The organism is Bartonella sp. HY406 (assembly GCF_025449315.1).
Classification (GTDB): domain Bacteria; phylum Pseudomonadota; class Alphaproteobacteria; order Rhizobiales; family Rhizobiaceae; genus HY038.
Map to the genome: position 1 here is coordinate 1 of NZ_CP104894.1, position 57671 is coordinate 57671.

At 37.9% G+C, this 57671-nt stretch carries 52 protein-coding genes and 2 pseudogenes (1 of these 54 running past the window's edge); 34 read left to right on the forward strand and 20 right to left on the reverse strand.

Translation table 11 applies throughout. The features are described 5' to 3' along the window. Window positions 1–119 precede the first annotated feature (119 nt). The 3 genes from repA (at window position 120) to N6B01_RS13785 (ending at window position 3335) form a co-directional block, all read left to right on the forward strand. Window positions 120–1310: a plasmid partitioning protein RepA gene (gene repA / locus N6B01_RS13775; RefSeq protein ID WP_262080803.1), complete on the forward strand. Its 1191-nt coding sequence runs from the start codon at window positions 120–122 to the stop codon at window positions 1308–1310. Between the two features lie 96 nt (window positions 1311–1406). Then, complete coding sequence (gene repB, locus N6B01_RS13780; protein WP_262080804.1) at window positions 1407–2441, forward strand: plasmid partitioning protein RepB; 1035 nt, start codon at window positions 1407–1409, stop codon at window positions 2439–2441. 462 nt (window positions 2442–2903) lie between these two features. Further along, on the forward strand, window positions 2904–3335 hold the full coding sequence (locus N6B01_RS13785) for a hypothetical protein (RefSeq protein ID WP_262080805.1): 432 nt from the start codon (window positions 2904–2906) through the stop codon (window positions 3333–3335). On the opposite strand, the pseudogene N6B01_RS13790 reads toward N6B01_RS13785, so the two are convergent. From N6B01_RS13790 to N6B01_RS13815, 6 genes and pseudogenes are all read right to left on the reverse strand, one after another. Continuing rightward, a pseudogene (locus N6B01_RS13790) lies at window positions 3293–3757 on the reverse strand (IS1595 family transposase); the annotation flags it as partial. The gene N6B01_RS13785 and the pseudogene N6B01_RS13790 overlap by 43 nt on opposite strands. Window positions 3758–4312: 555 nt before the next feature. Beyond that, window positions 4313–5602, reverse strand: a complete 1290-nt coding sequence (locus N6B01_RS13795; RefSeq protein ID WP_262080807.1) for a DegT/DnrJ/EryC1/StrS family aminotransferase — start codon at window positions 5600–5602, stop codon at window positions 4313–4315. A gap of 30 nt (window positions 5603–5632) precedes the next feature. Continuing rightward, window positions 5633–6031: a DMT family transporter gene (locus N6B01_RS13800; protein ID WP_182419884.1), complete on the reverse strand. Its 399-nt coding sequence runs from the start codon at window positions 6029–6031 to the stop codon at window positions 5633–5635. Further along, window positions 6032–6400, reverse strand: coding sequence for an EamA family transporter (locus N6B01_RS13805; protein WP_262080808.1), 369 nt, complete (start codon window positions 6398–6400; stop codon window positions 6032–6034). It lies immediately after the preceding gene. Beyond that, window positions 6397–7347: an alpha/beta hydrolase gene (locus N6B01_RS13810; protein WP_262080809.1), complete on the reverse strand. Its 951-nt coding sequence runs from the start codon at window positions 7345–7347 to the stop codon at window positions 6397–6399. Before N6B01_RS13810 ends, N6B01_RS13805 begins: the two co-directional genes overlap by 4 nt. Beyond that, complete coding sequence (locus N6B01_RS13815; protein WP_262080811.1) at window positions 7344–8144, reverse strand: MtnX-like HAD-IB family phosphatase; 801 nt, start codon at window positions 8142–8144, stop codon at window positions 7344–7346. The genes N6B01_RS13810 and N6B01_RS13815 overlap by 4 nt, the downstream gene beginning before the upstream one ends. Before the next feature lie 141 nt (window positions 8145–8285). Between N6B01_RS13815 and N6B01_RS13820 the strand changes: the two genes are divergently transcribed. The 16 genes from N6B01_RS13820 to N6B01_RS13895 all read left to right on the forward strand — a co-directional run bounded on the left by N6B01_RS13820 (window position 8286) and on the right by N6B01_RS13895 (window position 27732). Further along, window positions 8286–9017, forward strand: a complete 732-nt coding sequence (locus N6B01_RS13820; protein WP_262080813.1) for a response regulator — start codon at window positions 8286–8288, stop codon at window positions 9015–9017. Continuing rightward, window positions 9014–10366: an ATP-binding protein gene (locus N6B01_RS13825; protein WP_262080815.1), complete on the forward strand. Its 1353-nt coding sequence runs from the start codon at window positions 9014–9016 to the stop codon at window positions 10364–10366. The genes N6B01_RS13820 and N6B01_RS13825 overlap by 4 nt, the downstream gene beginning before the upstream one ends. A 1356-nt stretch (window positions 10367–11722) precedes the next feature. Continuing rightward, window positions 11723–14035, forward strand: a complete 2313-nt coding sequence (locus N6B01_RS13830) for a rhamnan synthesis F family protein (RefSeq protein ID WP_262080817.1) — start codon at window positions 11723–11725, stop codon at window positions 14033–14035. A gap of 178 nt (window positions 14036–14213) precedes the next feature. Beyond that, window positions 14214–15095: a glucose-1-phosphate thymidylyltransferase RfbA gene (gene rfbA, locus N6B01_RS13835; protein WP_262080818.1), complete on the forward strand. Its 882-nt coding sequence runs from the start codon at window positions 14214–14216 to the stop codon at window positions 15093–15095. Then, window positions 15088–15642, forward strand: coding sequence for a dTDP-4-dehydrorhamnose 3,5-epimerase (gene rfbC, locus N6B01_RS13840; protein ID WP_262080819.1), 555 nt, complete (start codon window positions 15088–15090; stop codon window positions 15640–15642). The genes rfbA and rfbC overlap by 8 nt, the downstream gene beginning before the upstream one ends. A 12-nt stretch (window positions 15643–15654) precedes the next feature. Next, the gene (gene rfbB, locus N6B01_RS13845) at window positions 15655–16698 is read left to right on the forward strand and encodes a dTDP-glucose 4,6-dehydratase (protein ID WP_262080821.1); all 1044 of its coding nucleotides are present in this window, start codon (window positions 15655–15657) and stop codon (window positions 16696–16698) included. 4 nt (window positions 16699–16702) lie between these two features. Then, on the forward strand, window positions 16703–17560 hold the full coding sequence (rfbD, locus tag N6B01_RS13850; protein WP_262080822.1) for a dTDP-4-dehydrorhamnose reductase: 858 nt from the start codon (window positions 16703–16705) through the stop codon (window positions 17558–17560). A gap of 81 nt (window positions 17561–17641) precedes the next feature. Continuing rightward, the gene (locus tag N6B01_RS13855) at window positions 17642–18724 is read left to right on the forward strand and encodes a glycosyltransferase family 8 protein (RefSeq protein ID WP_262080823.1); all 1083 of its coding nucleotides are present in this window, start codon (window positions 17642–17644) and stop codon (window positions 18722–18724) included. A 573-nt stretch (window positions 18725–19297) separates the two neighbouring features. Next, entirely contained in the window at window positions 19298–20122 is an 825-nt protein-coding gene (locus tag N6B01_RS13860; protein ID WP_262080824.1) for a VanW family protein, read from the forward strand. Further along, window positions 20119–20742: a M15 family metallopeptidase gene (locus tag N6B01_RS13865; protein ID WP_262080826.1), complete on the forward strand. Its 624-nt coding sequence runs from the start codon at window positions 20119–20121 to the stop codon at window positions 20740–20742. The genes N6B01_RS13860 and N6B01_RS13865 overlap by 4 nt, the downstream gene beginning before the upstream one ends. Before the next feature lie 22 nt (window positions 20743–20764). Further along, complete coding sequence (locus N6B01_RS13870) at window positions 20765–22507, forward strand: NADase-type glycan-binding domain-containing protein (RefSeq protein WP_262080827.1); 1743 nt, start codon at window positions 20765–20767, stop codon at window positions 22505–22507. 140 nt (window positions 22508–22647) lie between these two features. Next, window positions 22648–24381 carry an NADase-type glycan-binding domain-containing protein gene (locus N6B01_RS13875; protein WP_262080829.1) on the forward strand — a complete coding sequence of 578 codons (1734 nt, stop codon included), beginning with the start codon at window positions 22648–22650 and terminating at the stop codon, window positions 24379–24381. 41 nt (window positions 24382–24422) lie between these two features. Further along, entirely contained in the window at window positions 24423–25940 is a 1518-nt protein-coding gene (locus tag N6B01_RS13880; RefSeq protein ID WP_262080831.1) for a hypothetical protein, read from the forward strand. A gap of 7 nt (window positions 25941–25947) precedes the next feature. Continuing rightward, complete coding sequence (locus N6B01_RS13885; RefSeq protein ID WP_262080833.1) at window positions 25948–26244, forward strand: hypothetical protein; 297 nt, start codon at window positions 25948–25950, stop codon at window positions 26242–26244. Window positions 26245–26343: 99 nt separating this feature from the next. Next, window positions 26344–26742, forward strand: a complete 399-nt coding sequence (locus N6B01_RS13890; RefSeq protein WP_262080834.1) for a hypothetical protein — start codon at window positions 26344–26346, stop codon at window positions 26740–26742. 591 nt (window positions 26743–27333) lie between these two features. Continuing rightward, window positions 27334–27732, forward strand: a complete 399-nt coding sequence (locus tag N6B01_RS13895) for a hypothetical protein (RefSeq protein ID WP_182419901.1) — start codon at window positions 27334–27336, stop codon at window positions 27730–27732. Between the two features lie 248 nt (window positions 27733–27980). Here N6B01_RS13895 and N6B01_RS13900 read toward each other — a convergent pair whose 3' ends face one another. Then, window positions 27981–28937, reverse strand: coding sequence for a hypothetical protein (locus tag N6B01_RS13900; protein ID WP_262080835.1), 957 nt, complete (start codon window positions 28935–28937; stop codon window positions 27981–27983). Window positions 28938–29108: 171 nt separating this feature from the next. Between N6B01_RS13900 and N6B01_RS13905 the strand changes: the two genes are divergently transcribed. From N6B01_RS13905 to N6B01_RS13920, 4 genes are all read left to right on the forward strand, one after another. Beyond that, window positions 29109–29528 (forward strand): hypothetical protein, encoded by a 420-nt coding sequence (locus N6B01_RS13905; RefSeq protein WP_262080836.1) that lies wholly within the window; start codon window positions 29109–29111, stop codon window positions 29526–29528. Between the two features lie 53 nt (window positions 29529–29581). Continuing rightward, window positions 29582–30337, forward strand: a complete 756-nt coding sequence (locus tag N6B01_RS13910; RefSeq protein WP_262080837.1) for a hypothetical protein — start codon at window positions 29582–29584, stop codon at window positions 30335–30337. Between the two features lie 113 nt (window positions 30338–30450). After that, entirely contained in the window at window positions 30451–30969 is a 519-nt protein-coding gene (locus tag N6B01_RS13915) for a hypothetical protein (RefSeq protein WP_262080838.1), read from the forward strand. A gap of 82 nt (window positions 30970–31051) precedes the next feature. Then, the gene (locus N6B01_RS13920) at window positions 31052–31579 is read left to right on the forward strand and encodes a DUF2165 family protein (RefSeq protein WP_262080839.1); all 528 of its coding nucleotides are present in this window, start codon (window positions 31052–31054) and stop codon (window positions 31577–31579) included. A gap of 146 nt (window positions 31580–31725) precedes the next feature. On the opposite strand, the gene N6B01_RS13925 is transcribed toward N6B01_RS13920, so the two are convergent. The 5 genes from N6B01_RS13925 to N6B01_RS13945 form a co-directional block, all read right to left on the reverse strand. Continuing rightward, window positions 31726–33171 carry an SEL1-like repeat protein gene (locus N6B01_RS13925; protein ID WP_262080841.1) on the reverse strand — a complete coding sequence of 482 codons (1446 nt, stop codon included), beginning with the start codon at window positions 33169–33171 and terminating at the stop codon, window positions 31726–31728. Window positions 33172–33462: 291 nt separating this feature from the next. Next, window positions 33463–33963, reverse strand: coding sequence for a DUF2165 family protein (locus N6B01_RS13930; RefSeq protein WP_182419908.1), 501 nt, complete (start codon window positions 33961–33963; stop codon window positions 33463–33465). 491 nt (window positions 33964–34454) lie between these two features. Beyond that, on the reverse strand, window positions 34455–35756 hold the full coding sequence (locus tag N6B01_RS13935) for a tetratricopeptide repeat protein (RefSeq protein ID WP_262080842.1): 1302 nt from the start codon (window positions 35754–35756) through the stop codon (window positions 34455–34457). A gap of 234 nt (window positions 35757–35990) precedes the next feature. Then, window positions 35991–36293 carry a type II toxin-antitoxin system RelE/ParE family toxin gene (locus tag N6B01_RS13940; RefSeq protein ID WP_262080909.1) on the reverse strand — a complete coding sequence of 101 codons (303 nt, stop codon included), beginning with the start codon at window positions 36291–36293 and terminating at the stop codon, window positions 35991–35993. Between the two features lie 5 nt (window positions 36294–36298). Further along, the gene (locus N6B01_RS13945; protein WP_182419911.1) at window positions 36299–36535 is read right to left on the reverse strand and encodes a type II toxin-antitoxin system ParD family antitoxin; all 237 of its coding nucleotides are present in this window, start codon (window positions 36533–36535) and stop codon (window positions 36299–36301) included. Window positions 36536–36750: 215 nt separating this feature from the next. Between N6B01_RS13945 and N6B01_RS13950 the strand changes: the two genes are divergently transcribed. From N6B01_RS13950 to N6B01_RS13970, 5 genes and pseudogenes are all read left to right on the forward strand, one after another. Then, window positions 36751–37896 carry a TIGR03364 family FAD-dependent oxidoreductase gene (locus tag N6B01_RS13950; protein WP_262080843.1) on the forward strand — a complete coding sequence of 382 codons (1146 nt, stop codon included), beginning with the start codon at window positions 36751–36753 and terminating at the stop codon, window positions 37894–37896. 365 nt (window positions 37897–38261) lie between these two features. Then, on the forward strand, window positions 38262–39068 hold the full coding sequence (gene phnX / locus N6B01_RS13955; protein WP_262080844.1) for a phosphonoacetaldehyde hydrolase: 807 nt from the start codon (window positions 38262–38264) through the stop codon (window positions 39066–39068). A gap of 368 nt (window positions 39069–39436) precedes the next feature. Then, window positions 39437–40095, forward strand: a pseudogene (locus N6B01_RS13960) (IS1595 family transposase). Window positions 40096–40387: 292 nt separating this feature from the next. Next, the gene (locus tag N6B01_RS13965; RefSeq protein ID WP_262080845.1) at window positions 40388–41566 is read left to right on the forward strand and encodes a MalY/PatB family protein; all 1179 of its coding nucleotides are present in this window, start codon (window positions 40388–40390) and stop codon (window positions 41564–41566) included. Window positions 41567–41611: 45 nt separating this feature from the next. Further along, window positions 41612–42898, forward strand: coding sequence for an amino acid permease (locus tag N6B01_RS13970; RefSeq protein WP_410007273.1), 1287 nt, complete (start codon window positions 41612–41614; stop codon window positions 42896–42898). 69 nt (window positions 42899–42967) lie between these two features. On the opposite strand, the gene N6B01_RS13975 is transcribed toward N6B01_RS13970, so the two are convergent. Then, window positions 42968–44152, reverse strand: coding sequence for an amino acid aminotransferase (locus N6B01_RS13975; protein ID WP_262080846.1), 1185 nt, complete (start codon window positions 44150–44152; stop codon window positions 42968–42970). Window positions 44153–44301: 149 nt separating this feature from the next. Beyond that, a complete protein-coding gene (locus tag N6B01_RS13980) occupies window positions 44302–44664 on the reverse strand; it encodes a hypothetical protein (protein ID WP_262080848.1) in 363 nt (120 codons plus the stop codon). 312 nt (window positions 44665–44976) lie between these two features. Between N6B01_RS13980 and N6B01_RS13985 the strand changes: the two genes are divergently transcribed. Then, window positions 44977–45255, forward strand: coding sequence for a hypothetical protein (locus tag N6B01_RS13985; RefSeq protein ID WP_262080850.1), 279 nt, complete (start codon window positions 44977–44979; stop codon window positions 45253–45255). Window positions 45256–45314: 59 nt separating this feature from the next. Here N6B01_RS13985 and cycA read toward each other — a convergent pair whose 3' ends face one another. Then, a complete protein-coding gene (gene cycA, locus N6B01_RS13990; protein WP_182419919.1) occupies window positions 45315–46703 on the reverse strand; it encodes a D-serine/D-alanine/glycine transporter in 1389 nt (462 codons plus the stop codon). A 348-nt stretch (window positions 46704–47051) separates the two neighbouring features. On the opposite strand from cycA, the gene N6B01_RS13995 reads away from it, so the two are divergent. Genes N6B01_RS13995 through N6B01_RS14005 form a run of 3 tightly spaced genes read left to right on the forward strand, consistent with a single transcriptional unit; the run spans window position 47052 to window position 50524 of the window. Beyond that, window positions 47052–48464: an aspartate aminotransferase family protein gene (locus N6B01_RS13995; protein ID WP_262080852.1), complete on the forward strand. Its 1413-nt coding sequence runs from the start codon at window positions 47052–47054 to the stop codon at window positions 48462–48464. 51 nt (window positions 48465–48515) lie between these two features. Continuing rightward, complete coding sequence (locus tag N6B01_RS14000; protein ID WP_262080854.1) at window positions 48516–49646, forward strand: GNAT family N-acetyltransferase; 1131 nt, start codon at window positions 48516–48518, stop codon at window positions 49644–49646. Beyond that, window positions 49643–50524 (forward strand): hypothetical protein, encoded by an 882-nt coding sequence (locus N6B01_RS14005; protein ID WP_262080856.1) that lies wholly within the window; start codon window positions 49643–49645, stop codon window positions 50522–50524. The genes N6B01_RS14000 and N6B01_RS14005 overlap by 4 nt, the downstream gene beginning before the upstream one ends. An 8-nt stretch (window positions 50525–50532) precedes the next feature. On the opposite strand, the gene N6B01_RS14010 is transcribed toward N6B01_RS14005, so the two are convergent. Both N6B01_RS14010 and N6B01_RS14015 read right to left on the reverse strand, forming a co-directional pair. Next, the gene (locus N6B01_RS14010) at window positions 50533–51654 is read right to left on the reverse strand and encodes an alginate O-acetyltransferase AlgX-related protein (RefSeq protein WP_262080857.1); all 1122 of its coding nucleotides are present in this window, start codon (window positions 51652–51654) and stop codon (window positions 50533–50535) included. Window positions 51655–51672: 18 nt separating this feature from the next. Continuing rightward, window positions 51673–53055: an MBOAT family O-acyltransferase gene (locus N6B01_RS14015; protein ID WP_262080859.1), complete on the reverse strand. Its 1383-nt coding sequence runs from the start codon at window positions 53053–53055 to the stop codon at window positions 51673–51675. Window positions 53056–53262: 207 nt separating this feature from the next. Between N6B01_RS14015 and N6B01_RS14020 the strand changes: the two genes are divergently transcribed. Both N6B01_RS14020 and N6B01_RS14025 read left to right on the forward strand, forming a co-directional pair. Next, window positions 53263–54237 carry an ABC transporter substrate-binding protein gene (locus N6B01_RS14020; RefSeq protein WP_262080861.1) on the forward strand — a complete coding sequence of 325 codons (975 nt, stop codon included), beginning with the start codon at window positions 53263–53265 and terminating at the stop codon, window positions 54235–54237. A gap of 165 nt (window positions 54238–54402) precedes the next feature. Further along, complete coding sequence (locus N6B01_RS14025) at window positions 54403–55050, forward strand: hypothetical protein (protein ID WP_262080863.1); 648 nt, start codon at window positions 54403–54405, stop codon at window positions 55048–55050. 316 nt (window positions 55051–55366) lie between these two features. Here the strand turns inward: N6B01_RS14025 and N6B01_RS14030 are convergent, their stop codons facing one another. The 3 genes from N6B01_RS14030 to N6B01_RS14040 all read right to left on the reverse strand — a co-directional run. Beyond that, window positions 55367–55897 carry a hypothetical protein gene (locus N6B01_RS14030; RefSeq protein ID WP_262080865.1) on the reverse strand — a complete coding sequence of 177 codons (531 nt, stop codon included), beginning with the start codon at window positions 55895–55897 and terminating at the stop codon, window positions 55367–55369. 266 nt (window positions 55898–56163) lie between these two features. Further along, entirely contained in the window at window positions 56164–56868 is a 705-nt protein-coding gene (msrA, locus tag N6B01_RS14035) for a peptide-methionine (S)-S-oxide reductase MsrA (RefSeq protein WP_410007272.1), read from the reverse strand. Window positions 56869–57026: 158 nt separating this feature from the next. Next, a protein-coding gene (locus N6B01_RS14040; RefSeq protein WP_262080867.1) for a cytochrome c biogenesis protein DipZ crosses the window boundary here: on the reverse strand, window positions 57027–57671 show its end. 1188 nt of this gene lie beyond the right edge of the window; only the last 645 of its 1833 coding nucleotides appear in the window; its start codon lies beyond the right edge, outside the window — the gene reads right to left on this strand; its stop codon occupies window positions 57027–57029.

Consider the following 57671-nt stretch of genomic DNA (forward strand, 5'->3'; position numbering starts at 1 on the left):
TTTACCAAATTATCGAAATTGTTATTGCTTTATTAATAAATTATCGGCTATATTTTCGTAAATATTCGTATTTTTGCAATTTTTGCGAAAATATCACCAAAAGGGATTTATTTGCCAAAATGACTACTGATAAAGCAAATCGTTTCGATTATCTTATTGCCGAGCAGGGCGAAAAAATCTCCAGTGCTTTAAATATGTTGCGCATGCAGCAATATCCGCCCGATGCTAAAAAAGGTTTACGCAAGTTTCAAACTGCTGAAGTTGCGCAGTTAATTGGCGTTACCCAAAGTCATTTGCGGCAATTAAATATTGAGGGTAAGGGCCCGCAGGTCGAAACAATTAGCGGCCGTCGCTATTACAGCGCCAATGATATGCTTGCTTTGCGTGATTATTTGGAAGACAATAAAAAATCTGACAAACGCTTTTATGTGCCGCGCCGCCGCGAGGGCGAGGCTATGCAAGTCGTGTCGGTGGTAAATTTTAAAGGTGGTAGCGGCAAAACCACCACAGCTGCTCATTTAGCGCAATATTTGGCCTTGACTGGCCACCGTGTTTTGGCGGTTGATCTTGATCCACAGGCATCATTAACCTCGCTTTTTGGTATTCAACCAGAAATGGATGACACGCAATCCTTTTATGAAGCATTGCGTTTTGATGATGAACGCGTGCCAATTTCCAACATTATCCAAAGCACCAATATTCCCGGCCTTGACATTGTACCGGCTAATTTGATGCTGCAAGAATATGAATATGATGTGCCACTTGCGATTTCAGGCAAAAAGGGGGAAGAGGGGCGGCTTTTCCATATTCGCATTGCCAATGCGCTAAAATCAGTTGATGACCAATATGACGTGGTGGTGATTGATTGTCCGCCGCAACTTGGTTATTTAACCATTACTGCGCTTATGGCATCGACGGGGATCTTAATTACCATTCATCCGCAAATGCTTGATATCATGTCAATGTCGCAATTTTTGATGATGCTTGGCGGCATTATGACATCAGTCGCCGATGCCGGTGCGCAAATTAAGGTAAACTGGTTTCGTTATCTTGTTACCCGATTTGAACCAACCGATATTCCACAAGCGCAGATGGTTGGTTTTATGCAAAGCATGTTTGCTGCAAATATGCTTAAAAATCCGGTTTTAAAATCGACAGCTATCGCAGATGCCAGCATTAAAAAACAAACGCTTTATGAGGTGGAGCGCGGCGAATTTGTGCGTGCTACCTATGATCGGGCGATGGAAAGTTTAAACTCTGCCAATAGTGAAATTGTTGACATTATCCACCAGCATTGGGGCAGGGTATGAATTTTTTGTCAGCCGTTTTTATTGTAAAATCGATAAATAAAATAAATAAGTTGCGCCTTTTGAGCAGCTCTTGCAACCGATTAAAGGATCATCATCATGTCGCGTAAAAATCCCTTTGCCAATCTTGATATGTCATCTTTAAATAAAGAAGAAGTAGAAGCTAATCGGCCCAAGGCAAGCAAAACCGGTTATGCTATGACCGGTGCTGCTAAAGCGGTTGTGCGCTCAATTGAGGAAATGGCAGAAAATACCAAGAAGCTCATGGATGGTGAAACAATCATCACGCTTGATCCCAATTTGTTAGATGCGTCTTTTGTGTCTGATCGCTTGTCACAAAATGACGAAGCTTACCGCGAATTGCTGGAAGCGATCAAAGAGCAAGGGCAGTTATCGCCGATTTTGGTGCGCCCCCATGAAGAGCAAGCAGGGCGTTATATGGTGGTGTTTGGCCATAGGCGGGCGCAAGTGGCAAAGGAATTAGGGCTGCAAGTTAAGGCTGTGGTAAAAAGCCTTGATGATGTGGCATCTGCCGTGGCACAGGGGCAAGAAAATTCGGCACGGGCTAATTTATCCTTCATTGAACGAGCATTTTTCGCGCAAAATCTTGCAGCGCGTGGCCTATCGCGTCAAGTGATTAAATCAGCATTAAGCCTTGATGATGCCATGCTATCCAAAATGCTAAGCGTTATGGAAATTATGCCGCAAGCTTTGCTAGCTGCACTTGGTGCGGCAAAAAATATCGGTCGTGATAAGTGGTTAAGTCTGCGCCAAATCATTTTAAATCCCGCATTTTTAGACCGTGCCCTTGAATATGTTAAAACTGATGAGTTTATCGCCCTTGGCTATGAGCAGCGCTTTGATGATTTGCATCAATATTTGGTAAAATATCAAAAGAAATCTGCCGCTAAAACCAATGCAAAATCAAAGGCAAAAGGCCAAACGAGCGACAATGTGAAAAGTGCGGTTAAAGCTTGGCAGTCGGATGACAAAAAAATTGATGTGGCGATTAAACCAAAGCCAAAAGCTCTTAGTTTGGAATTTAATCACGCGGATAGCAAAGCCTTTGGCGAATGGATCGGCAATAATTTATCAAAGTTTTATGAAGATTATTTAAACTCTCAAAAGAGTTAATACCACAAAGTAGATAGATAAATACTAGTGTTGTTAGAGCGCATTTCGATCTGATTGGATCAGATCGGCGCTCTAATTCATTGTTTACACCGCGTTTTTTGTCCGAAAACCGCTTCACACTTTTTTAAAAAACGCTCTAATTTTAGGTAAGCTATCTTATTTCAAAGAGCCAAGCCGATTAAGAGGCGATAATGTCAACGAATTTTTATTTTAGGTTTAAGACAAAGAGTCCATCTCGTAGCGATATTTACCGCTATATATTAAGAATTTTTACTAAATATCAGCAGGTTTTTCTACGTGGCTCTTTCCATCAAAAAGCAACATTGCGGCATAAAGGTTGGTCTAGCCCAAAAAGCGTGAATTTTGAATTTAGCGGCTATTTCGAAAATATGTCAAAAAACATGTTGCTAAAAAAACTAACAGAATGTAGCGGTCAATTTGATTTCCAGTTTGGTACGCCTGTTGGTGATCGTTATCTTTTTTGATTTTCGTACACTGGACCAAAATTATTCAGACAATAAAGATTTTGATTATACTATCGAAAGTCCGAGCGTTAAATTTACACCTTTCTTCGATTTTGTCGATGATATAGATGGTATATTTTTCGATGAGGAATTTGTCTTTGGCACAATTTCTATCGATCCCACTTTGATATTGGAGGACCAATTTGCCGTATGCATAAAGCAAGGCGTAACAATAGATCAAATTCCAACTTGGTTACATGGCTTATTCGATCCAGATCGCTTTACAGCTCTTGGTGATTTTCTAGGTAATGGTGTCAATTTTTATATGGATAAAAAATGCCAAAGCGAATACGAAAGTGGACACTTAAGAGAATATTGGTTTTTTGACTATTTGTCCAAGCTGCCAAAGTACAAAAATAAAATTATGTAAAAAAAATAAGGGCTGGCATAGATAAGGGTTAAGTATAATTTTTTCATAAAGCTTGACAATAGTTTAATCAATTCCTGTGTTGAATGATAGTTAAAACGCCATTCACACTCCTTTAAGTAGAGGTGAAAGTGCTCTTTTGGGATGCTATTAAAACAGCGCATATGTTACTTGGCTTGGCTCCAGAAGTTCTCGATCCCATTGTTATGATTGTGCCCATCCATAAGGGTTTTTGCCCAAAGGTTTTTGAATAGTTGATCCGCTCATGGTGAAATTCAGATACATCGAGAACATCATAGGCAGAAAAGCTTATCTCGATAAACAATGGAATCTGGCTTAATTGATTGCCTAATAATCGGTAAAAGTGTTTCAGTACGGGCATTTGGTATAGGAAAAGCATGAACTTTTCCATTACGTTTTAGCAGGAATTAGTCTATCAATGGCGGTTGCATCATTTTAACCTGCTATTGGTAGCAAGCTTATTATTGTGGTACGTTAAAGAGAATATATACTGAAATGATTGATAAAAAAGTGGCACAATAACTTTTTTCAGTTAATGCCTCAGTTGGAAAGCTAGTGTTTAATGGTGGACCTTTTACAACCTATACAGCTATACAATTAGCTGATAGGCTAGAAGAAATTGAAATAATAAATGTTTTAGCAAGAACTCGTTGCTGACAAAAATGTTGACAGTGGCTAGTTCGGGCAAATCTTATTTGATAGAAAAATTAAGTGCTGTATTTTCTCAAAAAGGTAGAAAAACACGCATCGGCTTTGACATAACAACCTACAAATTGCGAAACAAAGTTGAGAACTTGTATGTAAAACTTAAAAATTGGCAGCTCATTGCAGCAAGATATGTTTAAATAAAGTTGCTCTCATAATTTTCTCAGCAATATGGCATTGCCTCAGCCGTTATATTTATCATCAATGAATGAGCCTAGAATAAACTGCCAAAGCAGTTGCTAAAAAGCCAATGATCAGCTAATCAAGGCACTTTCAAGTACTTGAACAATTTGCATAAAACTATCATCATTTAATCGATAATTATTAGTAATAGTTATCATTCTTTTTGCAAAATCATCGGCATTGGCTGTTGTATTTGAGCTATTATCTTTACCCAATATTGGTTGCAGATAATCATAATTGGGGATTGATGACACAAAAAGTCGTGTTACCCCCAAATTGGACGGCCAAAGCCGCTCCATAGCTTTTTGGCAGCTAGCATCGCTTGGCATTAATACCATGATAAAAGGCCAAGTGCCCTTTGCTGCATCCGCACCTTTAACGATTTTTACGCCAAATTCGTGTAAAATGGGGTTCTTTTCCAAAATCTCGATGCGTTTTAAGGCTTGCATCTTGGTTTTTTGTAAAAACTCCGGCAATCTTAACGCAGCTTTTGCCCCAATTTCGCGGCGCTTTTTGCCAACCTCAAAAATTGGTATTTCTGGATCAAAATAATCGCCAACCGCATTAATGTAATCGTGTTTTTTTAGCGCTTTGCGCCGGCCAAGCCCATAAAAAAGCTCTAACAAAGGTGGATTATAGCAGCAATAATATCCAATTAATTGCGCAAGTTTTATTTTATCAGCGAAAAAATTTGGCTTTACAAGGTTTTTATGGGTTATTTGCAGTTGGTGAAATAAATTAGGGTCTTTTGCGGTTAGTAAACCACCTTCAAAAAGAGTTAAACCTTTACCAACCGCAAGGCTAAAAAATGCTATATCGCCGCTTTGCCCAATTTCTGCGCCAAGCGCCTGCGCGCCATCTTCAATAATATAGGCACCAATGTTACGCGCGATATTAAGGCTTGCTTCTACATTAGCAAGGCGGCCGCCAATATGGGTGGGAAGAATGGCAAGGGTTTTGTGATTTGCCAATTGTTGCAATTGTTCAAAACAAAAATCGAAGCTATTTTTTTCGGTATCGCAAATAATTGGCTTTAAGCCGCAATGATGAATGGCAAGCGGCACTAAAGGGCAATTAAAGGCGGGAATAATTACTTCATTGCGGGTATTGGTAAGATCATCCTTATTATTTAAGCGCTTTAAAGTTTCAAGCGCAATAATTAAAGATGCTGTACCAGAACATTCAAGCAACAAGGGTGGTAAATTAAATTGCTTCGCAATGATTTCAGCTATATCGCCGCCTTTACCAAAAAAATCTGTTGAAACAAGCGGTAGGCCTGCCGTTGGCGGCAACTCGCCATAAATTGTGTCACTTGTCAAAATTTTTAGGTGCTGTTTTTTCGAGGTAAAAAGTAACGGCAAAATTATACTCCTCGATTAAGCTTGTTTCGACTATATTGGCGAGGTTTTTTGCTTTTCCAATTCATCGCGTTCGGCAAAGGCAAGGCAGATAATACCACCAACAATCAAAATTGCACCGATAATGTGGCTAAGGGGTACATTTTCACCAAAAATAATGACGGAAGCAATCATCACCGTTACCACTTCTAAATGGCTGGCAGCAAAGGCTGGGCCAACGGGTGCACGGCGCAGCAAGGTCATCCAAGTGAAAAACGCACCAATATAGCCCGATATGGCTAAATAGACCCAAGGATGGGAAATAATCCGCCAAAACCAGTCAAGGCTTAACTCCAAGGGCTCAGCAATCATTGCAGTTTGCTTAAAGCTAATTTGCCCGACGGTATCGAACATCATCAAAAAGAAAAACCCTAAAATATAAAAACGCCGCATTTAAAATGCTCCCACAACTGCAACACCAAGTGCAACCAAACTAATGCCGATTATCCGCATCGGGGTGAGTTTTTCATGAAAGAAGATACGGCCCAAGACCATGATAACGATAATATTAACTGAGCCGAGCAATATGCCTTCTGATAGGGGCACAAGGGTTAAAAATGCGAGCCATAGGAAAAATTCGCCCACATAGGCAAAAATACCAACCCATAAAATTGGTTTTCGCACCAAGGCATGCCAATAGGCTTTCAGGCCAGGTTCCTCTTCCTCATCATCAGGGATTGTTGCCGCGGCTTTAAATGCAAGTTGGCCAACTGTGTCAAAAACAACATTAGCAAGCCATAGGGTTAAAACGAGCCAATTCATGTGTTCTTGCCCTGATTTACTGTCGGTTGATTTGCTGTTAATTGGTTTGCAGCTTGTAAGTTCATGTTTTCAAAAACAGGAGAAAAAGGCGCGGGAATAATTTCAGGCAAATCATTTATGTCCAATTGAGTGTCGCCGCATAGCTTTGAAAAAAACTCGACGCTTTTATTAATCACATTTTTTCGGTCGCGATCAATAGTGATAAGATGGTAGCTATTATCAAGCGGAACAAACTCAACCGGTCCAGCCACGTGCTCGGCAATATAGCCACCATTGGTTTTAATATTGGCAATGTCATCATTAGCCGAATGCATAACAAGGCAGGGTGCGCGAACTTCATCTATTTGCGGGCGCATATTTTTGACCAACATCATCATTTCTGCCAAAGACGGAAATGGATTTCCTGCAAGACCGCCCTTGGTGCTCTCACCAGAAAACATGCTGTCGGCAACGGTTTTGCGAATACGCTCATCTTTAAGGCCATAAGGGGGGCGCTCGATAAAAACGCGGTTATGAAATAACCCCATTTTATAAAGCCAAAGAATAAGAAATTGTGTACGGCGTATGAGATAGGGAATACTCCAACCATCATAAATAAGCGTTGCGCCATAAACACCAACACCAGCAATATCCTTGGGGCGTTCTGCTGCAAGTTTAAGTGCCAGTAATGCACCCATCGAAAGACCGCCGACAAATAATGTGTCAACATGCTCCAAAAATGCATCTGCCGCATCATTAACGCTTTGGTACCAGTCTCGCCAATTGGTTTTAACAATATCTGCCTCATCACCACAATGACCAGCAAGTTGCATGCCAAAAACGCTAAAGCCAGCCTTATTTAAGCCCTTGGCAAGAATATGCATCTCGGTAGGGGTGCCGGTTAAGCCATGGATAAGCATAACACCGGCGCGCCCACCCGGCATGTAAAAACTAACATCGCTAATCATGATGCTATCCGCGCCGCCTTTTGTGCGGTAAAGCTATGGGCGCCCATCTCATTTGAATGAGTGTTGGACAATTCAACCATCAAATCTGGCCAAAGCGCCATAATTTGTGAAAAATCTTTCACTCGCATATGGGCAATGGCGTGTTTTTCGCAATAATCGGCAAGTTTACCCTTAGCCAGTACAAAATCCGCTTTTTGCGATGGGCAAAAATCTGACGTGCCATCACCAATATAAATAGTTTTACCAAAAGGGGTAAGTGGCAATGGGTCATAACGGCGACATTTGCAATGACCTGATGGACAATTATTGGCCTTAAATGGAAATTCCAATTTCCATTTTTCGCCCCCTAAATGCACAAGATGATTGGAATAAACTGGCAAATCTTTAATGCCACTATGCGCTAAAATATGGTTGATGCTGTAATCAAGTCCATCGCTAACGATTTGAGCCGCAGCACCTTGTCGTTTAACCATGTCAAGAAATGGTTTAAAAGCCACATCAATTTGCGCTTCATTGAGGGCGCTATTAAGCTGTTGCGGCGTAGCGCGGATAAGCGCAACTTGCTTTTCCATACATTCTCGTGCGCCAATCGCGCCAGAAAGCCACAAATTTTCTAATTCTTCAAAACCAGGCAAAGCAAATTTATTCAACAATAAATCGGTGACATCTTGATAACAAATTGTACCGTCAAAATCGATTAATATAGTTGTACGACTATTTAGCTTCATAGTGTCGATATTTGTCATCGAAAAGCTATTGACAGCTAAGGGGGAAAAATTTTTATTTTGCTTATACATTTGTTATGGTTTTTCCTGCGGCTTAAAAAAGTCAAAGTTTTAAACTTAAACACTTGCCATAACTTATGCTATCTACATATAAACTGATATAAGATCTTTGTAGCTTTTATGTAACCAAACTCTGTAACCAAATATGGCAAGATGAATAAAAACATTTTAATAATTGAAGACGATCAACGCCTTGCTGACCTTGTGATGGCCTATTTAAGCAAACAAGGCTATGATGTAACTATTCATTCCCGTGGTGACACGGCGGAAAATGCTATAGCAACTCATAAGCCTGATCTTGTTATTTTAGATGTGATGTTGCCAGGTAAATCGGGTCTTGATATTTGCCGCGATGCGCGCAGCTTTTATGATGGGCTTATTCTCATCATGACCGCCAGTGAAGACGATATTGATGAAATTGTCGGCTTAGAACTTGGCGCTGATGATTATTTGTCAAAACCCGTCGAGCCACGCCGCTTGCTTGCCCATATCAGGGCGCTTTTACGCCGCAAGGAAGGCGAACCCCAACGGGTCGAACAAGCCAATGGCTTTGTTAAAGATGTGCCAAAAATTAGTGTGTTACATTTTGGTCAATTAGCAATTGATGATGAAAACCGCCTTGTTACCCTTGGTGATGAAAAACTAGAATTTACCACGGCAGAATTTGATCTTTTATGGTTGCTTGCCAGCCAAGCAGGACAAATCCTATCACGCGATGATATTTTAAATGCTCTGCGCGGGATTGAATTTGACGGACTTGATCGCTCCATTGATGCAAGGGTATCGCGCTTACGCAAACGCCTTAAAGATGATCCTGATGATCCGCAATTTATCAAAACTGTGCGTGCAAAAGGCTATTTATTTTTGCAGGCGCAAGAAAGATGAAAACGCGGGCGAGCGAAAAGGTAGAGCGGGAAAAACTCCGCCATAAATTTTATAATTTATTGCGTGCTATTGCCGTATTATTATGCCTTTTGCTAGCGCAAAGTGCTATTGCTTATTTGACGCTGCAATTATTTGACGCCTTGCCCTCTTCAATTACTGGTATTCTTGAAGATGAATATGTCGAGCGTAGCACGCATCAAGGTACTATTTTTCTCATTAAAGAAGAAATTAATGAACAAAAAAATGTGTCTCCCGCAGTCGTTTTAAATGAATTGCAGCCGCAATTTGCCTTCCGTCTTGCCTATTCACCGCCGGGCACTATTTATTCGCAAGATGTGCGTGAACAGCTTGAAACGGGGGGAAGTGCTTTTGAGGATGGCTATCTTTATGCCAGTCTTGATAATGGCGGTTACTTGGAAATGGGTCCGCTCATTGTTTCAGATGTTTTGGAAGCTAATGCCAGTGCATTTTTAACCTTGCTTGGGCTTTGGGCAATGGTCAGTGCATTGATTACCTTTGCCATTCTTTATATTGCTTATGCCCGTACATGGCGTGAAGCAATGATGATCAGGCGTACAGCTTTTGACCTTGGCAAGGGGGAGCTTTCTGCAAGAGTACCGCGCATTCATACTGAACCGCTTAAAATGATTGGCCATGTGATTAATGATATGGCCACCCGCATTGAATTACTGGTTAATCATAGTGATGTGATGCGTCATACCATGGCGCATGAATTTAGAACGCCGCTTGCTCGCTTACGTTTTGCTCTTTCCATGCTTGACGAAGCTGAAGAAGATGAAAAAGAAAAGCTTTACGAGGGTATCGAGCATGATATTAGCGAGCTTGAGGGGCTGATTAAAGTATCGCTTGATTATTTCCGCCTTAACAATAAATCAGCACCAACCAATCCAATTCCGGTCATGGTTAAGGATTGGGTTGAAGAATTGGTGGCTAAACTTAAGCCGTTAAAGCCAGAAAATTTTGAACTGGTTTTAAACGTGCCGGATATTGTTGGCGAGTTTGATTTAGAACTTGGAACTATTGCGCTGCGCAATATTATTTTAAACTGTTTTAAATACGCCAAATCAAAAGCCGTTTTGCATGTTATCAAAGATGGTGATGCGGTAATTTTTGAGCTTGACGATGATGGCGAAGGCGTGCCGGACGCTTTTCGTGAGGAAGTCTTTTCGCCTTTTTATCGTATGGATGTGCATAAGGCCGACATTAAAAACGGCTATGGCGTAGGGCTTTCCTTTGTGCGGGTCATTGCTGAACTTCACCATGGTTCTGCATTTGTGGTTACCAGCCCACTTGGCGGCGCACGGTTTGTCTTGCGACTTGGCAATTAAAGTGGATTTAGAGCCTATCTTTTAGTTAAGAATAAACTGGTTGAGTTGAATACAGATCGCGGCGATTTGTATGAAACCAAAGCAATTTTGTAAGTGTTTATCATATCGGGTTGCAAAGTGTTTGAATTGTTTAAGTTTTTTAAAAAAATTCAATAATATGACGTGCTATATAGATGTGCCTATCGAAAGGGCGGCGACATTTAATGCTCACGCGCTGTGCGACCACCGTTATTGCTTGTGCAACATTAACCATGTCAAGAATAGGAGGCTATCATACCCCTTATCCGCAAGCAGAAAGTTTGTTTTAAAACCTTTAACAAGCTCCTTAAGACGCGTGATGTCATTGCAATTTCGCAAGTTAAAATAGTTTGAAGCCACAATTATACGTAATGGCGTCCCAAAGCATCACAAGCAACACGTATTTTACTGGTAAAACCGCACTTGGAGCGCCCCCCCTTTTTTATGCGCTCTTGCAGCCTGTGCATGAGCACGAACATTTATTGCATCAAGCATCATTCATGCCATATCCGGCTCTACATCAATTTTCTCTAAGAGTTCAAATAAGATACCCTTTTCAATCCGCAAAGAATATCGTCCTTTGACTGTTTCATAAGGAATAAGCGGTGCTAAACGCTCTTATTGTTCATCTGTAAGGTCGTCAACCATTTCCTTCTCCATAAGCTGTAAAAATTAAAATATAACAAAAATATTAATTATTAATTCTTAACTATAAATTCGGACTGCCCTTGTGGTTTTGAATATATAGTCTATATATTGAAAATAGTTTCTATAAATAACGACTTTAATGGCTTGCATGTTAACTATCATTAATGATTTTAATATTTAGTAATGGTTTCAGAAAAAGTCTATCTTGCCATTTCAACTTTTTTATAGTCGTTCGCGATAATTTGATGATATGTTCTTACGAGTCTGTTTAATCGAAAAGCGTAGGCGGTACTGTTTGCAATATAAAATCAATTTAATAATTTCATCATTATGAATATGCTTTGTATTTTATGCCTCATATAAGGGACTATGCAAAATTTTGTAATCAATCAAAATATAGTTTATTTTAGAATATATTTAAAATATCAATGCATCTGCTATTGTAAATCTAATTATATTCGTGCAAATGAAGCGTTTGGTGAAAAGAAAATATAGTGTCATTTTTTTATGATGGCGTATTTTAGGAATTTGATATTTATAGATTAGACCTATAAAAAGTAAAAGGTTTTTGATATTTAAATCAAAATGAGACGAAATATTTTTGAATGTTATGGTGTCTAATTTGGAAACTCATTCTATATATTGATATAATAGTGTTTGAAGGCTGTTGCAGTAGTTAAGTGTAAGATAATGGTTTTGTCAGTTAAAGATTTTTTATTAAATATATTTACCGTTAAGCGGCGGCGTTTGCCGTGGGATTTTAATTCTTCAGTTTATCAATATTTATATGAAGATGTTTCCATATCCGGTAAATCTCCCCGTCGGCATTATCGCAGTATTGGTCGCCATGAAGGACGATTATATACAACGTCTCATTTTGTTAAAAAAAACTGCTTGAATGATAATCTTGAAACGATTGTATTTTGCTGTGATGATGAACATGACAGTCTATTTTTTTTCGAAGCGATAAAGAAGCTGTCAGAAAATCATAATATTGTTGTCGTATCTAATTCCAATCACTTAAACGAAATATATCTTCCTTATTGCAATTGGTTTATTCTTAATAAGATTTTTGACCGTGGTGGCAAACATACTTCCAGTTTTATAAAACAGTTATGCTCAACACCCAATTTGAAATTTGTGGTTTCTAATATTTATGAAGGTGGTTTTTTTTACAAGAACCTTGAAAAAGCAAATATTGCTAATATTCTTATTATCGGCGAAAATCTTGCCTTTGGTAAATGCGATTTGTCCCGTGGATTGCGCAGCGCCACGCGCGTGGTGTACACGAGTGAAAGCTATGCTGAAAAAGTGCTATATGATTATATGTATGGCTATCCTGACCAAGTGAGCATATTATCATCTGCATCCCAAAATGTGGTTTTCTCTCCGAATAAGTCGGACTCTAAACTTGTCATTGGCTATGGAGATGTGTCCTTTGCTGATGGTTTTGATCTTTTTGCAAAGACTGCAAGTCTTTATAAAGAGCAATATGCTGATGATGATACCGAATTTGTTTGGTTACGATCTTCAAATCAGGCTAACAATTTTAGCCGTTTTGAACAAAATCAGAATTGGTTGCAAATACAAAGGGCTGATAATTCCTGCCGCGTCATATCTAAAAATAGTGCAATGGCTAGTTATTATCAAAAGGCTGAGATTTTTTTCGATACATCTCGTTTTGCAAATAAAATGTCTCAGGTGAAATCTGCTTTACAAACTGGAAAAGCGGTTTTTGCTCTCAACACAACTTTACCATTATTGACTCTTTATCGGCAAAATGAACTTGATGATAATTATTTACTAGATCAAAATGATCCTAAGCAATTTATCAAAAACTTACACGATCACTTATATTCAATACCTAAAGCCAGTAGAGATCAATTTATTGAAGTAAGCCGCAATATCGGCGGCGTTGCGCAGTTTGTTGAAGAATTAGCGGCAATTGGCAACGCTGCTGCTGAACAAATTAGACAAGAAGACAAAGATGCATCAGAGCTTTTTGCTAAAAAGGAATTTGATTTTGAATTTTGGTCGGGGGATAGTTCTAAGCTTTTTACACGTGCAACTATAAAACAATATATCCGCAGTTGGAAAAGCGGTGTGTATCCACGCCGTCCTTGTGCAGGTTTTCAACCCGGAATTTATGCAGAATATCATGATCTTGGCCCAATGCGCAAAGACCCGTTTTTGCACTATCTTGAAGCCGGCAAGCCCAATGGTCCTTGGCAGTGGGAGATGCTGACAAAGCCTATTAAAATTGAAAAAGCCGCGCTTAATCAAAAAATTGCTTTGCAGATTCATGCCTATTATGTTGAAAAATTGGACGTTATGATCAATGCATTATTGGTCAATGAAGTGCGGCCAGATTTATTCATCAGTGTCAAGGATGAAGCAGCTAAAACGTTTGCTGAAAAATTGTTAGAAAACTACCCTGCTAAGGTCTCGATTTTGATTGCGCCAAATCGTGGGCGGGATATTGGGCCTTTGCTAACTTTGTTCCGGGAACAATTGCGTCATGGTTACGATATTATAGGCCATTTGCATACAAAACATAGTGTGCATATTGATGATCGCTCATATGCCGAATTATGGGGAAAATATTTGACAACCAATCTCTTGGGTGATGGAAAGAAAATTAATGCCGCGGATACAATTATTCAGACGCTGTATAATGACAAAAATATAAATCTTGTTTTTCCAGATGATCGCAACGGCATTAGTTGGGCAAAAAATCGTCCTGAAGCTAAAAGACTAGCACCGCGCCTTGGTATTAACAAATTACCCCATTATATTAATTTTCCTGTTGGCACGATGTTTTGGGCGCGAAGTGATTTAATGCAGCCATTTTTTGACCTGGAATTTGATTGGATTGACTATATGAGTGAACCGCTTCCCCTTGATGGTACTAATCTGCATGCTATAGAGCGTCTTTTTGGTGTGATGAATGAGAAAATCTCCAAAAAGATAGTTTGTGTGATGTTTGGTGATATTAAACGATAAAACGCATCATTGGTTTAAGAAGGGATTTATTGACTTTTCATGAAAGAAAGCTTTATGATTAAAGCGAAGTGTAATGTCTAATTCAAAATTTCCCTTAAAATTGATGAAAAAATTGGTGACAAATATAATCAAACTGTTATTGAATTAAAAAGGTTTATTACAAAAAAGGATAGGCAAAGTGAAAGGTATTATTCTCGCAGGTGGTAGTGGTACTCGGTTATACCCAGCTACAATTGGTGTATCTAAACAACTTATGCCAATTTATGATAAGCCGATGATTTATTATCCGCTTGGTGTGTTGATGCTAGCTGGCATTAAAGAGATATTAATTATCTCAACGCCGCATGATTTACCTTTATTTCAGCGGCTTTTGGGCGATGGCAGCATTTATGGCATTTCACTGTCCTATGCCGAGCAGGCCCATCCAAATGGACTTGCTGAAGCTTTTATTATTGGTGAAGAATTTATTGGTAGCGATGATGTGGCTTTGATTCTTGGCGATAATATATTTTTTGGTCATGATCTTGTATCTCATCTTAAAAATGCCCGTAGCCATCAAACTGGGGCAACAGTTTTTGCCTATCATGTCGATGATCCAGAGCGTTATGGTGTGGTTAGTTTTGATAGTTCCTCAGGTATTGCAACATCAATTGTTGAAAAGCCGGTTGAACCAGAATCTAATTGGGCGGTAACTGGACTTTATTTTTATGATAATAAAGTGGTAGAATTTGCAAAAAATCTTAAGCCTTCGCCGCGTGGTGAGCTTGAAATTACTGATATTAACGAAATCTATCTTAAAAACAATCAACTAAGAGTTGTGCAATTAGGGCGCGGTTACGCTTGGCTTGATACAGGGACACACGATAGTTTACATGATGCCTCATCCTATGTTCGGGCTATCGAAAAGCGGCAAGGGATCAAAGTTATGTGCCCTGAAGAAATTGCTTATGAAGCAGGTTATATTAGCGCCGAGCAAGTGCTTGAGCGGGCTAATAATCTTGGAAAAACTGATTATGCCGCTTATTTGAAACGCCGTATTCATGAGTTGAAAAATGCTTGATGTTGAAAAAATTTCTCTTGATGGCGTGCTAATTATTCGTCCAAAGCAGTTTGGTGATAATCGTGGTTTTTTTTCAGAAACCTATAATAAGCGTTTGTTTTTACAGGCGGGTATAGATGCTGAGTTTGTTCAGGATAATCATTCTTTTTCTAAAGAAAAAGGAGTTTTGCGCGGGCTTCATTATCAATTACATCCCCATGCCCAAGGTAAATTGGTTCGTGTAACTAAGGGACGAGTCTTTGACGTTGCTGTTGATATTCGTAAAAGCTCACCGACTTTTAAGCAATGGACTGGTGTCGAATTATCGGCCGATAATTGGACCCAGTTTTATATTCCGCCCGGTTTTGCTCATGGCTTTTTGACTCTTGAGGAAAATTGCGAATTTTTGTATAAAGTCACCGATTTTTATGCGCCTCAATGCGATCGGGCGATTCGTTTCAATGATCCTGATATTGCAGTTAATTGGCCTTTAAATGCTGCTAATTTTGTATTATCCGAAAAGGATTTAAATGCGCCCTTTTTAAAAGGCGCTGATATTTTTGATTAAAGGACTATTATTTTGAAAATTTTGGTTACAGGTGGTGCAGGTTTTATTGGTTCTGCTCTTTGTCGGCATCTTGTTGCCCAAGGTCATGAGGTTTTTAATATTGATAAATTAACCTATGCAGGTAATTTACAATCTTTAAAATCGATCGAAAATTCTGAAAATTATCAATTTCATCAATTGGATATCGCTGATAGAAATGCCATTGGCGCTTTGTTGGTTGGCCAGTCTATTGAGGCGGTGATGCATCTTGCAGCTGAAAGCCATGTTGACCGCTCAATTTCTGGTCCTGATGCCTTTATTGATACCAATATTGTTGGTACATTCCATCTATTGGAAGCTGTTCGTGCTTATTGGCAAAATCTTGATGCGGATAAGCAAAAAGCCTTTCGTTTTCATCATATTTCAACCGATGAAGTTTTTGGTGATTTACCATTTGATGAAGGTATTTTCACCGAAGAAACGCCCTATCACCCATCATCACCTTACTCTGCATCAAAAGCAGCGTCCGATCATTTGGTTAGAGCTTGGAACCATACTTATGGTCTGCCGGTAGTGCTTTCCAATTGTTCCAATAATTATGGTCCGTTCCATTTTCCTGAAAAGCTTATTCCCTTGGTTATTTTATCAGCTCTTGCTGAAAAGCCACTACCTATTTATGGAAAAGGCGAGAATATTCGCGATTGGCTTTATGTCGAGGACCATGCACGGGCGCTTGAAACCATTGTGTTAAAAGGCAAAGTCGGCGAAAGCTATAATGTCGGTGGTAAAAATGAGCGAACCAATTTGCAAGTGGTGAAATCAATTTGCGATATTCTTGATAAGCAAAAGCCACGAAGCAATGGACAATCCTATCATCAATTAATTAGCTTTGTAACTGATCGGGCAGGGCATGACCGTCGATATGCTATTGATCCGACTAAAATTGAAAATGAGTTGGATTGGCATGCACAAGAAACATTTGAAACCGGTCTTGAAAAGACAGTTGAGTGGTTTTTAAAAAATCAATGGTGGTGGGAGCCATTATTACAACGTGCGAAACTAGCCAAAAAGGGTTGAGTTGATGAAAATTCTGGTTACTGGTGAAAATGGCCAAGTTGCGCAAGCATTGAAAGGCCAAAATTCAAGTAATGTATCTCTTGTTGTGCTTGGTAGACCAGAATTAGACATTAGCAATAAAGCTTCAATTGAAAAAGCTATAGATGCGCATAAACCAGATTGTGTCATCAATCCTGCTGCCTATACGGCGGTGGATAAGGCTGAAACAGAAATCGCACAAGCTTTTTTAGTTAATCGTGATGGTGCGCGATATGTGGCGGAAGTAACTGCCGCCCATAATATTCCACTTATCCATATTTCGACCGATTATGTTTTTAATGGTGCAAGTAAAACACCCTATAAGGAAGATGATCAGGTTGGTGCAGTCAATATTTATGGATTATCTAAGTTGCAAGGCGAATGGGCGGTGCATGACGCTAATCCCAATCATGTCATTTTACGCACCGCTTGGGTTTATAGCCGTTATGGCAATAATTTTTTAAACACCATGTTGCGCCTTGCTCAAAGCCATGATCAGTTAAGAATTGTGGCGGATCAATGGGGTACGCCGACAAGTGCTGATTTTATTGCAACATCTGCCATTACCATTGCGCAAAAAATATCGAAAGGCGAATGTGCAGAGAATTGGCGCGGTATTTTTAACCTTGTTGCCGATGGTTATACCAATTGGGCAGATTTTGCTGCAGAAATTTTTGCGTCAAAGCATAATCAAACTGGTAAAATTCCAAATATTACAGCTATTCCTGCTAGCGAATATAAGACAGCAGCAAAACGCCCGCAATATTCAAAGCTTGATAATAGCAAGGTAAAGTCAGTATTTGACTTACCAATTGCGCCTTGGCAAGACTATCTCACCCGTTAATTTCATAGGTTGCTATTTAAAAACGCTTAATATACCAAAAAATACGTCATATTTTTTAAATGGTTTTAAGGATCCATCAAATTGAACAAGTTATATAGTGTTATTTTTTGTTGTGATGGTGGATATGGTCGTTATTTGTTGGTGGCATTAGAGGGGCTTATTAAGCATAGCTCACCAATAAAGCATTATGAAATTATTATTATTGATTGTGGATTGGATCAAGAAACCATTCAAGCCATCAAAGCTCGCTTGAGTGAATTTAGCAATATTGTTTTGAAGTTTCAAAAAATTGACGAATTATATCAGGCACAAAGAGAAGTTTATTATGCCAATCCTCATATTTCGTCTGCAGCCTATGCGCGGTTTTTTCTAGGCAGTTTAACTGATAATGACCTTATTCTTTATCTAGATGTCGATATTTCGATAGAATGCGATGTGGCTGAACTGATTGATAGTGAGAACCCTGGTGATAAACTGATTACCGCGGCGCCTGATATTGGCATGGAGATATGTCGGCGCTATGAAAAAGGCTGGATTGCTTATTTTAAAAACGTGATCCAATTGGATTATGGCACTGATGACCATTATTTTAATTCTGGTGTTTTAGTCATTAATCGTCAACAATGGGTTGCGCAAAATATTGAAGAAAAATTAATGGCTTTTCTCGCATCAGATCGTAAATTCCAGTTTTTTGATCAAGATGTGCTGAATATTATCTGCTTTGGTAAGGTACATTACCTCAATTTTCGCTATAATGTTATGGCATCAGATTATAAGCCGCATAAGATTTATCATGATACAATATTGGATGACATGCTGACAGCTTATACCCATGCGGCCAATGGTGATGGGCGTATAATCCATTATACCACCGGTGACAAACCTTGGAGTTCGCCACAAACTAAGCTTGCAGCATCATGGTGGCAAAATTGTCGCACAACAGCCGTTTACGAGCAATGTTTGGGCAATCTTGTTAAACAGGGCAATGTTGGTCGTAGAAAAATAAGCTTTCTTGGGCTTGCATTGTTTAAGATTAAGCAAGATAGCCATTGCTATAAGTTTTATTTTTGGAAATTTCATGTATTTGGCTGGCGCAAAAAAGCCAATAGCAAAACCTATTATTGTCTTGGCCTACCATTTTTAAAAGTCACTTCTTTAAATTAATACAATTTTTTGCTTTTAGACAAAACCTCTAATTTAGAAGATTGTGATTTTATTAAAGCTGTCAAGCGTCAAAGCTAGCGGCAATGACAGATCGTTGATAATGGCTTAGCTATTCATCTATAAAAAAAGATGATAAGGAAAATCGGGGTAGATTTCATAGTTTAGACCGAATTGATGACATTTAACTCGCAAAAAATTTCTAAGGTGAGTAGTCTTTGCCGGTAAAAATCTTACCTTTGCATTGTTGTTGCAAATAAAGGGCATAACCACCAAGATAAGTGTTATAAAAATTGATATCATAGCTTATACTGTCACACCTTTGCAGTAGAGCTAGCCCACCGGTATTTTATTGTTTTTAATTGTCACTTTCTTTATTCTTTGCCATCTTTTCTCCTTTTTAGTGATTATTGTAATTATTAAATAATTGTTTTATTGTATAAAAGTTTCATTTTAATAAGTTTATTAAAATAATATCGAGCTTTTCTAAATCTTTGATAAAATAATAAAGAAGTGCCTTAAAGAATATTCGATTATTTTAACATTTTATACGGTTTAATTATCGATGGGGGAACGGTGGCCAAAAGATTAAGCCAAAAACATCCAATATTGTTTTTTGTCGCCATCTGGCGGCAAAGATGTTTGCGTTATTGGCGCAATAGCAAAGAACGACAAAAATTTGCGGTAAAGCGGCAAGCTGAGAGTTTGCCTCATCGGGTATTTTCTCACCAATCAAAACTCATTCGTAATTTTGGTGAAGACTATCATCAGTTGCAGGTAAATAAGATTACCAATTTAAAAAAGGCAATTCCGCTCCTTGATGGTGTTGTCATTCACCCTGGTGAAACTTTTTCATTTTATAAATTAGTGGGGCATGCCCATCGTCTACGCGGTTTTCGCAAAGGCTTGGAGCTGTCAGGTGATACAATGAGGGCGGGTATTGGCGGTGGTCTTTGCCAAATTGCTAATATGCTGCACTGGCTGATATTGCATAGCAATTTAGATATTATCGAGCATCATCACCATTCGCGTGATATGTTTCGCGATGATGACCGGCTTGTGCCATTTGGTTGTGGGGCAACCATATTTTATAATTATCTTGATTACCGCTTTACCAATAATAGCCCAAACATTTGGCAGTTACGTCTTAGCCTTGATGAAAACCATTTGATTGGTGACATTTTGGTCAATGACACGCTTAATGTAAAATATGACATTTGTGAAAAAAATCATAGATTTTTGCAGTGCGAGGGCAAGTTTTACCGCTTTAATGAAATTTGGCGCCAGCAATGGCAAGGGGCTAGCTTAATAAGCGAGACACTCTATCGCAAAAATATTGCGCCGATGATGTATGTGCCCGATGCATTCGATGTGGTTGATAGTTTAAAGGATTTTCAATGAAGCAGATTTTTGAATTGATTAGCTTAACTATTTATTTTTTAATCAGCGTATCCGCTTTTGGACAAAGCAAAGATTTTAATGATAATGCTGAATTGATAACATTAAACGGCACGCCTTACTTGCTTGATCTGCGCTATGCGAGTGACAATAATTTTTTGCATCGTGCTATTTATAAAGAGCATGGTCTAAGCACCTGCCTTGTTCATAAGGATTTAGCAAAAAAACTTGAAACAATTAAAAAGGATTTACAAGAACAATACTTGCAACTTGTTCTATTGGATTGTTTTCGTCCACTTGCTGTACAAAAAGCCATGTGGAACATTCTGCCCGACCGCCGTTATGTTGCTAATCCAAAAAACGGTTCAAACCATAATCGAGCCGCCGCGATTGATGTGGCTTTAGCTGATGAAAATGGGAAAATATTGCTTTTTCCAACTGCTTTTGATGATTTTACCAGTAAGGCCGCTGCACACTATAAATGCCCCAAAGCCGATAGTCTTGCTTGCAAAAATCGTGACCTATTGTTTGGCTTGATGAAAAAAGCAGGGCTTAAAGGCATTAATAGTGAATGGTGGCATTTTGAATTGCCAAATGCTCGGCAATATCCAATCATCGAATAATTGCATTAAAGGGGGGAAGTCAATGACCAAGCGTTTTTACAATTATCTATTGGGGCTTTGTTTGGCGGCTATTGGCTTTCTACCAATAAGCGCATTTGCGCAAGACAATACAGATCAAATCGTGCCAACTATTTTAATGGCATCGCCAACAAGCGCAACGGAGCAATCAACATCAATTATTTGCCTTTTGGATAAAAATTGTGATGGGGCTTGGCAACCGCAAACCAAGGATGGCGGGATTAATGAAGGTTTTGGCTTCCAATTTGAACAACCCTTTCAACTAGATTATATTATGATAACGGTTACCGGTAATAGCAATGGTCTTGCCTTTACCGCTTATCTTGACGGTAAAGATACTATTATTGATGACACAGATAAAGATAGCGATCCAATTCGTATTATTTTGCAACGTTTCGAGATCGATTCCAAGAAGGCGATTTATGTTTTAAGGCGCGATCCGTACTCTGTCATTAATAAACCGCTTACGCTTGATTATTCTGCCAAATCGGTATTTTTTCGTATTACCGATAGTAATTCACCAATAAAATGGACTGTTACCTCAATCGATATTGTTAATAAAAATATTTTTGAAATAATAAACGGTGAAATATCTTTAGTTGAAGATATTTATAACGAGCCGCATGCTTTGGCGGTTGATTTACCGATTGAAGCACCATTGCTAGAGCTTAATGCCACTTCAATTCTTGATCCACAAACGGCCTATCAACCAAGCCATATTTTTGATTCCAATATCGGTAGCGCCTTTGCAACAGATGGTAAAAAAGGCAATGGCATTGGCACTAAAATCGTCCTTAACTTTAAAAATCAACAAAATATTGCGGGTGTGATGATATGGAATGGCTATCAAAGGTCAGATAAGCATTTTTATGCTAATAGCCGCGTGAAAGATCTTTTGATAAGTGGCGAAAAAGTTGCGGTCAAAGACGAACAAGCCATGCAAAAAATTATGTTGGCAAAGCCAATCACTAATAGTCAGATTGTTTTGGAAATTGCCGATATTTATGAAGGGGCGGACTATAGGGATGTCGTGCTATCCGAACTGCGTTTTATTGACGATAAGGGCGCCGTTATTTTACCCATTAGCCAAGAAACACCAATAATCGCCGAACTTACTAACAATCATTTCGTCGATAGAAGTTTTAGCGGTTTTTTGAGCCAAATGGTCTTTGTGCGCGGTGAGGTTGAAGCTGATATTTGTGACGTTGGTTCATTTCGCATGCGTAGCAATGGAAGTTTTTCTCTTTATTCGCAAAATGTTAAGGGCATTGATAGGCTGCATTCTTTTGCTATAGCGGCCGAGGGTAATTTTGAAATTATTGAACGCAATAAATTCAAATTATTTGGCAAAAAATATCAAACCATGTTTTCACGGATGACAGGTTATTTAAAGGAAAATGAAGATAATGCGCTCATTAAAGTCGCACCAAGTATTTTTCAAGGCCTTTTTACCATTGAAAAATTTTCTGACCTTAGCGAAAAAGAACAAAAAGACTTGTTAAGTTTGCTTATTAATGAACCACTTTACGAAGAGCCTGAAAAAATTTACGCCGAGCAACCAGATTTTAATATTGGCCTATTTGTTTCGCTTGACCAAGGATTTGTGGTTGAAGCGGCAACGATTAGTGAGGTGCGTGAAAAACTGCGTAAAATATTGCTGACAAAAGAAGTTTATGCGGTAAAATCTGACATTTATACTGATCTTGTCGTCCCTGTTGATCGGGTGCCATTTTGTACAAAAATCTAAACCAATATTTGAGAAGAGTTGTTTTATTAGCCTGTTGAAGACAATAAGATACAAAGTTAATAATAAAAATTAGCATTTATGACGGTTAAATCCTTGCCAATATTCTTAGGTAATTCAATTATAAAAAGGGGCATAAGCTGATGAAGCATTTTTTAAATAATCTATTTCGGTTTTGCCTTGTCATTCTTGTCATTATTGGTTTCCGACCAGCTTTAGGCTATGCGCAAGACAATACAGATCAAATCGTGCCAACTATTTTAATGGCATCACCAACAAGCGCAACAGAGCAATCAACATCAATTATTTGTCTTTTAGATAAAAATTGTGATGGGGCTTGGCAACCACAAACCAAGGATGGTGCGGTTAATGAAGGTTTTGGCTTTCAATTTGAACAGCCCTTTCAACTGGATTATATCATGATAACGGTTATCGGTGATAGCGAAGACCTCACCTTTACCGCTTATCTTGATGGTAATAATGCTATTGCCGATACAACGGGAGAAGATAGGGATCCAATTCCTTTTATTGTCCAACGTTTTGAAGTTGATTTTGAGAAAGCCGTATATGTCTTAAGGCGTGAACCATATCGTATAGATGACTTTCCTAAACACGAATATAAAGCGAAATCGGTGTTTTTTCGCATCATTGACGGTAACCTAGCTGCAAAATGGAAAGTCACTTCAATTGATCTGGTTAGTAAAGATATTTTACAGTTATTTAGCGATCCTTCATTAATTAAAGAAATTTATAATGAGCCGCATGCTTTGGCGGTTAATTTACCTATTGAAGCACCATTGCTAGAACTCAATGCCACTTCAATTCTTGATCCACAAAATGCTTATCATCCAAGCCATCTTTTTGATTCCAATACCAGCATGGCCTTTGCAACAGATGGTAAAAAAGGCAATGGCATTGGCACCAAAATCGCCCTTAACTTTAAAAATCACCAAAATATTGCGGGTGTGATGATATGGAATGGCTATCAAAGGTCAGATAAGCATTTTAGTGCTAATAGCCGCGTGAAAACTCTTTTGATAAATGGCGAAAAAATTGCGGTCAAAGACGAACAAGCCATGCAAAAAATTATGCTGCCAAAACCAATTAGCAATAGCCAAATTGTTTTAGAAATTGCCGATATTTATAAAGGGCAAGCCTATAGAGATGTTGTGCTATCCGAACTGCGCTTTATTGACAATAAGGGCGCAATTATTTTGCCTATTGGTCAAGAAATGCCAATAATCGCCGAATTTACTGACAATGCTTTTACTGATAAAACATTTAGTAGTTTTTTGGGCACCATGGATTGGGCAACTTTGGGTGAGAAGTACTTGCGCGAGGATTATTGTTATGTTTCAACCTTTCGACTGCGTAGTAATGGCAGCTTTGTGCTTTATCCTGCGCGTTTAAAACCAGATGGACAAAATCGCCCCTTTGCTACAGTCGCAGAAGGTAATTTCGAGCTTGTAAAACCAAATGAGATGAGACTATTTGGTAAAAAATATCAAACGTTTTTTTCGCAGTTTGGTTATATAAGTGGCAAGGGAAATGATGATATTGCCCATGCCACCCCGCAAATTTTCCAAAATCTTTTTAAAATAGAAAAATTTTCAAAACTTGCTGAAAGCGAGCAAAAAAGGCTTTTAAATTTCCTTATTGCTATGCCAACCTATGATAAAGAAGAAGATGAGGGTGATGATTTAGGGCTTAGCGTTTTACTTGATGACGGCTTTGTGGTTGAAGCAAAAACCATTAGCGAGCTTCGTGAAAAATTGCGTAAAATATTACTTGAAAAAGATGTTTATGCGGTAAAATCCGATATTTATACCGACCTTGTAGTCCCTGTTAAGCGTGTGCAATTTTGTACAAAAATATGAAGCAATATTGTAGAACTGGCTTTATTTGCTTAGTCATTTTTATGGTTGCGCTTCAGCTTGGGCTTATTCTGTTTCATCAAAGCTATTTTTATGGCTATGATGGCTATTATTACGCAGTGCAAGCGCAAAGCCTCATTGATCATGGTCGCTTGCGTATTCCTGATGATAGTTGGCTGTTTTGGCTGATGAGACCGCTTGCATATTTTGTCAATAATGGCGAAGCGATGGTGAAAACCTATATCGCTGTTAGTTTTGGGTTGTTTTTACTGGCCTTTTATCTCCTTTTAAAAACTATAAAAAACATCGCTTTAGCGCTTATTATTTTGTATTGGATTACTCTATCACCTAGCTTTTATTTTATGACGATTGAATTTCCTAAACAATTTACCAGTTGGATTATTTTAGTCATTGCCGTAAATTTTATGTATCGCTATCCGCGCTATATTTTTGTTTTTATAGGATTTTCATGTCTTGCGGTGTTTTTCCATAAATCAGCAATCATTTATATCGGGCTTTTTTCGCTATCCCTCATCGGCTATTATTGGTCCAAAAGAAAAGATAATAACAAGGTAAAATTGCATGCAGGGCAGGGTGGTAATATTGCCAAGTTAAAATGGCAAATACTTATTGCGGTTACTCTTCTCTCTGTCGGTCTCATTGCTGCATTGGTGAGCGGTGTTTTATACTTGGGGTTATTTGATTTTCACCGCTTTCAAAACGGTCAATTTCAATTAGGGTTAATTGCCTTATTAAGCGAGCCATTTTTGCCGCTTGCAATAAAGTTGGAGCTACTCTTTTGCGGTATTTGGGTGCTTGGTGTGTTATTCTTTGCGGTGAGATCGTCAAAAAGCAATCTATGGCACTTTTTACCGCTATTTTCTTGTTTTTTACCAAGTCTTGGTCAAGAGGCAATGAATTTTGGTGAACGCATCGCGCTAGCCTTTCCCTTACTCGTTTTATTCATCACTATATGGTTTTTCAAAGACCAGCCAATACCAAAGCCAAAAACACTTGCAAAATATCTGCAAATGAGCCTGTTGGCGGTTGCCTTAATGCTGCTTTCAGGCACATTATTATATCGCGGCGTTGACATTGAAAATATCAATCAAAAAGCAATTTTTAAACAATATGATGCTTTGATGGCTAATTTTGCGCCGCCGCCAATGCTGATTGTTAATCGCGATATGCATTATTATTACAAATATAAAACCGGCGGTGAAGCGTTTTCTTTCATGCCAGAGCGTCATTGGGACAAAACACGAATTTGGCGCTTGGTTTATGGGGTTAACCCAACTGAGGCTTATGCCTATTGGCCAGAGCAATGTGATTTTGCACGGCCTTTTATTCAAATTTTGCCGGTGCTAGGTTATCTTTACATGCGCGAGGATTGCTATCAGCAATTTCGTGATAATGTTGCTGCAAGTTTCAACCAACCATTAGCAGCCATACTTAATGATAATGACCTTAACCCATCCATGGCGAGACCTCAATTTTTGTATAATCGTTATCAAGATGAAGATTTAAGCGAATTTCCAGCCCTTCCACCCTCTAACCCATGATGAAGCGATGCCAATTCAAACTTACTTTTATTTTATTGATAAAACAATAGAGACGTTCCAAGACGATATTGTCTTTATAAAAGAACGAAATCATAATGATATTATTTTATGGTGTGACCATTTGGGTATTTTTTGGCGCGGCATTGAAAATGGCAAGCTTACACAACCTTTTGAAATAAAACGCCCGTCATTTAGGGCTGCAACCCTCATTGAAATTGCTAATTCTCATATGCAGCAATATGTTTATGGAGCCGTACAAATAAGCCATCGCGGCGTGTATAGTATGGATTTTAGAGATGAATAATTCAGATCTAACAGATGTTTGTTGTTTCACCTACCTTTGTCGCTAAAAATAATATCCATTTAGCCATGATTTGCGTTGTTTTGTTCAAAGGGTAACAATATGGAAATTGTTTCTAGGATATTTAAATATTTCGATACTACTTATTTGCTTAGAAATTATATTTGGGCAATTATTGGGACGGTAATCTGCATTTTTTTAGCTATATATTTAAATGACATAAGACCTTTATCGATGGGAATTAACATCGTTATCCTGGTTATCATTCTTATGAACCTTATTCTTTTTCCCTTTGCTAAACTGGTTTGGGGCTATGTCGAAGATTTATTCTTTGGCGCTTTTACATCTGATTTTGACCTAGATATTTGGACGGTATTGGCGCTTATTGTAAGGGTGATTGTAAATCTCTTTTTGTTCAGCATAGCTTTTATTATCGCACCTATTGGCATTGCTTATATTGTTTTTAAAAATAAGCGTGATAAAAATAAGCAGGCTGATTAACCCATATTTTGCAAAAATTGAAGCAACTTTTGTTTTTTGAAAATTTTTAAAATATAGCTAGTTTAATAAACGTGATGGGACAAAATTTATCACCTCAATATTATTCTAACGAAAGCTCTTTAAGTGGCTGCGCTTTATAATTTTGCGGTATATAAGATAAGCAATAACCCAAAAAAGAATAAAAATAATATAAATTAGATAAATTTAATATTAGTTGTAAATTTATGATATATTTTAATCAAGACCTTAACAAACTTATTGATTTATTTTTATTCATGTAATATAGTTTGGCATTGCTTGATTGAGTAAAGTTTCGTAAGTTGGATATATTGTTCAAATTTTGAATTTTTTTAATATTTAAAATATATTTATACAATTTTGTAAGGTCTTATATTTTATAATCTAAAATTAGACTGTATTTAGAATTTATAACTAATATGATTAATTTATCTGTCTATCACGTTATGTGATTATTGAAAATACCATTTTCTTGTTGTTGAGATTATGGGGATTAGATTTTTAGTTGAAGTTTATCCTATACAGGATGGCATCAAAAACCGAGGGTAATTTTATCTTTTTTGGGGAATATACATGCAATTCGTTTCTAAACTGTTTAAATCTATTGACGCAGCCTATCTGGTTCGAAGCTATGTGATTGGGGCAATCTGGGCCGCAATATTTATTTCAATGGTGTTTGTTTTAAATAAGTCAGGGTCGATGCCAATTTATGGAATTATTACCATGATTGTAGTCTATCTTATTAATTTTTTATTATTTCCATTTGCCAAATTCGTTTGGGATAGCATCAAAGATTTATTCCTTGGCAATTATTCTTTTAAATTCTCGTTTCTTTTGTGGTTGGGTTTGGTTGTTCCGGCAAAAATTATTGTAAACATGCTCTTGTTTAGCGCCGCCATACTTATCGCACCGATTGGTATTATCTATCTTGCATTGACAAATAGAGGGCGCGAACAAGATCTCGCTAGCTAAGTTGATTTATGCCGTAGGCTTTCTTGAGCAGTTCTAGAAAAAACTGTATCAACTTTCGCATTGGAGAATGCCACAAAATAAAGAAATGAAGCACGTCACTTTTTTGATGCGGTGACGTGCTTTTAATTGTCTATGTTAGCCCCATATCGCTAAAAAGGCATCAAATCTTATGGGAGCGCCATAAATAACATCCGCTTTAATCATGACACGCTAACTAATTATACTGTGTATTATAACCGGCTAATTGATTAACAATGGTAATCAATGATGGCAAGCCATTCGTCTGGCTTTGTACGTTTTAATCGTTGATCAATAAAATCTTGCCACTTTTGCAATTTTTTTTCATAATCTTCTAAAATATCGGACTCGCTATCTTCTAATTCATGCCAACCATTTTCATCAAGCAAGGCGTATGTGGATAAGGGTGGTGCAGCATTTATCCAATCATCTATTTTGGGGTAAGCTCTGGAAGAGCTAACATAATCTAAAAGCCAAATATAGAAGCGATAAGGATAATTTACATTGTCTCTAATATAGGCTTTAAGCTTTTGATACTGTGCTTGTGAATTTTTTTTAAAAAATTCTTTTTGCAAGTCGTTGATTTTATTTAGTACTTCATATCGTATTTTATCAAGATTAATTTTCAAACTAGTAATATCGCCCAAAGCCGCATATGAATCTCTTATTGTATCTTGCCAAAGTTGCAACCGCACTTGTACCGCTTTATTTTTCATGGCTATCCAATCAATTTCATTATATTGGATGCAATTCGTGGCACTATTTTTCAAGTCTTCAAATTGGTCCTTATGTCGCCATTTTGACCAAAGGCTTCGCTTAGGTAAAATTGGTGGTGTCTTTCTTATCATTGTGTCATTCATTCTGCCACCGAGCAGCCAAAAGTCCCACTTCCCATTGGGGTTGGTTCTATTTACAACCTTGATAAGTTCTTTGCCTTTTAAAATTACATAGCCAAAGTAATGTTCATTCTCTATGTCGATAGGATCACCTAATTCAACAATTGGCAAAGCTCTGCTTTCTATAATATATTCTTTTAAACTTTTACAATCACAGGTTTTTGCGGTTTTATTTGCTTTTAAGCTGTTATATTCTTTCAGTACTTGCGCTGTTTCGTCTATGTCATCGATGTGGTTGCTATTAAACTCTTCGCAGTCACTAAGTTGATATGGATATAACCACCTATTCAATATATCTTACTTATCAAGATCTTTACCAATCACGAGCAAAGAAAAGTGCATATCAAACCTTTTGTAAAACTGTTTACTGTATTCATTTTTAATTCTATAAAGTAAAAATATATTATATTTTAAAGCCTATCAAATTATAATATTGTTTAATGCGATAAATGGATTTTCATCATGAAACGGTTCTTTTTAACTTATTATTTTAGTTTTCTTATTGTTGCAGGCGCGGTTATTTTTGGTTTTTCGGTGTTAGATATTATTCATTGGGGCGGATTTAGCCACGTTGATGAAATGTTTTTTTTAATAATCCTTGCAGGAATTATTGCTTTATCTGTTTATAACATTACCCTTTTTGTCGTCGTTGTCACTCCGCTTTATTTATTGCAACGCAAGTTTTTACCTTTAAATTTCCATCTAACGCTGATTTATGGCATCATCATCGGCATTTTAAATTTTTATGCTTTCGGCAATATGTTGACCCTTTCTACCAAGCCTTATCTTTATTTGTTTACCGGCTTTGGTGTGATGTTTGGCGCATGTTTTTGGTGGTTTTATTCACGCGAGCAAAATGCGCCGAAAATGGGCGAAATATAAAGGTAGATGACAATTTTAAACCTTCTGCAAAATGATATTTAATAGAGGGCAGAATGCAAAAATTAGACGACTATCGCGTGGCCGACGGTATCAAGGTTGAAATTACTGATCACATCGTACATCCAAATGCAAAAATAGAGTTTCATATAGCTTGCAATGGTATTGGCGTTAAATTCCAAATTTCCGATGCTAAAACATATGCTACCTATGGCGATATTTATTATGATTCCTATGATGATATTTATTTTGATGAAGATAACAAACTCGCATCAATCCGCCCGGTAGTTGAATTTATTAACGAAAAAGCCGAATTAGCGTCAACAGAGCTTTTCGGCACTTTGAGTAAAGTCGATGAATTAGGATATTTTACGTATAGTCATTTGCGATATTTCAATAAGGAAAAAAAATACCTTGTTGGCTTTGATAAAGCTGAAGATTTATTAGAAAGTGAAGTTGTTTTATTTCATCAAGATTTTGGTTATATTTTTAAAAATAGACAATATGTGGGTTGGTACTTACAAAATCCATTAAACTATTTATGCAATGATGATATAAAGCCAAATAAACCCTATAGCGATGTTCGCGACAATGAATATGATGTGCTAGAAATGTTTATAAATACATTTTGCGATAATGATTTTGAGGAGCTTTATGATGGTAATGAAGAGCTTGCCGTTGTTTTATGGGATAGAACATTTAAAATAGCGCCTATCATAAAAAACGAACAACGACGTAAGATCTTTATCGATGCTGCAAGAAATTATTATGAGTGGCGTTGCCATAAATTCCCTGATGAGCCTCATTCGTGAGGTTTTAACTATAGCTCTATTATTTAAAAAGCTTAGTAAATTAGAGGTCAAAGCTACTTCAATAAACATGCTAGGATAAAAAAATATAAAATCAATTTACAGGGAAATATGCGATGAAAAAAAGTATAATTTTTTTAGCATTTGTTTTGTTTTTGGGGACATCGACATATCAAGCTTTTGGTACAGATTATGGGCCTAGTCGGATTGATGATAATTATGTTTCGAATGATAATATTATTATAGATGATGAAGATAAATTGGATTTAACTATTAATAGCAATAATGGGCCAATTTATAACAGACTTCCTGACGGCGAACCGCTGTTTTTTGCACCACCAAATGAGGATACCGCAATTGAATATGGTAGCCTATCAGGATTTCTATCTGAGTTAGAATATCATATTTTTAAAGAAAACATATGTGATGTTTATAAAATGAAAGGCAATGAACTCACGCTGAAGTGTCAAAAATCCGATTGGCAGGAGGTCTATTCATTGAAAAAGGATGAAAATGGTTTCCAAATTTATTCAATTGATGATGGTATTAAGCTTAGAACAAAAACAGCAGATATTATAACTTATATGTATGATAAAATTATTGAAATAGAGGTTGGCAAAGCTCTTGATCAATGATTAAAATTATTATGCTAAAACGAAATTGCTATAAGTTTATTTAGTTTGCACAGCATTTTATAAGATTTTAAAGGAAACCATAATGGATGAGAAAAAGACTTATCGTTTTGTATTGATCGCCTTTGCCCTTTTCCCAACCTTATGGGGGATTTTAGGACTGCTTAATAATGCATCTGGATTTGCAAGCACGGCTGAATTTGCTATTAAACCAATGTTCGCGATGAGCGATACTTATGGCAATCCTGCACAAACATGGCGTGCAATTTCTTGGGGTTTAGCGCCTATTTTAGCCCTTATCCTTATTACAACGGTTGAAACGTTGGCTGGTATTTTGGGGCTTATAGGGCTTTTAAAATTGATTAAAAATTTCAATGCCCCTTATGAAAAATTGCAAAGCGGTAAAAGTTTCGTTGTACTAGGTGCCACCTTAGCTGTGCTAGTTTGGGGTGTAGGCTTTATGGTTATTGCTGGCGACTGGTATTTAGCATGGCAGGCGAAAGCCAATCCATTAAATACCCAAATTGGCGGTATGATTTATGCGCTTCCTAATATGATCACCATTATCATCTATATGTTACATCGAGAACCGGCGAATAAATCTTATCAATAGATTTAGCTTATATATCCCCATTGTGATGAAGGTCTAATTGATACTCAAGGATCAATCTTTGTTCTTCCACCGTGTGTTCTATATTACATAGTATAAATTGCTTTAAAATAGGAACAAATGCTAAGTTGCATTTGTTCCTTTATTAATTATTGCACCGAGCAGATTTTAAACCCTGAATCGATGCACCTTTGTGCAGCTTTTTTGATCTTTTCTATTTGCTCTTGTGTAAATATTTTTTCCATATCCTCTTTATACCAGAAAAGTCGTTTGCTTAAGACCGCATCAACACAGTGCCACATATAGCCGGTTTCAAGGTCTTTTTTTGTGCCTCGCCCCTCTTTATATGCCCAAGCAAGATAACTAAAAGCAGGCTGATATCCCTGTTCAGCCGCAGCCTTATCTAATTCAAAAATTTTAATAAAAACATCTTTCGTAAACTGGCTATAGGGATAGCACCGCGCTAATTGATATTGAGCTTCTGCAAGACCTTTGTCAGCTGCGATTTTAAACCAATGTGCCGCCATTTTTCGGCTATGACGGGCGCCCCAATAATTGATATAGCTAAGCCCTACATGATAACAACCCATCATGCTATCCAATTGAGCAGCTTTTTCAAAGCATTTAAAGCCATAGGTCCGACTTTTTTTAACGCCAAGCCCATAAATATGCAAATAGCCGACATTATCCCAAGCATCGCCATGGTCTTGCGCCGCCGCGAGACGAAACCATTTTGCCGCAATGCTGAAGTCTTGAGCAACAACATTACCATCACGGTAAAAAGTGCCATAATGATATTGTGCTTGCGCATAATTTTGTTCAGCCGCATGTTTTATATATTGGAAAGCTGTCAATAAGTCTTTTAAGCCATATATATCGCTTTCATAAATAAGACCAAGTTGATAGATAGCTTTGCTATAATTATTATCTGCTAAAGTTTTGTAAAGTTTGATGGCCTTGGTTAAATCTAAATCAACACCATCACCATTTTGATAGCAAAGCCCAAGCTTAAATTGCGCGGCTAAATCACCATTTTTTGCCAATATTTGCCAATAATGAAAGGCTTTTTTTGCATTTTTCTTGATGGAGTAATGTTTTGGAATTGAGCATTCAACTGCGACGCCATTTTCAAAAATAAGCGCAAGTTGGTAAATAGCGTCATGATGACCTTGATGAGCCGCCTGTTCAAAATAGCTAAGGGCAAGGCCAAAATCTTGCGCAATACCATAATCGCTATAAATGCCGCTAAGATAAATTTTGGCAAGTTTGAGCATGGCGTCAACATTACCAAATTCAACAGCCAGTTGAAACCATTTTAAGGCTTCATCACAATCTTGGCTAATAGCAATGCCATTTTCATAAAATTCGCCTAATTGATAAAGCGCTTTAGCGTGTCCTTGATCTGCGGCTTTTTGAAACCAATGCAATGCTTCAAAGCTATCTCGATTAAACTCATCAGCACATTCATCGACAAGTTTATCAGCATATTGATTGGCAGTAAGGTAAAATTGACCCAAATTAAATTGTGCTTCAACATCGCCTTTAATAGCGAGCAAGCGTGTTTGTTCCATAGTTGGAGATTGGCTATACGACATAATGTTCTTCTTTGTTTTTGCGCGCGAATATACATTCAAACGCGACTATCATTTGATTTTTAATGAAAAAATTTATGATACAAAGAAAACATTCATGGATGTGCTACCTAGCCTTAAAAATTTAATGTCTCACCTTTAGACCAATATTATATCGCGGTCAAGTAGCTATTGATGGGTTTTATTTATAATATTATTGCAATAAATTATAAAATATTAAAGCTTATCTGACAAATATTATCAAATAAGCTAAATTAAACATCAAACTTAGTTTAAACACAACCTAGCGATGGTTTAGTCTTTTTCTAATTCACCATCTGGCTGTATAATGTAAAGCAGAACCATTATAATCGTAATAAAAAAGCGGAAAGCATCGGGAACGCCATTCCACTGTTTTGACATCCACATGCCAAACCATTCACCACCTACAGACATAAAGGCTACTTGCCAAACCAGAAAGCCAATTGTTAAACCGGCAATGGCAACGGTTTTTGATGATTTAAAAGCTTTGGCACTTGCCTTAACTGATAAAAGCATTTTAATGCCGCCAATCCAGCACAATAAGGCAGTAAGAAATTCAAGGCTCATAATGCCAATATAGCCAAGATTATGGATCAAGTTACTGTTAATTGCACGGTAATGAATAGATGCTTCGGGCGGTATTGTATCCATCATAAAAACATGGTGAACAAATTGAAAATTGGTGTTGTAATCAGTTACATTTCCAAAAACTACCAATGATGTAAAAAACGCAATAGCACAAACCATAAGTGCTTTGGATAGACGTAAAATCATAAATATTTTCCTTTGTAAAACACTTAAAAAGCGCAGAATCTTCTTAAGCATTTACACAATTGCTGGTTTAAAAATCCATTAACAAAAAGTTGATTAAAATATTCATGTTATTATTGTTTGTACTTACGCTGAGGACTGTTTATTTTAAAGTACCAAACACAATAAAGGGCAAAATACATAATTTTGATATAAAGGGTAGGAAGGCGAAGATTGCGCCGGCATAGATGGCGATATAAGTTATGTTGATAGATTTTATGCTGCTATTATTTCTAACAATATTTCGCTAAATTTGTTTAAAATAATTATTCATAATATTAAATGAAACATTCGCGCTTATTTTTAGCAGTTAAGCTGTCATTGAAACGAAAAAAATCGCACGTCACCGCCCCATAATTGGCTACAGAATTTTGGCGAAATTCTTTCTCGTCCGCTTCCTTGATGGATTGGGTGCTAAAATAATACTCAGCATTGCAGCTGGTTTAATTTTAACTTTAATGGCGATTTTTATTTGAATAATTTTCAAAAGCAAAACCAAATCCAAAAAGGGGACTGTCAGGCAATAAATAATGAGGGCAGGCTTTAATTTCACCAGATAGGCAATCGTGTACTTGTTTTTGTGCTGCTTTAATGTCGCTATCATTCATTGTTTGCGCAATGCGTTTCAATACAGCATCGGTTTTTTCATGTGGTGGATCAGATCGTAATTTCACCATATAGCATAATCTATAGGCTTCCATTGTATCTTTTTTAAAAACATTTCCTTCAAAAAATACTTCTCCCAGTAAACATTGGCTGCCTAGGTGTTCCATACTACCCGCTTTATAAAACCATTGAATGGCAGTTTTTTTGTCTTCTTCAACGCCATAGCCATGCCAATAGGCTTTAAATAGGTAAAATTGACTTTCTGCATCATGCTGTTTTGCGGCTTCAAAATAATAGCCAAAAGCCTTTTTTAAATCTTTTTTAACAACAATGCCGCTTGCATAAAATGAACCAAGTTTAGCCACAGCTTTTATATTTTCAAGATCTGCAGCTCTTTCATAGTAATAATAAGCTCGCTTTAAATCTTTATGGACAATGGCACCATCCTCATAAAACTGCCCAAGTTTAAAAATTGCTTGGTCATCACCAGCATTGGCAAGCATTAACCACCATTTAAAGGCTTGTTTTTTATCTTCATACTTTAAAGATCTGCTATAAAATTTGGCAAGCGCGATTTGCGCCTTTTTTTGCCCCTGCCACGCTGCAGTTTCTAGCCATTTAGTTGCTTGCATGTCGTTAGTTGTTTTTAAGTAGTAATCAAAATCATCCGTATCATGAAACCCCATTGGCAGCTCGCACTGATGTGGCATCATTAATAATCCATTTAGCATCATGAGCGTTTGTAACAGATCGGCTAATTCTTTACTGTTTTCCCGTCCATAGCTTGCCTTTTCAATTAAACCGATAGACCAATAGGTTAAGTATCGACCATATAAAAAACCACACTCTTTATCGCCCAGATTTTGTAGGGCAGGATCAACATTTTCCAAAAACGGCAAATTATAGTTTAAAATTTGTGTATTTAACGCCGTATTACTTTCATTAAGATGCATGATACTAAACAATGCATTAGGACCGTTAATCTGCGTTTGTTGGTTTGATGACTTTAACGAAACGATATTTTCGCTTGCCTCGGCCTTAATGGATATTAAAAAAATATGCGCTAAAAGAATAAAAAATATGAGCTGCAAAGAATAACGATTGGATAATTCAAAGGTTTTTCGCCGACCTTTGCCAAAAAAAATGCTCATTATATTCCCCCTATAAAGGCTCTAGCTATAATTTTTAACATTTAACGCGTGCGATTATTGGCTTTTTTGCGCAAATATTTTGGCTAAAACAACTTGCTTGCTGAAAGAAGAACAGCTCTTCTTCTCGCAAAAATTCCTATAAACCATTTGGTTTAAATTAATGGGTGCTACCCCTAATAACTATATAATAAATATAGTTTAACTATAAATAAACAATAAGGCCTCTTAAAGGCATTAAAAATCAAGTTCTTTTAAAAGTACTGGCCAATTTTGTTTGCCGCCCAAAATACGAATAATAACAATATTCTCACCAACAAGATTATAAATAATGACATGTTGATGATGGACATGTATATGCACGGGAGGCTCAAAATTATGACGCAAGGGTGCTAAATTGGGCATGATGCTGATCAGCTCAAAAACTGAAACCAATTCATCTAGATATTTGTCAGCTTGATTTTCTGACCATGTTTGCGCACCAAAATGCCAAATTTCTTCCAAATCTTGCTCTGCTTGCGGAGTTAATTGATAGGCCATATCGTTCAAGGTTTTTGGCGCATGCGCTGCTTGAATGCAAGCTTATCAAAAGCCTTTGGCGTACCGCTTTGTAAACCTTCATCAATTGCGCTTTGAAAAGCTTGTGTCGCGATTTGATGTTGCTGGTCTTTGCGGATTAAATCACGAATATAATCGCTGACATTTTGATATCGGCCGTTATCTGATTGCTTTTCAGCCCAGTTTTTCATCTGGTCTGGCAAGGAAACATTCATGGTTGCCATAATATATCCTTTCAAAACTGCATTTTAAAGCATTATATGGCAAAGTTTGCCATGTTTCAATCATTTTAAAGGAAATTTAGCACAAGTTTTGCCAATTGTCATATTTGTCATTATTCTGCCATCCAAACGCAATGTCATTGTCATAACTTATTGGCAAAAGGGTATTTTGAACAATAAGCTCATTTAATATGGCATATTTGCAAAGCGGGAAAGCCATGAATAAACATTTTGATGTTATTATTATTGGCGCCGGTATTGTTGGCCTTGGTTGTGCTTTGGCTGCGGTTAATCGCGGTAAAAAAGTAGCAATTATCGAGCGCAATGCCAAGGCGGTTGGTGCTTCTATTCGCAATTTTGGCTTTGTAACCGTTACAGGACAACGCGCCGGCGCCCATTATAATCGTGCAAAGCGTAGCCGCGATATTTGGGCGGAAATTGCTCCTAAAGCCGGCATTGACGTCTTGCATAAGGGGCTTATTCTACCCGCCTATCGCGAGGAAGCGCGCGACGTTGTCGCTGCTTTTTTAAAAACCGATATGGGCGCAGATTGTAGATTATTGACCAAAACTGAAGCGCAAGCGCAAATTGCCAGCCTTAAATTATCCGGTGATGAAGCAATCTTATATAGCCCCCATGAATTGCGGGTTGAATCCATGACAGCAATTCAAAAATTGGCCCATTGGCTTCATGAAGCAAAGGGGGTTGATTTTTTCTGGAAAACCGCAGCCCTTGGCATTATTGATAATCGCGTGAAAACCAGTCGTGGTAATTTTTATGGCAATACGATAATTGTTTGCCCGGGCGATGATTTTTCATCACTTTACCCAGAGCGCATTGCCCCGCATGCTCTTTCTATTTGCACCTTGCAAATGCTGCGCGTTGCACCTAATGGCGCTGCTAATCTTTCTAATAACAACACCTGCAGATTTAATGCAGCCTTAATGTCAGATCATAGCCTTGCCCGCTATGAGGGGTTTTCTGCTTTGCCACAAGCTGCTGCTCTTGGCGCGCGGTTAGATCGTGATTATCCGTTAAAGCGGCAACTGGGTATTCATTTAATTGCAGTTCAATCAGCCGATGGCTCGCTTGTGGTTGGGGATAGCCATATTTATGGCAATGCACCAGAGACCTTTGCAAAAACAGCCATTGATGATTTGATGATGGAATGCTTGGATGAGATTATTGATCTACCAAAGCGTGAAATTATTAATCATTGGATTGGCACTTATGCCGCATCAAAAACCAAAACAGTATTGGTTGATAGCCCGCAAGATCATGTGCGCCTTGTAATGGTGACGGGTGGCACTGGCGCTTCAACCGCTTTTGCTTTGGGTGAAGAGGTAATGGATGATCTTTTTTGAGGCAACTATTTTACAATGACATATATTTATGCATGCCCTCCTTGGGTAGTGGCGATTGTATCGGCATAACCAATCAATATGACAAAGGCGAAAATTGCGTTACCTTTTATAGCTAAAAAGGGCAAAGATATAGCCTTCATTATTTTGTTGATGAAAATGCTGCTTATATAGATTTCGTGGTGAGGGTAATCGGTATAAGTCAAAGCTGAAAGCAAACCATGCAATATTCAAATGATATAGAAAAACGCATTGGTGAGAAGTGTTTTGATCAAGCCTTCATCTTATCGAGATTTAAAAAACGATAAAGAATAAATTTATCTCCAACACTCTAGGTCCTGACCCTAGCAACTTCATAGGAAAAAAACGTGACACAGTTAAAAGCGGCAATTTTCGATTGGGCGGGAACCACAATAGATTTTGGCTCCTTTGCACCAATGGGTGTGTTTGTTGAAAGTTTTAAAGCCTTTGATATTGATATATCGATTGGCGAAGCCCGTGCGCCAATGGGGTTGCCAAAACGTGACCATATTGTAGCGGTCTTAAACCAACCACGTATTGCCAAGGCATGGCAGGACACACACGGAAAAACTGCTGATAACACTGATATTGATGCTATTTACGCGCATTTTTTACCGCTTAATGAAGCAATTGTCCATAATTATGCTAGCCTCATCCCTGGCACTTTAGAAGTTGTAGCAGAACTTCGCCGCCGAGAGATGAAAATTGGCTCTACCACCGGTTATACACGCTCGATTATGGAGCGTGTTTTACCCCTAACTAAGGCCCAAGGTTATGAGCCAGATAATCTTGTTTGTGCCGGTGATCTACCCTTTGGGCGGCCAACACCGCTTAATATGTATCAATGCTTTTTAGACCTTTGTGTGTGGCCGGCGCATCTCACCGTAAAAATTGATGATACCGGCGTTGGTATTATGGAGGGAGTTGCTGCCGGATCATGGACCATTGGCCTTGCCTTAAGCGGTAATGAAGCAGCTTTAAGCCTTGCAGATTATGAGGCGATGGACAAAAATGCCCGCAATGATCTAATGGCTAAAATTGCACCACGCTTAAAAGCTGCAGGTGCGCATTATGTCATTGAAACTATAGCCGATCTTATACCTGTTATTGATGATATTGAACAAAGGCTTAAAAATGGCGAACGGCCATTTTAAAAGCATCAAGGATCAGTGCTACTTTTTGTACCCATAAGTAAATCTGATGATAATTCATAAACTACCCTTGGTCGCAGTTCCGAGCTGATAAATCGCGCTCATTGCATCATTATAATCAGCAATAATTTTTTGAAAGCTATTTTAACTTGCGGTGTTAACGAAACACTGCAAGTGCCATGCTGTCCTGCTAATTGATTAAGATTTTTGATCGTTGAGATGGGGTTAATGCGAAATGCTAACTGTCTTGACTAGGCTTTGCAATTTAGCTCGTTTTACAACTATCGCAGTTTTCGATACAAACCTGCGATAAATCATTTTTAAAAAATTTAGGGGCTGACACCTGACTTTATATAAGTTAGGGTCTCTTTATGTATGTAAAGCATTGTAAACTAACAAGAAATAAGCAGTTAGAGCTTATGAAATACTTCATTGCGGGTTCAACCGCTAGAACAGCTGCTGATTTGGCTGGTATTCATCGCAATACAGCTGTACGCTTTTTTCATAAATTGCGATGTTCAATTGCCGTAAAACAACAGGAACGTGCGGAACAATTTGCGGGTGAAATCGAATTAGATGAAAGTTATTTTGGAGGTCATAGCAAAGGCATGCGCGGTCGAGGAGCTAGCCAAGTAAAGTTGCTGTCTTTGGTATTCTTAAGCGAGGTGGTCAAGTTTATACACAAATCATCTTGGATGCTAAAACAGATACGCTTATGCCTATAATCCGCCAGAAAATCGTACCGGACAGCATTGTTTATACAGATTGTTGGCGAGGATATAATGCGCTTGATGTTTCAGAATTTAAACATTTCCGCATTAATCATTCAATCTTATTTGCGAATGAAAAGAACCATATTAATGGCATTGAAAATTTTTGGAACCAAGCCAAACGACATATGAGAAAGTTTAACGGAGTTCCAAAAGAGCATTTCAATCTTTTCTTGAAAGAATGTGAATGGCGCTTTAATATCGGTACACCTAAACAGTTGCTAGATGATCTTAAAATCATCCTTAAATCACAATCTTAGGTGTCAGCCCCAAAATTTATAAATAAATTGAAAAATTACATTTCTTTTTTTTCCATATTGAAGTTAAATTATAAAATGGGAAATCATTAAGGGGCAATGATTGGAACTACCTACAAATTTATTAAAAATAATAATGATGATGAGTAAAGAAACGCATCTTTAATAACTAAATTTAGCTCATAAATGCGGTATGCGTTATTAATACTTGACAATTTAACTACGAGGTAGAAGCCATTTCACGTGCTTTTCTTAAAGATTTATCATAGATTTATTCAAGGAGGAGGAATAAATTATGGTTAATTTTGATGAAACTATTGATCGCAAATCTTCAAATTCAATGAAATGGTCATATCCTGATCGTTTTTTGACAAAGCAACAGGTGCAGTTAGATCCACTCCCTATGTGGGTTGCCGATATGGATTTTAGGGTCGCGCCTTGTATTACTTCTGCTCTTCAAAATGTATTAGATCATGGTGTTTTGGGTTATAGCGGTGTGAGTGCCTCCTATAAGCAAGCAATAACAACATGGCAAAAAAAGCGTCATAATTGGCATACTGACCCTGACTGGCTTGTGCTTAGCCCCGGCATAGTTACTATGCTTAACATGATTATACAGGCTTTTACCAACACCAATGATAGTATTTTGGTGCAACCACCTGTTTACATCCATTTCCACCAAGATGTTATTACCAATGGCCGCAAGCTTGTTACTGCCCCTTTACAACTTGTCGGCGAGCGATATGTATTTGACGCTGAGCTTTTTGAAAAGGCCATCACGGCGGATACAAAATTATTTATTTTATGTAATCCCCATAATCCAACCGGTAATGTTTGGTCATCTCACGAGTTAAAGACCATTGGCGATATATGTGCCGCCCATAATGTAATTGTTGTATCTGATGAAATTCATGGCGACCTCATTATGGATCCGGGCAAAAAATTTGTACCCTTTGCTTCACTTGGTGATGAATATGCTCAAAATTCGATTATTTGTACGGCGGCTAGCAAATCTTTTAATCTTGCCGGTTTGCAATGCTCTAATAATTATATTGCAAATCCAGTTATAAGGGAAAAGCTAACCGCCCATATGAAGACTTGCGGTTTAAACTTGATTAATATTATGGGCATGGTGGCGACTGAAGCTGCCTATAGCCAAGGAGAAGAGTGGCTAGAAGACTTATTAAAATATGTTCGTGAAAACCAACAAATATTTGCTTCAAAAGTTAATAATTCTAATTTGCCACTCACCGCATTACCAATGGATTCTCTTTACCTATCTTGGCTCGATTGTCGGCAATTGAACTTATCAGCCGAAGATCTAAACGATTTTTTTCTAACCAAGGCTGGGCTATGGTTTGATGATGGGCGCAAATTTGGTCAAGAAGGACATGGTTTTATGCGGGTTAATCTTGGTTGCACCCGCCAAACATTAAATGAGGCTTTAAAGCGATTGGAGGCGGCATTTCAATAAAACACTACATAAATCCGTAAAATTTTATAAAAATAAAGGGGAAATATTATGGATATAAGTTCAACAACTGCTTTAAATACCAGCAAAACCGAAAAAATTCCGTTTACCCGCTATGATCTTGGTTGGGTAGTCTTATGCATCGGTATGGCAATTGGTGCAGGAATAATTTATCTACCAATTCAAGTGGGATTAAAAGGCATATGGGTATTTTTGGCCGCCTTATTGTTTGCCTACCCTGCATGCTACTGGATGCAAGCACTTTATTTAAAAAGCCTTTCCGAAACAAGTGAATGCGAGGATTACTCCAATGTAATTAGCCAATATCTTGGCAAAAATTGGGGGGTGGTACTCGGTGTTTTATACCTTCTTATGCTGTTTAAAGGCATTTTAGGATATTCCCTTACTATCACTATTGATAGTGCTAAATATTTACAAACTTTTGGCGTTACGGAAGGGCTTTTATCCCAAAATATCTGGTATATTTTAGGATTGCTAACATTTTTGGTGTTGATTGCTGCCCAAGGCGAGCGGCTGCTCTTTAGAATTTCTGGCCCAATGGTGGTCGCCAAAGTAGCTATTGTGGTATTACTTGGCATCGTCATGGTACCCTATTGGGACTTTTCAAACATTCCAGGCTTTCCACCAGTACTCTCTTTTGTTAGGGATACAATTTTAACTTTGCCATTTGCGCTATTTTCTATTTTATTTCTGCAAATTCTAAGCCCAATGAATATTGCCTTTCGCAAAACTGAACCAGATCCACAAAAAGCAACTTATCGCGCATTACGCGTCAACTCGATTGCCTTTATTGTCTTAGTGGTTTGCGTTTTATTTTTTGCACTGTCTTTTACCTTTTCAATTAATCATGAACAAGCAGTTTCAGCAAAGCAGCAAAATATTTCTGCCCTTGCATTGGCAGCGAGTGTCTTAAGCGGTAAAACAATTGCGATTATGTCGGTACTGCTTAATGTCTTTGCGATTGTAACTGCGTTTTTTGCCATTTTTCTTGGTGTTTATGAAGCGTTTAAAGGCATCATTATAAACCTACTTTCACGCATTATGAATGTGGCGAATATACCTAATTTCATTGTACAAATTGGTATTTGTGCAATTATCATTCTTATTCTTTGGGGCTGGGTGGCTTTAGACTTTTCGGTTATTGCCATGATACAATTTCTCTCACCCTTAAATGGCATTGTCGGCTTTATCATTCCTTGTTGTTTAATTTTAAAAGTGCCGGCATTGCGTAAATTTATCACGCCTTCTTATTGGTATGTATTTGGCTTTGGTGTCGTATTTTGCTTTGCACCATTGCTTAAATTTTTTGAATAATGACATATAAAATACTAAAAATGGAACACTTCATGGTGATTAATGAAGTGTTCCAGTGTAGGCATTGGATTAAGCACTAAGCACTTTAGCAACAGCACTTGCAAAACGTTGACATTCTTGGATTTTTAAACCTGCAATATTAATGCGCCCGCCAAGTACTACGTAAATGGCAAATTCTTCGCGCAAGCGATTTACCGCCTGCTCATCAAGCGGTAGGAGGGAAAACATGCCCTTGCCTTTTTCAATATAGGCAAAGCGATCAGGTTCAAAAAATACTGCTAATTCATCAGCTAAGCTTTTGCGCAAGCTATTAATGCGCCCACACATAAGCGCAAGTTCCTGATGCCAATTTTGATAAAGGTTTTTATCAACTAAAATGCGGCGAACAATTTCTGCACCATGATCTGGTGGCATCGAATAGCTAACACGAGCCACGCGACTTAATTGCGATTGCACAGCTTTTTGCGTTGCCCCTTCATGAGAAAAAACAAAGGCAGCGCCGGTGCGCTCACAGTAAAGGGCAAAGTTTTTAGATGCGCTAATTGCTACTAATCCTGCAGGCAAGGTATGGGTAATAATGCGAAGGCCGTCCAAATCTTGTTGTAAATTGCTGCCAAGCCCCAAATAAGCAAGGTCAATAAAGGGAATAAGCTCTTTGCGCAATAATAAATCAGCCACTTGCTGCCATTGCTCAGCGTCAAGATCAACTCCGGTTGGATTATGGCAAACACCATGCAACAGCACAACATCGCCTTTTTGAGCTGTTTCAAGATCTGCCAACATGGCGCTAAAATCAAGGCTTGCAGTTTTTGCGTTATAATAAGCGTAAGTTGCAAAATTATGGCCGCACGCTTGAAAAATAGCGCGATGATTGCCCCATGTGGGGTTGGGTAACCAAATATTTTTTTTGCCATCAATGGCTAAAAAATCGGCAAGTGCACGTAAAGCGCCCGAACCACCCGGCGTTTGCAAGCTAGATAGATTAAGATCATGGCTAAAAATTTTGGTCGATAAAAGATCAAGAAAGCCGATATTGCCCCGAATACCAAGATAGGTTTTGGTTTTTTCATCGCGCAAAATACTTTCTTCAGCAGCTTTTACTGCTTGCATTATCGGCGTGTCACCCTTGTCATCGCGGTAAACACCCACACCTAAATCAATACAATCTTCGCGTGGATCTTTGCGCAAAAGATCCATTAATGCCAAAATTGGATCTCCATCAGCTTCATGATAGGTGCTTAAAAAATTGCTCATTTATACCCTATTTCCTATTTTTCTTTACTACCATAATCTTGGCAATTATTTACCAGAAATTTAAAAGTTTAACAGCAAAGTGGGCAAAAAATCTACGAAAATATCTGCACGTAGATTGTCTACACTTCCTCAAAAAAAATGGGCGGTGGTTATAGTTTACTTATCCATATGCTTAATAATAACATGGCAACAAAAAATAATATGACCAGATGAATTTTTATAATACTAACGATAAGATCTGTCCGTTGGTCTGAAAAACGCCCAGACTGAAGCCCCATACCCCAAAAAATTGCACCTAAAATAATCAAAACTGGAACATTGAAGATCAAAGATAATGAATCAACAAAAATTAAAAAATCAAAAATCGAGTAAGTTAAATCTTCTCCTATATATTTAGTAAAAAAAGTCATACTTGCAAAAGATAACATAAATTTAACTATCGCAAGACAATCTATTATTATAGCTATCCAGATAAAAATATTTTTCTTCGTGGTTACCTGCTTTTCGTTCATAATGTCTCTTAAACTTGTATTATTATAAAAATAATAAAATAACATTTAAAAATTATTTAACAGATTTTTGCCGCAAGCATAAGATCAAATCATTTCTTAGGTGAAATAATTTGCGCAAATAAAGCGTAGGCGTGTTTTTCTTTACTCCTGCTAAAATCGCAGTAGAAAAAGCCGGTAAACCCAATAGACATACTTAATCAGCTCCACTTGTTTTACTTGTGAAAGGAGACTTTTACGCCGTGACTTATCCATTTGACACCAACGGCTTTTTTTCGCAATCTATACCAACTTGTTATTAAAGATGGAACTATGATGGCGCAGTGGCAAATTGAAAATTGCGGTGATAATGAGTATTGTTTTGCTTATTGCGATTATTTATATAATCGCCTCATCCGTATTTTAAAATGTGGCATTGATCTTGAAGATGGCATGTATATTGAGGGCCTTGTCCGTTCATTTAAACAAATTCAAACAATAAATCCTCCTATTTATGATTATTATGCTGAATTGTTTTTGTTTTCTTTATCAGAGTATTTTGCTCCAAAGCTCATCAAAAACATGATTGTTGATCATATACAAAAAGACAAATAAAAAGCCGGCGAAAAAATTCGCCAGCTTTGTGTATTCAACTACTACTCAATGGGCTATGTTTATTTTTGATGATAGGTTTTGCGCGCAAAAGCAAAGAAGCAAACAGCAAGCAAAACAAACCATAATGGTGTATAGATAAGTGCAATACGGGTATCTGCTTCAAGTGACAATAGTGCTAAAATAAATACAAAGAAGGCCATGACCACGTAACACATAGCAACGCCACCAGGCATTTTATAGATTGAAATCGCATGTTGATCTGGACGTTTTTTGCGATAAACCACATAGCTAATGAGAATGATTGTCCAAACAAACATAAACAAAATAGCTGAGATGGTGGTTACAACTGTAAATGCACCCATAACGGTTGGAATAATGGATAAAACTGAATAACCAATCAAGATGCAAAGGCATGAGAATAACAAACCATTAGCTGGGACGCGTTTGCTTGATAATTTGCCTAGAACCTTTGGCGCTCCATCTTTTTCAGCAAGACCATAGACCATGCGGCTGGTTGAGAAAACACCACTATTAGCTGATGAAGCCGCCGAGGTTAGCACCACAAAATTAACAAGGCTTGCAGCAATTGGAATACCAATAAGCACAAACATTTCAACAAATGGGCTCTTTGTTGGATCAACCTGGTCCCAAGGGGTTACCGACATAATAATAATGAGCGATAAAACATAGAAGAAAATAACCCGAATTGGAATTGAGTTAATCGCTTTTGGCAATGTGCGCTCTGGATGTTTCACTTCTGCCGCCGCAGTACCGGCAAGTTCAATACCCACAAAGGCAAAAACTGCAATTTGGAAGCCGGCAAAAAAGCCCATTACACCATTGGGGAAGATATTGCCACCATTCCAGACATTGCTAAGTGAGGTAACATTGCCATTTGGAGAGGTAAAACCGGTAACAATCATATAAACGCCAATGGCAATCAACGCTAAAATAGCCACGATTTTAATTAAAGCAAACCAGAACTCTAATTCACCAAATAATTTTACTGCAACAATATTAAGGATAAAAAATGCGGCAACGCACATAAGCACTGGAATCCATGGATTAAGCCATGGCCACCAGAAATGCGCATAACCGGCAATGGCAATAACATCAGCCACGCCCGTTACAATCCAACATAGCCAATAGGTCCAGCCGATGAAAAAACCGGCCCAAGGGCCTAAAAGATCAGCCGAAAAATCGATAAAGGATTTATATTCGGTATTGGCAAGTAATAATTCACCCATAGCGCGCATGACGAAAAACAGCATAAAACCAATAATCGCATAGACAAGCACAATTGATGGCCCTGCCGCGTGAATAGTTTTACCAGAGCCCATAAATAGACCGGTGCCGATAGCCCCGCCAATCGCAATCAGCTGAATATGACGGTTTTCAAGCCCGCGCTCAAGGTGCTGCTCGTCTGGATTATTTGTTTTTTTTGTCATCCAGTTTTCCCCTTAGTTAAAAACTCGATTTTAAAGAAGTTTGAATGTATAGGATTAGCAAGCCCTTGGCACAATGTAAATTGTTTTCAATTAAAAATAATCACATTTTTGACACAAATTAATTGCGTTTTTTGACGAAATTTATTACTTCTAGAGAAGAAAACGCCGGTTGCGTTACAAATACAACTTAAATATCACCTATTTTATATGATTTATTTGGTATTTTAAGAACCAAAACATAAGACATATACAATTGTTACCTTGTTACCAAATCGCTACATAAAGCCTACAGCCACGAACAAAAGCCTTTGCTAATTCTGCATTACTTAAAAGTTTGGAGCAATTGCAATGGCAATATTTCACGGATATAAAGACGGCGAAGCAAACGAAATTGAAAATAATTTACTTCAAGATGAAGCAAAATATTGTTCGTTTGGCGATACGGTTCATTACGTCAATCCACCAAAAATCTTCGCCGGCTGCGAAGGGTCTTATATGTACGACCTTAAGGGCATTCCTTATCTTGATTTGCAAATGTGGTATTCTGCGGTCAATTTTGGTTATGCCAATCCACGCCTCAATGAAGTGCTAAAACAACAAATTGATACTTTACCACAAACTGCTAGTCAATATTTGCATCCAACCAAAATTGAGCTTGCAAAAACCATCGCTGTAGACATGAAAAACAAATTCGGTCTTGATGGCCGCGTGCATTTCAATGTTGGTGGTTCGCAATCAATTGAAGATTCATTAAAAATCGTACGCAATGCAAAAAATGGCAAAAGCTTAATGTTCGCCTTTGAAGGTGGCTATCACGGCCGCACGCTTGGTGCTTCATCCATCACATCAAGCTACCGCTATCGTCGTCGTTATGGCCATTTTGGCGAACGCGCAATGTTCTTGCCTTTTCCATACCCATTTCGCCGCCCCCGCGGAATGAGCGTTGAAGAATATGGCGAACATTGCGTGAATGAATTTGCCCGTCTTTTTGAAACAGAATATAATGGCGTTTGGGATCCTAAGGCAAGCGAGGCTGAATATGCTGCCTTTTATATCGAGCCCTTACAAGGTACTGGCGGTTACGTCGTGCCACCGCGCAACTTCTTCAAAGGCATCAAGAAAGTTCTTGATCAATATGGCATTTTAATGGTTGTTGATGAAATCCAGATGGGCTTTTATCGCACTGGTAAATTATGGTCAATTGAGCATTTCGGCGTCACCCCTGACGTGCTTGTATTTGCCAAAGCCTTGACCAATGGACTTAATCCGCTTGGTGGCCTTTGGGCGCGGGAAGAATTGATCAATCCTAAAGTGTTCCCTCCAGGTTCAACCCATTCAACCTTTGCATCTAATCCGCTTGGCACTGCGCTTGGCTTGGAAGTAATGCGCATGACCGCCGAAACCGATTTTGAAGGCATGGTTATGGAAAAGGGTGCGCATTTCCTTGAAGGTTTACAAGATTTGCAAAAACGTCATCCTGAAATTGGCGATGTTGATGGTCTTGGTCTTGCTCTTCGTTGCGAAATTTGTAACGAAGATGGCTTTACACCTAACCGTGAATTGCTTGACCGGATGGTTGACATTGGCCTTTCAGGTGATCTTGAATATGAAGGTCAAAAAACCGGTCTTGTCTTGGATGTTGGTGGTTATTACAAGAACGTTATCACCCTTGCACCATCTTTGATGATTAGCAAAGCGGAAATTGATAAGGCCATTGCCTTGCTTGACCAATTATTGAAGCGGGCAAAAGCCAGCATGTAATTTCGTGCGTCGCAATCCCTAGTGATAGGGTGAGAAAAAGAGGTTGTTCAAGTGACTAAGCACAAGGAAATAGGCACGGATAAAGTTATTTATTCGCGCAATAATCTTGAGCCTAGTCATTTGTCTAGCCTCTTTTTTGCTTATTTGCCAAAAGACTTTACAAGCATTGATTTAAATTCTGGTTTGCCTTGCTTTGGCGCTAAGTTTGATCTTTTAACCACGATGGAAAGCGATGCACGAAAGCGTATTGAAAGCCTGCCGTTTTTTAAATTATGGTCGCGGCTTTTAAAATTTAACACGCTTTTTGTCGGCACCACGGTAAGTGAATTTACACCACTACCTGAAAATTTTGAATTTGACAGCTCAGCTCAAGAATTAATAACCAAAGCAAAGACCAATTATCCTTTGGTCATTGTTAAAGATTTGCCACTGCAAAATCCATTGGTACGCCTTAGTGATAGTGATGCAAGTTGCAATTTTTTAAACGCCTTAGAGCGTTGCGGCTTTATCAAGGTTGAGGGGCAGGCGCTTGCCTATGTAAAAACGGATTTTACGTCAATTGATGAATATTTGAACCGTTTTTCAAAAAATCGCCGCAAAGATTTTCGCCGTAAACTTCGTCACCGTAATGAATTGATTATTGATGTGCTTGAAGCAGGAAACTCGTTGTTTTTTGATGAAAAAGCACTTGATCAATATTATAGCCTTTATTTAGAGGTCTATCAGCAAAGTGAAGTCCATTTTGACCTATTAAGCCGTGATTTTTTTGCCAATTTATTGCAAAATCCTGATCCCTCTTTGCGCGTTTTTACTTATAAAACCAAAGATGATCAACTTATCGGCTATAATATTTGTTTTATCCATGACAATAAGCTGATTGATAAATATATCGGTTTTAATTATCCAGCTGCGACAAACTATAATTTGTATTTTTTAAGCTGGTTTATCAATCTTGAATATGCGCTCGCCCATCGCTTAGAATTTTATGTTGCCGGCTGGACAGATCCTAAAGTAAAAGCTTCGCTTGGGGCAAAATTTGCCATGACCCAACATGCAGTTTACATCCGCAATCCAGTTTTGCGGCGGATTTTAAAGCATTTTCGCCATCACTTTGAAAGTGATAGTATGGCTATAGCGCCAAAAGAAAATAACGCTGCTACATCGGTGGAGAATAATCTATGAAGCCAATTATTCTCGATTTTGATCACAGCGTTAAATCCTTAGAGGGTGAAATAAGATTACCGCTTAGCGATTATCAAAAAACTATTCGCTTTGCCGCATCGATGCGCAATTATAAAAAGCTTGGGGCTTATCTTGAAGACCAATTGGGCGACCATCAAGGCCCAGTATTTTTAGGCAGTGGTGACTATCATCATATTAGCCATTTGCTCATTGCACGCCAAGCCAAATTATTGGGTGATAAACGCCTTACCGTGGTTATTTTGGACAACCACCCAGATAATATGCGTTATCCTTTTGGCATTCATTGCGGCTCGTGGGTAAGCTATACGGCTGCACTGCCATTTGTTGACCATGTCCATGTACTTGGCATAACCTCAAATGATATTGGTTTAAGCCATGCAGTTGAAAACCGCTTAAGTCCGCTTATCCGCGGCAAGCTTACCTATTGGTCAACTGGTGTTGATGTTGGCTGGGCAAAATATCTCGGCTTAAAAAATTGCTTCATGAGTTTTAAGAATATTGATGATCTGGTGTCAGCCTTTATCAGCGCGCAAATATGCCAAAATCAGTCAATCTATCTGTCCATTGACAAGGATGTTTTATCTAAAGCAACGATTAAAACCAATTGGGACCAAGGGCAGATGGAAATGCGCCATTTGCAGGATTTAATTGTTGCTTTAAGTCCCTGTATCCGCGCTTGTGATATTACGGGGGAAGTATCTGATTATCAGTATAAAACCCTTGGCAAACGTTTGATGAGCAAGCTTGACGGGCAAAATCCTGTGCCGATCAATGAGCTTGATAGCTGGCAAGAAGAACATCGTATTTTCAATCAAATGCTGCTTGGACTTTTTGCCCGCTTTTGCCCAATCGCGTAAATTAAGAATTAAAATGCGCGTTCCACGAGCACAATAAGTGCAAATCGTGGTTTTTCCTTAGCAATTTCTAATCTTTTTGCAATCTCGTCAGGAGAATTTTTCTGAATATGCATCATTTCAATATGGCTTATAGCACTGGATAAAAAGGGCACCAATGAGCCGGTGAAAGAGTCGCCAACAATCCATAAATTCGTTTGGTTGCTAGCATCTTGATTAATGAGAATATTATTATCAGTAGTTGCAATAGCGCCAAAAGGGAAGGCAACTTCACTACCATCTTCTTTTATAAGCTTGGCACTAGGTGATAGCGACTTATATCTGACACTATAATTATCGTCATCAATAAGTGGAATGGTGATAAGGTTAGCAATAGATACAATATCGCCGGTAAGAGATTTTGTTAATTCAATTTCATAGGCTGGCGGAGGGTTCAAATTCCATTTTTGCAATAGCTTTAATACAACAAGCTCACCTGCTTTTAAATTCCAATGGGTGTCAGTGCGGGAATATAAAACACCTTGGTCTTTATGATCAATAAGATCTTGTGTCGGATCATAAACATTAACACCATCTTTTTGCATTTGTGTTAAAATAGGTGTTATATATCGCTCGGGTGCGGGTTTAAATATTGATGGCAAATATTCAGGGTAGATACTTTGTTTATCAGGCCCAACCAGAAATATTGTTTTTATTCCATGTTTTGCAAATACATTTGCATAAGCTTCAAGTTTTTTTATGCGTTTTGCTGAAGCACGTTCATCAAAGCGTTTGTTGCCGGTAAATTTATCAATGGTGTTTTCAAAATTATTGCCTAAATACAACCAATTTTCTTGCCCTTTAAAAGCCTTTTGTGGATCGATATTATCATTAAAAGCAAGAGCAATATCTCTATTTATACCTATAAGATTAGCGCGGGCTGGAAAACTATCTGAAACGAATTTATCTATATTTGCAAAATACCCCTTGACTGATTCAGAACGTGCATTTTCAATTTTTAAAGGAAATGTTGCAGCTTCGCGTCTTTCGTCAATAAGCAAGCCACCTGTCGGTTTAAAAAAAAGCAATAGTGGGACAGTAAATATTGCTAATAGGAAAAGACAAGAGATTATGTTTTTAATAGTATTTTTCATCTGTTTTCCTCCCTTGGCTTAAAAATTAAAATAAATAAATGGATTGCGTGAATTGGTTAATTGCATGGACAATGATATGACAAATAAAGCTGCCTGTACAAGATAAATGCTAAAACCAAAGGCGGTTGGCTTGTGTGAAGTTGGCTGCGGAATGAACCGATCAGGAATAAGCACGGTAATAATTCCTGCAAGAGTTAAAAGACTGGCAATTTTATAATAGGTGAGGTTTATTTCCATACCTTGGAAACTAAACATATGCCCAATATAGGCCATAGCCGAACTTAAATCATTCGATCTAAAAAATACCCAACCAATCAATACAATGATGATTGTGTAAAAGCGCATAACAAAAATTGGCAAACGATCGATTAAAGCTGCGATTGGCTTTAATCGTTCAAACACCAAAAACGCCCCATGCCATAAGCCCCAAATGACAAAGGTCATATTGGCCCCATGCCATAAGCCGCAAAGGAAGAATACAATAATCATGTTACGATAAGTACCCCATTCACCAGAACGGCTGCCGCCAAGGGGAATATAAACATAATCACGGAACCAACTTGAAAGTGATATATGCCAACGGCGCCAAAATTCTTTAATCGAGGCAGAGGAATAAGGGCGTTTAAAGTTTTCTTCAAAGCGGAAACCCATCATGGCTGCAAGACCAATTGCCATATCTGAATAGCCAGAAAAATCGAAATAAATCTGGATTGCATAGGCAATAATACCAATCCAAGCATCTAGCATGCCAATACCGCTAATAGAATTGGCAAAAGCTGCGTCAGCAAGGTGAGCCGCTGAATTGGCAATCAATATTTTTTTGTTAAGACCAACTAAAAAGCGATAGACACCAAAATTGAACAATTCACGGCTTGGGCCTCGTTGGTCTATATCATCTTGCACTTGCGCAAAGCGCACAATTGGTCCAGCGACGAGATGGGGAAACATGCAAAAATAGGTTAAAAAATCAAGGGCATTTCGTGCGGGCTTTATTTGTCCACGATAAATATCGATAACATAGCTTAAAGCATGAAAGGTAAAAAAGCTGATGCCAAGGGGCATAGCATAGTGAGAAACCGAAACATTAGGCAAAACTAATGACATTGCCCAAACAAAATATTTGTAATAAAAAAGAATACCTAGGTTAATAAAAACCAAGGTTAGAAGATGAAATTTTTTATGTTTGGAGTTTGCAATATTATTACCTCCAATATAATTTAAAATAGCAAGTCCAAGCAGTAAAAAAACATTATAAGCTTCGCCCCAGATATAAAACAGTAAGCTAGTAGCCAATAAAAAACTATTACGTAAATAAATATTCTTAAGCGAGCGCGCAAGCGTGTCTAAAAACAGCGCAAGGGGGAATAGCAAAAAAATAAATGAAAGAGATGAAAAAACCATAAGCTCGCCATTAAATAAATCGTTATGTCGCGATATCATGATCTTATATAAAGATCAATTAAAACACGGTCCTTTAATTCACGTTTCATCTTGTGGGGAGAGCGCTATTTTGTTTGGTAAAATAATTGCCTTTGTCTATAATTTCATGCATAAAAGTAGCAACAAAACCGTAAATCGTGTTAATCCCACAAAAAAAGGGAATGAATTATGAAAAAAATACTGGTTGCTGCAGTGGCGGCTTTATCCTTTGCATTGCCAAGCCTAACGAGTTTATCGGCAAGCGCCGCTGATAAGGTACAAGTTGATATTACTCAAATTGTTGCTCACCCAGCCCTTGATGCTGTGCGCAAAGGCGTTGAAGATTATCTTGAACAGCAAGGCTATAAAAAGGGCGAAAATTTAACCATTAACTTCCAATCGGCACAGGGTAATATTCCAACCGCGACGCAAATTGCCCGTCAGTTTGTAGGTGAAGAACCCAATGTGATTGTCGCCATTGCGACCCCATCAGCACAAACCATGGCAGCAACCACCAAAGAAATTCCAATTGTATTTTCTGCCGTATCTGATCCAGTGGAAGCAAAATTGGTTGCTAGCCTTGACAAGCCCGGCGCTAATGTAACAGGCGTTTCTGATCGCTCACCAGTTGATGAGCATATCAAGCTATTGAAAGAAATCTTTCCAGATTTAAAAAATATTGGCTATCTTTACAATGCCGGTGAAGCTAATTCTGTTTCTAATTTGAAATTGTTAGAAGAAGTAGCAAAGGCTAATAATATTAATGTCATCCCATCATCTGCATCAAAAGCATCAGATGTGCAAGCTGCAACCCGTTCACTGCTTGGCAAGGTTGACGTTATTTATGTACCAACTGATAATATGATCATTTCAGTTCTTGAAGGGGTATCTGTGGTTGCTCTTGAAAGTCAAACACCACTATTTACAGCCGATGCAAGTTCGATTGGACGCGGACCATTTGCTGCACAAGGTATTAATTATTATGATGCTGGGCTTGAAACTGGTAAGTTGGTTGAGCGTATCTTAAAAGGTGAAAAGCCAGCTGATATTGCGGTTACGACGCCGCCCGCCAAAGATATTTCAATTGATTTAAAAGCCGCTGAAAAATTAGGTGTAACTGTTCCGCAGGCTGTTATTGATCGCGCTGCCAAAGTTATTCGTTAATTGCTTTAAAGGGAAGTGCACTGCACTTCCCTTTTTGCTTTAATCAACTGCAAAGGGCAGTGCTTAAACCCCGCACTACTCTTAAAATCGGGCCCAATAACTGAAAATGCATAATAATATATTTATCAGTGGTTTTGATAATTAGTTTCAAAAGCAAGGTTTAAAATGCTTAAACTTTATAAAACTTTGTCTATTTCTCTATTGTTGATTTTTAGTTTTTTTGGCTATGCCCAATCATCTTTTGGGCAAAATTTTGATGCAGCGCAAAACGAATATTTAAAAACTACCTATGGTTATGAAATTGCTGCATTGAACCAGTTTTATCAAAAAAGAGATGAGATATTTCTAAATTGCAAGAAAAACAATGATCATTGTATAGAAATGGCAGTGCTTAATTTTTATATGAATATTGAGGAAAAAAGAGACATATTCTTATTATCAACACAGGCTTATTTTAAAACAACCAGAGATACGAAACTGAGCGATTTTGCTGTTAGCTTTAATTTTCTATGTCAAAATAATAATGGCGCACGAGAAAAAAGCTTAGAAATCGTCATTGGAAACGAAATATTCAATTATTCAATAGGGGAGGGGTTTGAATTCATCATAAACAACCAACATTTTAAGTTTTTTAAAAATCAAAATAAATTTGTTAATGAAAATAATGATGATATCAATAAAATATTGACGGCTTTTTCTGCCAAAAAAGATGCTTCCTTGCAAATAATATCTAGAAATACTTATCAGGGGTTACTCATAGCTGATAAACTTAATTTTCCATATGATATTGTTCAAAAAACTTGCGTTTATTGAGTGATGTTAAGTTTTTACAATAAATGACGATTTATTCCATGTAAGCATTTTCATCGCTATCTTGCGCCTTGGCTTGCATGGTGCAAGATAATAGAACCGAGCATATTAAAAACTTAAAAAAGTGTTTTTCATACATAAAGACAAATCCAAAAGTAGAATTTCATCTTGCTAGACTTTTTACTTAATAATTGTCATTTTGATGGCAATAAGTTCCAAGATTATTTTTAAAACTTTGAGCAATCCTTGGCGAATATAATGCAGAGCACAAAAATTATAGAGCGCATTACTGCCCTCAACTTGGTTAATATATGAAAAACTAATTTACGTCGACATCAATATCTTTAAACTGTGGGTAAAGTGTTTTTAATAATTCTAATTGCTCGTGACCTTTAGCATTAACGAAATAGCGCTTACTATCAATCATAAGGGCGACGGTGGGAAGCTCGGATTTTTTATTGCCATCACGCATTTCGACCTCGCTGGACATGGGAATGATCGCATATTTTTCACCATTGCTCAGTTGCCGATAATCAACGTCATTAGGATTAAATTGAAGCTTTACGGACATAATATTTTTATAACTTTCAGTATTCATATTGATTAATATTTCCTTGATCGCATCAATATCAATATCAAGTTCGTTGGCCATTTGCTCATATATTGCAGGCGGGGTTAAACTAATTAATTTTTTAAAATCTTTTGATTGAAAATTGCTTATGAGGTTTGATATTTCTTTTTGCAATTGGGCTTTTTCACTTTCATTCCAATCGCTACCAGTTGCTTGTTGAGCATAGGTTGGTAAAGTAAAAAGAAAGATAAATACCAATATAGAAAATATTTTTTCCACAATTACTCCAACATATCATCAAATATAAATAATATTTATCAAATTAATATCATATTATACGGTAAACTCCATTATTTAAATTAAATATTTTTGCATTTGATATTAAAATTTAAATTTACCATATTAATATAAACGTTTTAGGGTTGGTGATAGAAGCAAGCACCGACCCTAAATTAAAAAATTTAACTTAATGTCATTTTTAAAAGCTGCTTGTTAAGCCTTATCAGCTTTTTTGGGAATGTTTACACCATTAATAGATATCTAGCTTAAATACCTGTTTGTGCGACGAGACGGGGACTTGAACTATAATATTGAGCAAATAATTGCTTCAAATTTTCGATCTTTGGTAAATCATTATAAACGATATAGGGTTGGGTTGGATTATTGGTTAAATAATCTTGATGATAGGCTTCTGCAGGATAAAAAGACTTGTCCATTTCAATTTTGGTAACAATAGCACTTTTATAAACACGGGCGGCGTTAAGCTGCCCGATATAGGCCTTAGCGATTTTTGCTTGTTCTGCAGTTTGCGGAAAAATAGCCGATCTATATTGTGTGCCACGATCTGGCCCTTGTCGGTTGAGTAGGGTTGGGTCATGGGCAACCGAAAAATAGATTTGCAAAATTTCACCATAGCTGATTTGTGCAGGGTCAAATGTAACTTTAACCGCTTCAGCGTGGCCAGTTGTGCCACTCGTCACAGCACCATAATGAGCTGTTTCGCTAGCGCCGCCCGCATAGCCGGAAACTGCGCTTATCACACCTTTAGTATGTTGGAAAACGCCTTGTACGCCCCAAAAACAACCACCCGCCAACACGATGACTTGCGGCGCTTTGGCTTGGCTTTGGTCAAGCTTTGGCGGTGGAATAGCAATGCCTTCTTGGGCACTTACCGGCATGAATGTTGCAAAGCCAATCAAGCCTAGCAATGAAGTCATAAGCACTAAAAAAGCTTTTATCTTTAATGTCATGTTTGCCTCCGTCAGCATATTTTTAAAAAAGTGTGAAGCGGTTTTACTCATCCAAAATATGCTTTTAAAACCTATATTTTAGATAAACTTTGTGCATTATTTTGTTGTAAATATGCAGCAAATTGTAAGTTTACCGCATATTTACGCAGGGGTTTTTATTAGCCAAAGGTAAAGGCATAGGCCTCAACGCCCGGTTGCATAAATTCAATTTCAAAGAGATGATCTTCATCACCTGCGCCTTCTTTTTGGCGGATAAGTTGATAAAGTCTTTGTTCTTTGACAACGCCTTCGCCATTTTCATTAACATCGCTACCACGGGCGTTTTCTGGCGCTTTACCATCAATTTTTACTTTAAAGGCAATGGTTTTACCTTGTTCTTTAGGACCAAGCACAAGGTGTAAATCACGGGCATGGAACCGAAAAACAATGCTGCCTTTTTCACTGTTTAAAGTGGCATTTTCTTTGCCAATCGTCCAATTGCCGTTTAAGCCCCATTCATTAAGGCGTGGATCGCCATCGCTATAATCTTTAGGCGCATTTTCGACCATGCCATCAGGGGAAACAAAATTTTCCGCTCGCTCAAAACCAATATAGGTTTCGGGCGAAAGTACATTGGCTAGGTCAGGTGCGGCTTCTTCGCCTGTTGCCTTTACATCAACAACATTTTTGTCAATATTTGTGTGTCCAGCTTCAGCTAATAGGCTTTGAATAACGCGCTCGGATTGCTCATAATCGCCTTCACCAAAATGATGGTGGCGAATTTGCCCCTTAGCATCAATGAAATAATGGGCAGGCCAATATTG

What these genes read in the sequence shown, in the direction of transcription:
- repA (WP_262080803.1), top strand. Translation starts at nt 120, where the DNA reads ATGACTACTGATAAAGCAAATCGTTTCGATTATCTTATTGCCGAGCAG.
- repB (WP_262080804.1), top strand. Translation starts at nt 1,407, where the DNA reads ATGTCGCGTAAAAATCCCTTTGCCAATCTTGATATGTCATCTTTAAAT.
- N6B01_RS13800 (WP_182419884.1), bottom strand. Translation starts at nt 6,031, where the DNA reads ATGCGGCGTTTTTATATTTTAGGGTTTTTCTTTTTGATGATGTTCGAT.
- N6B01_RS13805 (WP_262080808.1), bottom strand. Translation starts at nt 6,400, where the DNA reads ATGAATTGGCTCGTTTTAACCCTATGGCTTGCTAATGTTGTTTTTGAC.
- N6B01_RS13810 (WP_262080809.1), bottom strand. Translation starts at nt 7,347, where the DNA reads ATGATTAGCGATGTTAGTTTTTACATGCCGGGTGGGCGCGCCGGTGTT.
- N6B01_RS13815 (WP_262080811.1), bottom strand. Translation starts at nt 8,144, where the DNA reads ATGTATAAGCAAAATAAAAATTTTTCCCCCTTAGCTGTCAATAGCTTT.
- N6B01_RS13820 (WP_262080813.1), top strand. Translation starts at nt 8,286, where the DNA reads ATGAATAAAAACATTTTAATAATTGAAGACGATCAACGCCTTGCTGAC.
- N6B01_RS13825 (WP_262080815.1), top strand. Translation starts at nt 9,014, where the DNA reads ATGAAAACGCGGGCGAGCGAAAAGGTAGAGCGGGAAAAACTCCGCCAT.
- N6B01_RS13830 (WP_262080817.1), top strand. Translation starts at nt 11,723, where the DNA reads ATGGTTTTGTCAGTTAAAGATTTTTTATTAAATATATTTACCGTTAAG.
- rfbC (WP_262080819.1), top strand. Translation starts at nt 15,088, where the DNA reads ATGCTTGATGTTGAAAAAATTTCTCTTGATGGCGTGCTAATTATTCGT.
- rfbD (WP_262080822.1), top strand. Translation starts at nt 16,703, where the DNA reads ATGAAAATTCTGGTTACTGGTGAAAATGGCCAAGTTGCGCAAGCATTG.
- N6B01_RS13865 (WP_262080826.1), top strand. Translation starts at nt 20,119, where the DNA reads ATGAAGCAGATTTTTGAATTGATTAGCTTAACTATTTATTTTTTAATC.
- N6B01_RS13870 (WP_262080827.1), top strand. Translation starts at nt 20,765, where the DNA reads ATGACCAAGCGTTTTTACAATTATCTATTGGGGCTTTGTTTGGCGGCT.
- N6B01_RS13875 (WP_262080829.1), top strand. Translation starts at nt 22,648, where the DNA reads ATGAAGCATTTTTTAAATAATCTATTTCGGTTTTGCCTTGTCATTCTT.
- N6B01_RS13880 (WP_262080831.1), top strand. Translation starts at nt 24,423, where the DNA reads ATGGTTGCGCTTCAGCTTGGGCTTATTCTGTTTCATCAAAGCTATTTT.
- N6B01_RS13885 (WP_262080833.1), top strand. Translation starts at nt 25,948, where the DNA reads ATGCCAATTCAAACTTACTTTTATTTTATTGATAAAACAATAGAGACG.
- N6B01_RS13890 (WP_262080834.1), top strand. Translation starts at nt 26,344, where the DNA reads ATGGAAATTGTTTCTAGGATATTTAAATATTTCGATACTACTTATTTG.
- N6B01_RS13895 (WP_182419901.1), top strand. Translation starts at nt 27,334, where the DNA reads ATGCAATTCGTTTCTAAACTGTTTAAATCTATTGACGCAGCCTATCTG.
- N6B01_RS13905 (WP_262080836.1), top strand. Translation starts at nt 29,109, where the DNA reads ATGAAACGGTTCTTTTTAACTTATTATTTTAGTTTTCTTATTGTTGCA.
- N6B01_RS13910 (WP_262080837.1), top strand. Translation starts at nt 29,582, where the DNA reads ATGCAAAAATTAGACGACTATCGCGTGGCCGACGGTATCAAGGTTGAA.
- N6B01_RS13915 (WP_262080838.1), top strand. Translation starts at nt 30,451, where the DNA reads ATGAAAAAAAGTATAATTTTTTTAGCATTTGTTTTGTTTTTGGGGACA.
- N6B01_RS13920 (WP_262080839.1), top strand. Translation starts at nt 31,052, where the DNA reads ATGGATGAGAAAAAGACTTATCGTTTTGTATTGATCGCCTTTGCCCTT.
- N6B01_RS13925 (WP_262080841.1), bottom strand. Translation starts at nt 33,171, where the DNA reads ATGTCGTATAGCCAATCTCCAACTATGGAACAAACACGCTTGCTCGCT.
- N6B01_RS13930 (WP_182419908.1), bottom strand. Translation starts at nt 33,963, where the DNA reads ATGATTTTACGTCTATCCAAAGCACTTATGGTTTGTGCTATTGCGTTT.
- N6B01_RS13935 (WP_262080842.1), bottom strand. Translation starts at nt 35,756, where the DNA reads ATGAGCATTTTTTTTGGCAAAGGTCGGCGAAAAACCTTTGAATTATCC.
- N6B01_RS13940 (WP_262080909.1), bottom strand. Translation starts at nt 36,293, where the DNA reads ATGGCCTATCAATTAACTCCGCAAGCAGAGCAAGATTTGGAAGAAATT.
- N6B01_RS13945 (WP_182419911.1), bottom strand. Translation starts at nt 36,535, where the DNA reads ATGGCAACCATGAATGTTTCCTTGCCAGACCAGATGAAAAACTGGGCT.
- N6B01_RS13950 (WP_262080843.1), top strand. Translation starts at nt 36,751, where the DNA reads ATGAATAAACATTTTGATGTTATTATTATTGGCGCCGGTATTGTTGGC.
- N6B01_RS13965 (WP_262080845.1), top strand. Translation starts at nt 40,388, where the DNA reads ATGGTTAATTTTGATGAAACTATTGATCGCAAATCTTCAAATTCAATG.
- N6B01_RS13975 (WP_262080846.1), bottom strand. Translation starts at nt 44,152, where the DNA reads ATGAGCAATTTTTTAAGCACCTATCATGAAGCTGATGGAGATCCAATT.
- N6B01_RS13980 (WP_262080848.1), bottom strand. Translation starts at nt 44,664, where the DNA reads ATGAACGAAAAGCAGGTAACCACGAAGAAAAATATTTTTATCTGGATA.
- N6B01_RS13985 (WP_262080850.1), top strand. Translation starts at nt 44,977, where the DNA reads ATGGCGCAGTGGCAAATTGAAAATTGCGGTGATAATGAGTATTGTTTT.
- cycA (WP_182419919.1), bottom strand. Translation starts at nt 46,703, where the DNA reads ATGACAAAAAAAACAAATAATCCAGACGAGCAGCACCTTGAGCGCGGG.
- N6B01_RS13995 (WP_262080852.1), top strand. Translation starts at nt 47,052, where the DNA reads ATGGCAATATTTCACGGATATAAAGACGGCGAAGCAAACGAAATTGAA.
- N6B01_RS14005 (WP_262080856.1), top strand. Translation starts at nt 49,643, where the DNA reads ATGAAGCCAATTATTCTCGATTTTGATCACAGCGTTAAATCCTTAGAG.
- N6B01_RS14010 (WP_262080857.1), bottom strand. Translation starts at nt 51,654, where the DNA reads ATGAAAAATACTATTAAAAACATAATCTCTTGTCTTTTCCTATTAGCA.
- N6B01_RS14015 (WP_262080859.1), bottom strand. Translation starts at nt 53,055, where the DNA reads ATGGTTTTTTCATCTCTTTCATTTATTTTTTTGCTATTCCCCCTTGCG.
- N6B01_RS14020 (WP_262080861.1), top strand. Translation starts at nt 53,263, where the DNA reads ATGAAAAAAATACTGGTTGCTGCAGTGGCGGCTTTATCCTTTGCATTG.
- N6B01_RS14025 (WP_262080863.1), top strand. Translation starts at nt 54,403, where the DNA reads ATGCTTAAACTTTATAAAACTTTGTCTATTTCTCTATTGTTGATTTTT.
- msrA (WP_410007272.1), bottom strand. Translation starts at nt 56,868, where the DNA reads ATGACATTAAAGATAAAAGCTTTTTTAGTGCTTATGACTTCATTGCTA.